This is a genomic window from Paenarthrobacter sp. NPDC091711 (assembly GCF_044756605.1).
Lineage (GTDB): Bacteria > Actinomycetota > Actinomycetes > Actinomycetales > Micrococcaceae > Arthrobacter.
Window position 1 is genome coordinate 1 of the sequence record NZ_JBIVTF010000003.1, and the last position, 56175, is coordinate 56175.

The 56175-nt window shown below is 62.3% G+C and carries 54 protein-coding genes and 1 tRNA gene (1 of these 55 only partly in view); 37 read left to right on the forward strand and 18 right to left on the reverse strand.

Features of this window, described 5'->3' with window-relative positions; genetic code table 11:
• Positions 1-134 precede the first annotated feature (134 nt).
• The 3 genes from ACIQH5_RS05755 to ACIQH5_RS05765 all read right to left on the reverse strand — a co-directional run bounded on the left by ACIQH5_RS05755 (position 135) and on the right by ACIQH5_RS05765 (position 4505).
• Complete coding sequence (locus ACIQH5_RS05755; RefSeq protein WP_400401093.1) at positions 135-1820, reverse strand: ABC transporter substrate-binding protein; 1686 nt, start codon at positions 1818-1820, stop codon at positions 135-137.
• Positions 1821-1959: 139 nt separating this feature from the next.
• Positions 1960-3975: a murein biosynthesis integral membrane protein MurJ gene (murJ, locus tag ACIQH5_RS05760; RefSeq protein ID WP_400401095.1), complete on the reverse strand. Its 2016-nt coding sequence runs from the start codon at positions 3973-3975 to the stop codon at positions 1960-1962.
• Positions 3976-4001: 26 nt separating this feature from the next.
• Complete coding sequence (locus tag ACIQH5_RS05765; RefSeq protein WP_026005276.1) at positions 4002-4505, reverse strand: NUDIX hydrolase; 504 nt, start codon at positions 4503-4505, stop codon at positions 4002-4004.
• A gap of 196 nt (positions 4506-4701) precedes the next feature.
• Between ACIQH5_RS05765 and ACIQH5_RS05770 the strand changes: the two genes are divergently transcribed.
• From ACIQH5_RS05770 to ACIQH5_RS05790, 5 genes are all read left to right on the forward strand, one after another.
• A complete protein-coding gene (locus ACIQH5_RS05770; RefSeq protein WP_400401097.1) occupies positions 4702-6171 on the forward strand; it encodes a CCA tRNA nucleotidyltransferase in 1470 nt (489 codons plus the stop codon).
• Entirely contained in the window at positions 6168-6749 is a 582-nt protein-coding gene (locus tag ACIQH5_RS05775; RefSeq protein WP_026541028.1) for a histidine phosphatase family protein, read from the forward strand. Before ACIQH5_RS05770 ends, ACIQH5_RS05775 begins: the two co-directional genes overlap by 4 nt.
• A 601-nt stretch (positions 6750-7350) precedes the next feature.
• Positions 7351-7491, forward strand: a complete 141-nt coding sequence (locus ACIQH5_RS05780) for a hypothetical protein (RefSeq protein ID WP_181151794.1) — start codon at positions 7351-7353, stop codon at positions 7489-7491.
• 185 nt (positions 7492-7676) lie between these two features.
• Positions 7677-9194 carry a glycosyltransferase family 87 protein gene (locus ACIQH5_RS05785; RefSeq protein ID WP_400401099.1) on the forward strand — a complete coding sequence of 506 codons (1518 nt, stop codon included), beginning with the start codon at positions 7677-7679 and terminating at the stop codon, positions 9192-9194.
• Positions 9187-10632, forward strand: coding sequence for a phytoene desaturase family protein (locus ACIQH5_RS05790; protein ID WP_400401101.1), 1446 nt, complete (start codon positions 9187-9189; stop codon positions 10630-10632). Before ACIQH5_RS05785 ends, ACIQH5_RS05790 begins: the two co-directional genes overlap by 8 nt.
• A 7-nt stretch (positions 10633-10639) precedes the next feature.
• Here ACIQH5_RS05790 and ACIQH5_RS05795 read toward each other — a convergent pair whose 3' ends face one another.
• Together ACIQH5_RS05795 and ACIQH5_RS05800 are read right to left on the reverse strand one after the other, a co-directional pair.
• The gene (locus ACIQH5_RS05795; RefSeq protein ID WP_400401103.1) at positions 10640-11341 is read right to left on the reverse strand and encodes an ABC transporter ATP-binding protein; all 702 of its coding nucleotides are present in this window, start codon (positions 11339-11341) and stop codon (positions 10640-10642) included.
• A gap of 24 nt (positions 11342-11365) precedes the next feature.
• Complete coding sequence (locus ACIQH5_RS05800) at positions 11366-12460, reverse strand: ABC transporter permease (protein WP_400401105.1); 1095 nt, start codon at positions 12458-12460, stop codon at positions 11366-11368.
• A gap of 195 nt (positions 12461-12655) precedes the next feature.
• On the opposite strand from ACIQH5_RS05800, the gene ACIQH5_RS05805 reads away from it, so the two are divergent.
• From ACIQH5_RS05805 to ACIQH5_RS05835, 7 genes are all read left to right on the forward strand, one after another.
• Positions 12656-13936 (forward strand): sensor histidine kinase, encoded by a 1281-nt coding sequence (locus ACIQH5_RS05805; protein WP_400401107.1) that lies wholly within the window; start codon positions 12656-12658, stop codon positions 13934-13936.
• Positions 13933-14589, forward strand: a complete 657-nt coding sequence (locus tag ACIQH5_RS05810; protein WP_400401109.1) for a response regulator — start codon at positions 13933-13935, stop codon at positions 14587-14589. The genes ACIQH5_RS05805 and ACIQH5_RS05810 overlap by 4 nt, the downstream gene beginning before the upstream one ends.
• 181 nt (positions 14590-14770) lie before the next feature.
• Positions 14771-18610 carry an NPCBM/NEW2 domain-containing protein gene (locus ACIQH5_RS05815; RefSeq protein ID WP_400401111.1) on the forward strand — a complete coding sequence of 1280 codons (3840 nt, stop codon included), beginning with the start codon at positions 14771-14773 and terminating at the stop codon, positions 18608-18610.
• 112 nt (positions 18611-18722) lie between these two features.
• Positions 18723-20720: a penicillin-binding transpeptidase domain-containing protein gene (locus ACIQH5_RS05820; protein WP_400401113.1), complete on the forward strand. Its 1998-nt coding sequence runs from the start codon at positions 18723-18725 to the stop codon at positions 20718-20720.
• 67 nt (positions 20721-20787) lie between these two features.
• Positions 20788-22470 (forward strand): ABC-F family ATP-binding cassette domain-containing protein, encoded by a 1683-nt coding sequence (locus ACIQH5_RS05825; protein WP_062072182.1) that lies wholly within the window; start codon positions 20788-20790, stop codon positions 22468-22470.
• Positions 22471-22625: 155 nt separating this feature from the next.
• On the forward strand, positions 22626-23393 hold the full coding sequence (locus ACIQH5_RS05830; RefSeq protein WP_400401115.1) for a DeoR/GlpR family DNA-binding transcription regulator: 768 nt from the start codon (positions 22626-22628) through the stop codon (positions 23391-23393).
• Complete coding sequence (locus ACIQH5_RS05835; RefSeq protein ID WP_400401117.1) at positions 23390-24577, forward strand: MFS transporter; 1188 nt, start codon at positions 23390-23392, stop codon at positions 24575-24577. The genes ACIQH5_RS05830 and ACIQH5_RS05835 overlap by 4 nt, the downstream gene beginning before the upstream one ends.
• Here ACIQH5_RS05835 and ACIQH5_RS05840 read toward each other — a convergent pair.
• The gene (locus ACIQH5_RS05840) at positions 24522-25226 is read right to left on the reverse strand and encodes a phosphatase PAP2 family protein (protein ID WP_400401119.1); all 705 of its coding nucleotides are present in this window, start codon (positions 25224-25226) and stop codon (positions 24522-24524) included. The two genes, ACIQH5_RS05835 and ACIQH5_RS05840, sit on opposite strands and share 56 nt — an antisense overlap.
• Positions 25227-25281: 55 nt before the next feature.
• Here ACIQH5_RS05840 and ACIQH5_RS05845 point away from each other — a divergent pair, with 55 nt between their 5' ends.
• From ACIQH5_RS05845 to ACIQH5_RS05890, 10 genes are all read left to right on the forward strand, one after another.
• The gene (locus ACIQH5_RS05845) at positions 25282-26784 is read left to right on the forward strand and encodes a bifunctional phosphatase PAP2/diacylglycerol kinase family protein (protein ID WP_400401121.1); all 1503 of its coding nucleotides are present in this window, start codon (positions 25282-25284) and stop codon (positions 26782-26784) included.
• 148 nt (positions 26785-26932) lie between these two features.
• The gene (locus ACIQH5_RS05850) at positions 26933-27874 is read left to right on the forward strand and encodes an ABC transporter ATP-binding protein (RefSeq protein ID WP_024818817.1); all 942 of its coding nucleotides are present in this window, start codon (positions 26933-26935) and stop codon (positions 27872-27874) included.
• A 5-nt stretch (positions 27875-27879) separates the two neighbouring features.
• A complete protein-coding gene (locus ACIQH5_RS05855; RefSeq protein WP_400401123.1) occupies positions 27880-28779 on the forward strand; it encodes an ABC transporter permease in 900 nt (299 codons plus the stop codon).
• A gap of 26 nt (positions 28780-28805) precedes the next feature.
• Positions 28806-30095, forward strand: a complete 1290-nt coding sequence (locus tag ACIQH5_RS05860; protein ID WP_400401125.1) for a histidine kinase — start codon at positions 28806-28808, stop codon at positions 30093-30095.
• Positions 30092-30784 carry a response regulator gene (locus tag ACIQH5_RS05865; protein WP_400401127.1) on the forward strand — a complete coding sequence of 231 codons (693 nt, stop codon included), beginning with the start codon at positions 30092-30094 and terminating at the stop codon, positions 30782-30784. The genes ACIQH5_RS05860 and ACIQH5_RS05865 overlap by 4 nt, the downstream gene beginning before the upstream one ends.
• 86 nt (positions 30785-30870) lie before the next feature.
• The gene (locus tag ACIQH5_RS05870; protein ID WP_400401129.1) at positions 30871-31635 is read left to right on the forward strand and encodes a hypothetical protein; all 765 of its coding nucleotides are present in this window, start codon (positions 30871-30873) and stop codon (positions 31633-31635) included.
• Positions 31632-32165: an RNA polymerase sigma factor gene (locus ACIQH5_RS05875; RefSeq protein ID WP_400401131.1), complete on the forward strand. Its 534-nt coding sequence runs from the start codon at positions 31632-31634 to the stop codon at positions 32163-32165. The genes ACIQH5_RS05870 and ACIQH5_RS05875 overlap by 4 nt, the downstream gene beginning before the upstream one ends.
• A 123-nt stretch (positions 32166-32288) precedes the next feature.
• Positions 32289-33176 carry an intradiol ring-cleavage dioxygenase gene (locus tag ACIQH5_RS05880; protein WP_400401133.1) on the forward strand — a complete coding sequence of 296 codons (888 nt, stop codon included), beginning with the start codon at positions 32289-32291 and terminating at the stop codon, positions 33174-33176.
• Positions 33177-33213: 37 nt separating this feature from the next.
• Positions 33214-34521 carry a M18 family aminopeptidase gene (locus ACIQH5_RS05885; RefSeq protein ID WP_400401135.1) on the forward strand — a complete coding sequence of 436 codons (1308 nt, stop codon included), beginning with the start codon at positions 33214-33216 and terminating at the stop codon, positions 34519-34521.
• Between the two features lie 220 nt (positions 34522-34741).
• Positions 34742-36148, forward strand: coding sequence for an amino acid permease (locus ACIQH5_RS05890; protein WP_400401137.1), 1407 nt, complete (start codon positions 34742-34744; stop codon positions 36146-36148).
• A 105-nt stretch (positions 36149-36253) separates the two neighbouring features.
• Here the strand turns inward: ACIQH5_RS05890 and ACIQH5_RS05895 are convergent, their stop codons facing one another.
• Entirely contained in the window at positions 36254-36913 is a 660-nt protein-coding gene (locus tag ACIQH5_RS05895; RefSeq protein WP_400401139.1) for a DUF1345 domain-containing protein, read from the reverse strand.
• Between the two features lie 26 nt (positions 36914-36939).
• Positions 36940-37110 (reverse strand): hypothetical protein, encoded by a 171-nt coding sequence (locus tag ACIQH5_RS05900; protein ID WP_400401141.1) that lies wholly within the window; start codon positions 37108-37110, stop codon positions 36940-36942.
• A gap of 131 nt (positions 37111-37241) precedes the next feature.
• Between ACIQH5_RS05900 and ACIQH5_RS05905 the strand changes: the two genes are divergently transcribed.
• Positions 37242-37324: transfer RNA gene (locus ACIQH5_RS05905), tRNA-Leu, on the forward strand.
• Positions 37325-37401: 77 nt separating this feature from the next.
• Here ACIQH5_RS05905 and ACIQH5_RS05910 read toward each other — a convergent pair.
• A complete protein-coding gene (locus tag ACIQH5_RS05910) occupies positions 37402-37740 on the reverse strand; it encodes a YnfA family protein (protein ID WP_400401143.1) in 339 nt (112 codons plus the stop codon).
• Between the two features lie 232 nt (positions 37741-37972).
• On the opposite strand from ACIQH5_RS05910, the gene rpsF reads away from it, so the two are divergent.
• From rpsF to rplI, 4 genes are all read left to right on the forward strand, one after another.
• Positions 37973-38278: a 30S ribosomal protein S6 gene (rpsF, locus tag ACIQH5_RS05915; RefSeq protein ID WP_011776755.1), complete on the forward strand. Its 306-nt coding sequence runs from the start codon at positions 37973-37975 to the stop codon at positions 38276-38278.
• A 50-nt stretch (positions 38279-38328) separates the two neighbouring features.
• Positions 38329-38910 carry a single-stranded DNA-binding protein gene (locus ACIQH5_RS05920; protein WP_011776754.1) on the forward strand — a complete coding sequence of 194 codons (582 nt, stop codon included), beginning with the start codon at positions 38329-38331 and terminating at the stop codon, positions 38908-38910.
• A gap of 128 nt (positions 38911-39038) precedes the next feature.
• Positions 39039-39278 carry a 30S ribosomal protein S18 gene (gene rpsR, locus ACIQH5_RS05925; RefSeq protein ID WP_003800144.1) on the forward strand — a complete coding sequence of 80 codons (240 nt, stop codon included), beginning with the start codon at positions 39039-39041 and terminating at the stop codon, positions 39276-39278.
• 18 nt (positions 39279-39296) lie between these two features.
• Positions 39297-39749 carry a 50S ribosomal protein L9 gene (gene rplI, locus ACIQH5_RS05930; RefSeq protein ID WP_024818808.1) on the forward strand — a complete coding sequence of 151 codons (453 nt, stop codon included), beginning with the start codon at positions 39297-39299 and terminating at the stop codon, positions 39747-39749.
• An 86-nt stretch (positions 39750-39835) separates the two neighbouring features.
• Here the strand turns inward: rplI and ACIQH5_RS05935 are convergent, their stop codons facing one another.
• A complete protein-coding gene (locus ACIQH5_RS05935) occupies positions 39836-40258 on the reverse strand; it encodes a DUF1801 domain-containing protein (protein WP_400401145.1) in 423 nt (140 codons plus the stop codon).
• An 83-nt stretch (positions 40259-40341) separates the two neighbouring features.
• Here ACIQH5_RS05935 and ACIQH5_RS05940 point away from each other — a divergent pair, with 83 nt between their 5' ends.
• On the forward strand, positions 40342-41193 hold the full coding sequence (locus tag ACIQH5_RS05940; RefSeq protein WP_400401147.1) for a PhzF family phenazine biosynthesis protein: 852 nt from the start codon (positions 40342-40344) through the stop codon (positions 41191-41193).
• A gap of 7 nt (positions 41194-41200) precedes the next feature.
• Here ACIQH5_RS05940 and ACIQH5_RS05945 read toward each other — a convergent pair whose 3' ends face one another.
• Complete coding sequence (locus tag ACIQH5_RS05945; RefSeq protein WP_400401149.1) at positions 41201-42778, reverse strand: DUF6297 family protein; 1578 nt, start codon at positions 42776-42778, stop codon at positions 41201-41203.
• Between the two features lies 1 nt (position 42779).
• On the reverse strand, positions 42780-43457 hold the full coding sequence (locus ACIQH5_RS05950; RefSeq protein ID WP_400401151.1) for an ATP-binding cassette domain-containing protein: 678 nt from the start codon (positions 43455-43457) through the stop codon (positions 42780-42782).
• Positions 43458-43515: 58 nt separating this feature from the next.
• Here ACIQH5_RS05950 and ACIQH5_RS05955 point away from each other — a divergent pair, with 58 nt between their 5' ends.
• The 4 genes from ACIQH5_RS05955 to ACIQH5_RS05970 are packed head-to-tail and all read left to right on the forward strand — an operon-like array spanning position 43516 to position 46381.
• Positions 43516-44307 (forward strand): IclR family transcriptional regulator, encoded by a 792-nt coding sequence (locus ACIQH5_RS05955; RefSeq protein WP_062072128.1) that lies wholly within the window; start codon positions 43516-43518, stop codon positions 44305-44307.
• A gap of 27 nt (positions 44308-44334) precedes the next feature.
• Positions 44335-44694, forward strand: coding sequence for an iron chaperone (locus ACIQH5_RS05960; protein WP_400401153.1), 360 nt, complete (start codon positions 44335-44337; stop codon positions 44692-44694).
• A complete protein-coding gene (locus tag ACIQH5_RS05965) occupies positions 44694-45449 on the forward strand; it encodes a class I SAM-dependent methyltransferase (protein ID WP_400401155.1) in 756 nt (251 codons plus the stop codon). The genes ACIQH5_RS05960 and ACIQH5_RS05965 overlap by 1 nt, the downstream gene beginning before the upstream one ends.
• Positions 45450-45481: 32 nt before the next feature.
• On the forward strand, positions 45482-46381 hold the full coding sequence (locus tag ACIQH5_RS05970) for a diacylglycerol/lipid kinase family protein (protein ID WP_400401157.1): 900 nt from the start codon (positions 45482-45484) through the stop codon (positions 46379-46381).
• A gap of 5 nt (positions 46382-46386) precedes the next feature.
• Here the strand turns inward: ACIQH5_RS05970 and ACIQH5_RS05975 are convergent, their stop codons facing one another.
• Positions 46387-47283 carry a hypothetical protein gene (locus ACIQH5_RS05975; protein WP_400401159.1) on the reverse strand — a complete coding sequence of 299 codons (897 nt, stop codon included), beginning with the start codon at positions 47281-47283 and terminating at the stop codon, positions 46387-46389.
• Between the two features lie 118 nt (positions 47284-47401).
• Between ACIQH5_RS05975 and ACIQH5_RS05980 the strand changes: the two genes are divergently transcribed.
• Positions 47402-47695 (forward strand): DUF4287 domain-containing protein, encoded by a 294-nt coding sequence (locus ACIQH5_RS05980; RefSeq protein WP_400401161.1) that lies wholly within the window; start codon positions 47402-47404, stop codon positions 47693-47695.
• An 80-nt stretch (positions 47696-47775) separates the two neighbouring features.
• Positions 47776-48225, forward strand: coding sequence for an SRPBCC family protein (locus tag ACIQH5_RS05985; protein ID WP_400401163.1), 450 nt, complete (start codon positions 47776-47778; stop codon positions 48223-48225).
• Here the strand turns inward: ACIQH5_RS05985 and ACIQH5_RS05990 are convergent.
• From ACIQH5_RS05990 to ACIQH5_RS06010, 5 genes are read right to left on the reverse strand one after another with little or no spacing between them, the layout of a single operon-like run.
• Positions 48222-49205, reverse strand: a complete 984-nt coding sequence (locus ACIQH5_RS05990; protein ID WP_400401165.1) for a glycerate kinase — start codon at positions 49203-49205, stop codon at positions 48222-48224. The two genes, ACIQH5_RS05985 and ACIQH5_RS05990, sit on opposite strands and share 4 nt — an antisense overlap.
• Positions 49202-50191 carry a 2-hydroxyacid dehydrogenase gene (locus tag ACIQH5_RS05995; RefSeq protein WP_400401167.1) on the reverse strand — a complete coding sequence of 330 codons (990 nt, stop codon included), beginning with the start codon at positions 50189-50191 and terminating at the stop codon, positions 49202-49204. Before ACIQH5_RS05995 ends, ACIQH5_RS05990 begins: the two co-directional genes overlap by 4 nt.
• A 2-nt stretch (positions 50192-50193) precedes the next feature.
• Complete coding sequence (locus ACIQH5_RS06000) at positions 50194-51207, reverse strand: hydroxymethylglutaryl-CoA lyase (RefSeq protein WP_400401169.1); 1014 nt, start codon at positions 51205-51207, stop codon at positions 50194-50196.
• Positions 51204-52454 carry a CaiB/BaiF CoA transferase family protein gene (locus ACIQH5_RS06005; RefSeq protein ID WP_400401171.1) on the reverse strand — a complete coding sequence of 417 codons (1251 nt, stop codon included), beginning with the start codon at positions 52452-52454 and terminating at the stop codon, positions 51204-51206. The genes ACIQH5_RS06000 and ACIQH5_RS06005 overlap by 4 nt, the downstream gene beginning before the upstream one ends.
• A 40-nt stretch (positions 52455-52494) precedes the next feature.
• Positions 52495-53934: a GntP family permease gene (locus tag ACIQH5_RS06010; RefSeq protein WP_400401173.1), complete on the reverse strand. Its 1440-nt coding sequence runs from the start codon at positions 53932-53934 to the stop codon at positions 52495-52497.
• A gap of 134 nt (positions 53935-54068) precedes the next feature.
• On the opposite strand from ACIQH5_RS06010, the gene ACIQH5_RS06015 reads away from it, so the two are divergent.
• The 3 genes from ACIQH5_RS06015 to ACIQH5_RS06025 form a co-directional block, all read left to right on the forward strand.
• Positions 54069-54581, forward strand: coding sequence for a GNAT family N-acetyltransferase (locus ACIQH5_RS06015; protein ID WP_400401175.1), 513 nt, complete (start codon positions 54069-54071; stop codon positions 54579-54581).
• 88 nt (positions 54582-54669) lie between these two features.
• On the forward strand, positions 54670-55746 hold the full coding sequence (locus tag ACIQH5_RS06020; RefSeq protein WP_400401177.1) for an alpha/beta hydrolase: 1077 nt from the start codon (positions 54670-54672) through the stop codon (positions 55744-55746).
• A gap of 60 nt (positions 55747-55806) precedes the next feature.
• Positions 55807-56175, forward strand: partial view of an alpha/beta hydrolase gene (locus tag ACIQH5_RS06025; protein ID WP_400401179.1) — the 5' end (the start) only. Its footprint extends 591 nt past the window's final position; the window shows 369 of its 960 coding nt (coding positions 1-369); its start codon is at positions 55807-55809; its stop codon lies off the right edge, out of view.

Consider the following 56175-nt stretch of genomic DNA (forward strand, 5'->3'; position numbering starts at 1 on the left):
ACGAACTCAACGACAGACCCCGCCAACGATTCGACTTCTGCACCCCCAATGAGATGATCAGAACCTTCCTGTTGCGATAACCGCTAGAAACCGCCGAATAAAAACGACCTCAACTGCTACTTAGTTGGGTGGTGTTACTGGACGGTGACCTCGGCGAGGCGAAGACCAAATCCGAATCGCGTCTTCGGTGCAGCCAGCTTAGGCAGTGCGCTGATGACCACAATGACGTATTCGGTCTGCGTCGGCGCGGCAAGCGGCATGGTCAGTTCAGGTGACGTGAAGCTATTGGTTCCCACCAATTTTGCGCCATCCATGGCAGGACGATCGTTGGTGTAAACGCTGATGCTGCCACCGGATCCACCAAGCTGGTTGAGGACAACGGACTTGACCTCCGTGGGTTCCTTGAGCTTGATCACGAGCGGCATATCCTGGAAAAGTCCACCCCAGTTTGCGGTAGCGAACTCCATGTCCGACCAGTAGCTGGCAGCGTTGCCGTCAAAGGCCCTCGTCAGGTCCTTGTCATAAGTAGCCGCGAAGGGGAAATCACCGAGTCGGGTGATCTCTTCAATTTCCGGCGGTGTGGCAGGCGCCGGAGCCTCCGTGGGCTCAGGCTCTGTGGTTTCCGCGGCAGTGGTTTGTGGGGCGGGGGTGCTTTGCGTCGCCGCCGGAGTGCCGCTGGGCAGCAGGCTGCCGAGGTTGGTCACCGCAAGAACGAGTCCCACCACCAGGACGGCGGCGAGCAAGCCGCCTACAAGCCAGCGAAGGGAACGGGGTTCCTTCTCCGGAGCCTCGTCTTCATAGACTTCCTCGTCCGCGTAATCATCTGCGTAGTTGCCTGCGGCAGCGGACGACGCCGGGAAGTTGGTAGCAGAGCGATCGTAACCGGAGTCGTTGCCGCGGCTTCCGAAACCACCCGCAGCCGCGCCGGTAGCTGCACCGCCAGCGGCGCCTGCCTCCCGGTCCCTAAAGCCGTAGTCTTCCTCGGACCACAGTGAAACCTTGGGTTTTTCAGCCGAATCACGGCTAACAGATTCAGGGCTGACGGGCTCACGGGTTGCGGGCTCACGGCTGACAGGCTGCGACGAGACGGCCTGGGTGGGAGGCCGGGAAGCAGCAGGCGTCGTGCTGCCACTATCGCCAGCGGCAGCACCGGCGTCGTTGTTCCTGGAGCCGGAATTCTTCAGCGCTGCAGCGGCGGCAACGCCAGCTGCTCCGGCGCCGGCAGCGGCCGCAGCGAGCTTGCCCGCAATACCGCTCTTGGGCGAGGACGGGCTGGACGAGGGCATGGGCGGTACGTGTGGCGCTGTGCGGGCGGGTGCGGCAGGCTCAGCCTGGGGCTGGTCGTCGTAATCCGACGGGATGGGGTAGCCGTTTTCGTCGTACTGAATGTACTCGGCGTCGTGCTCGTCATCCTCATACAGGCCGTCGTACGTCTCAGGCTCATAGGTCCGCGGCTGGCCGAAGATCTCGCTTCCGAGCGTTTCCGTAAAGAATGGCTCGATGTACGGCGGGTTGGTGGCCACCACGAGGTCCAGCAGATCAGCGGCGGTGCTGTGGTTGGTGATCAGGTACGTGGTGTTTTCACTGATGCCAAGGTCAAGGATCTGAACGTGACCTGGCCGCTCCCCTGTGGCTACTTCGCGGGCGCTCTGGGCAACCTGCTCAGCATTTCCGGGACCGGCAACAAGGATGCTCACGGGACGGTTGAGGACCTGGTCCACGCCGTCGAGCACCTGATCTTGGTCATGCGAGGTCAATACATTGGCCGTGACCTTGTAGCGGCCGCCAAGTACTGATCCGACGTCGATCGGGTGGGACACGTGTTCCTCCTAGGCTGTCTGGTAGCTGCGGTCCTGCTCGTGGCTCACCCGGCTGGCCGGTTGAACCGCTTTTGCAACTACCTATATTCGTTTCTAGCCTAACGGATTGACGCCCGCCGCCCGTGTTGGCGGCACCGGCTCACTTCCTGTGGTTTCCGCGGACGGGGAAGTATGGATTCTGTCCGACGTCGCCTTGGTAGGTGCGCCGACCCGGCAGCGGGACCTGTGGCGAGAACTTGCCGCCGCGCGCCGTGCTGGGTGCATCTTCCTCAGGCAGGTACGTCTTGGGCGCCTCTGAGGAGTCGTCAGCAGCGGCTTCGCTGGAGCGTTGGGGTGCAAGCGCGGGGCCGGCCCTGAACGAGGCAGCGTCGAACTCACCGGAGATGCGAGGAATCAAACCGGTATCGTCCGAGACTGTGGCGCGTGCCGGCGTCGTGGGTTCTGCGGGGGCGCCGGCAGGCGCAGGGATGCCCCGACCCAAGCGACCCATGAGCGGCCGCAGGAGGTCGCGCAGTTCCGTGACGTGGAAGACGCGGAGAAGGACCAGGTACGCAATGAGCATGACGGGCCCGACGACGACCACCGTCACCAGGGCGGCCGGGCGGCTGCTCCACGCGAAGCCGTCGGCGCGGTAACTGCCCAAGAGCCACAACGCTGCGGCGCCGGCCAGCGCAGAACCCAGGCCTGCGTAGCCCATGCGGATGTAGGAGTTGGCGATGCGGGGACCGTCGAGGTGACCCAGCAGGCGCCGCAGGAACACCACGCTGATCACCACGGACAGGATGTTGCCCAACGTATAAAGGATGGCGATCGCGTAGATGATCTGGCCGACGGGGAGGAACTGGATGAAGAACGCACCCACCACGTAGATCACAGCCAGCCACAACTGGACATACAGGGGCGTCCGGGCGTCCTCGTTGGCGTAGAACACGCGGGACATCATGAAGTTTGCGCTCAGGAAGGGTGTGCTGAGGGCCAGGATGGTGAGCGTCTGGGCCAGCATGACGCCGTCCTGGGGCTGGCCGCCGGAGAAGAACATGCCCAGTGGACCTGCCAAGGCAAAAAGCGCCAAGGCACCGAAGACCGTGGCCACGGCCATGGTGCGGAGCCCGTGGGACAGGGCTTCGCGCAGCTCGGCTTTATTGCCGTCCTGCGACGCACGCGTCATCCGGTTAAAGAGGACGGTTGCCAGGGACAGGGCAATGATGGAGTGCGGCAGCAGGTACAGCTGGCTCGCGACTTCCAGGACGGCGTTGCCGGGCAATACCGCAGCAGCGGCCTTGTCCCCGGCGTTGTCCAAACGGAGGCGCTCAGCGCCGGGAATAGTGGCGATCCTCATGACGTACAGGAACGCCAGCTGCCCGACGGCGGCAGTCGCCAGCGTCCAGACGCTCAGCTTCGCTGCCTGGCCCAGTCCAACTCCGCGCCAGCCGAAGCGGGGACGCAGGCCAAGGCGCAACCGGAAGACGGGAATGAGGAGGATGGCCGTCTGGGCGATCACGCCAAAAGTTGAGAAACCGGCAATGAGGAGCGTCTGGGTAGGTCCCCAGTTGTCCAAAGTATGGGGGTTGTAGATGTTCTCGCCCAGAATCCAGATGAACATCCCCAAGCCCGAGATAGCAACGAGGTTGTTCAGGATGGGCGCCCACATGGCGGGGCCGAACGCTCCATGGGCATTCAGCACCTGGGTGAGGAGGGCGTAGAGCCCGTAGAAGAAGATCTGCGGCAAGCACCAGAAAGCGAAGGTGACTGCCAAGGCCTTTTGTTGCTCGGAGTAGCCCTGCGTGGTGAGGTCGATGACCAGCGGCGCTGCGAGCGTCACAATGGTGGTCAACGCCAGCAGCACCAGGACTGCGAGGGTCAGCAGGCGGCTGATGTAGTCCGCACCACGGTCAGGTGCCTTGCTGGCCTTGATGATCTGCGGGACCAGGACGGCGTTGAACACGCCGCCGGCCACCAGCAGGAAGATCAGGTTAGGCAGGTTGTTCGCATTAATGAACGTGTCATTGATGGTGGAGCCCAGGCCGAGGGCGGCGCCGAGCATCCAGGTTTTGGCGAAGCCAAGGAACCGGGAAACGAGCGTTCCTGCTGCCATGATGGCGCTGGAACGTGCTTCTCCGGACTGAACGGACTGGGTGGTTTTGGCTTCAGACATCGCCTTTATCGTCCCATGTAGCCGGGTCAGAGATGTTCGGGGAGTACTTCCCGAGCCAAATCGGCGATGCGGCGTTCATTCGGGAAGGACAATTTTCGGGCCAGTTCCTGGATGGGAACCCATGCGGCGTCCACGGCCTCTTGGTCCGGATCATTCTCGATGGTCAGCTCTCCACCCGTTGCCCGGAGGAGAAAATGGTGCACGGTCTTGTGGACGCGGTGGCCGCTCACCGTGAACCAGTAGTCGATGCTGCCGAGGGGCGCAAGGATGCTGCCTTCGATGCCGGTTTCCTCCGCGATCTCACGGACAGCAGCTTCCTCATTGTTCTCGCGACCTTCCGGATGGCCCTTCGGGAGGCACCACTCAAGCCGGCCACCCCTATTAAGGCGGGCGATGATCGCAACCCGGAGTTCGCCGTCGGACGTGTCTACTACAACGCCGCCGGCCGAGACTTCCTCCACAGTGGGAAGCGAGGCCTGCACCGGGTGCTGCTGGGCAGGCGCGACGTGGGCACCGATTGCCGACGGCAACGGTGCGTTTGTCCTCCTGCCAGGAGCGCTCGGGATCGGGTTGGCCATGAGGTCCACTCTAACGACTCTTGCCCTCGAGTGATGACTGGGACATGGCCACAAGATGGACTGCGGGAGATGGTCTGCGGACACATGCCTGATTTCGCATGGAACAGTGGCCCAATGCTGAGTAAAAATCTGCCAAGCTTAAGGGACTATGGCGCACGTATTGGACAGCTCTTCAGTTAACTTCACCATCGATCCGGTGGTGCTCGACCTCGGGCAGCGCTTCGTCGATGCCGGCTTCGAGCTGTCCCTGGTGGGTGGGCCTGTGCGCGACCTCTTCCTCGGGAGGACCTCCCCGGACCTCGATTTCACCACCGATGCCACTCCTGACCAGACCATCGGCGTCATCAAGAAGTGGGCCGACAACTTCTGGGAAATCGGCCGCGCTTTCGGCACTATCGGCATGAAGAAGAGTGGTTTCCAAATCGAAATCACCACGTACCGTGCAGAAGCCTACGATCCCGATTCGCGGAAGCCCGTGGTGGCGTTCGGCAACTCCCTGACAGATGACCTCCTTCGTCGCGACTTCACCATCAACGCCATGGCGCTGCGGCTGCCCAGCCTTGAACTCGTGGATCCGTTCGGCGGCGTCCGCGACCTTCACGCCTCGGAGCTCGCCACGCCCGGCGCACCTGAATCGTCCTTCTCGGACGATCCGCTGCGCATGATGCGTGCGGCACGCTTCGCGTCGCAGCTCGGCGTGTCGGTCCACGACGACGTCCGGCTCGCCATGTCCCAAATGGCCGACCGCATCAAGATTATTTCCGCCGAGCGGGTCCGCGAAGAGCTGGTCAAGCTCATTAACGGGGCCCACCCCCGGGTGGGCATTGATCTCCTGGTGGATACCGGGCTGGCGGAATTCGTGCTCCCTGAAGTTTCCGCCCTGCGCCTCGAAGCCGATGAGCACCACCGCCACAAGGACGTGTACCAGCACTCACTGCAGGTGCTGGAGCAAGCTGCTGCCCTGGAAACGGGTCCAGACGGCGCCGTGCCCGGCCCCGATTTTGTGTTGCGGTTCGCTGCGTTGATGCACGACGTCGGCAAGCCGGCTACGCGCCGCTTTGAACCGGGCGGCGCGGTGAGCTTCCGCCACCACGACGTTGTTGGTTCGAAGCTGACAGCCAAGCGGATGAAGGCGCTGCGTTTCGACAACGAGTCGATCAAAGCCGTTTCCCGCCTGGTGGAGCTCCACATGCGCTTCTACGGGTACGGCGATGCGGGCTGGAGCGACTCCGCAGTCCGCCGCTACGTCACCGACGCCGGACCCCTGCTGGAGCGTCTGCACCGACTCACCCGGTCCGACGTCACCACGCGTAACCAGCGCAAGGCCGACCGCCTGTCGTTCGCCTACGATGACCTTGAGCAACGCATCTCGAAGCTTCTGGAACAGGAATCACTGGCGGCCGTCCGGCCTGACTTGGATGGAGCGCAGATCATGGCGCTTCTGGGACTGAAGCCTGGCCCCGTGGTGGGGCGGGCCTACAAGTTCCTTCTGGAAGAGCGGATGGAACACGGACCACTGTCCCCCGAGGAAGCTGAGCAGAAACTCTTGGCATGGTGGGACGCCCAACCCGAGTCCGCCGTCGTCGAGCCATTGACCGAAACTGAGGAGCCCTCATGAACGCTGCGACTTCACCACGTCCGCAACTCTGGATCCTTCGCCACGGCGAGACCGAGTGGTCCAAGAGCGGCCAGTACACGGGCCTGACTGACCTCCCCCTCACTGTTGAGGGCGAACAGCAGGCTGTGGAGGCACGCAAGGTCCTGGAAGGCATCGACTTCGACCTTGTCCTTACCTCGCCCCTGCGCCGGGCCCGCCGCACGGCAGAACTCGCAGGCTACCCGGAAGCCGTCCATGAGCCGCTTGCCGTGGAATGGAACTACGGCGATTACGAGGGCATCAGCTCGGACCTCATCCGCAAGGACAACCCGGACTACCTCATCTGGACCGACGGCGTGCCCAACGGGGAAACCCTGGACGAGGTTGCCGCCAGAGCCGACAAGATCATTGGCCGCGTCCTGGAATCAGGAATGGACAATGTGCTGATAGTGGCCCACGGTCATTTCTCCCGCATCCTGACCGCCCGCTGGCTCGAAATGGATGCACGCGAAGGCCGGCACTTCATTCTGGGAACAGCAAAGGTCTGCACCCTTGGTTGGGATAAGCGGACGCCTGCAATTGTTCGTTGGGGTCTCTAAAACACGAATTTAGAAAAACTTTTGGCGAATTAGCTAATTTCGCTGGTCAAACTCCATGTTCATGGGGTAGCTTATATCTTGTTCCCAGAGCGACCCGCCGGGAACCAGGCGCGCATTCACCGGTTCAGTCAGCCGTGACAATGCCACAGCAGGCTGTTACAGCCAGAAAAGGAGGTTGGGAAAATGATTACTTTGACTAGCGGACGGAAGTTGACCGTCACTGCTACCCCGGCCTCTGCTGATGACGCGCGCCATTTTTGGACTCTCTGATCCACTCCTGAACTACCGGACCGGCTTGTTGCCGGCGGTATTTCTAACGGCCCTCCTGTCTTTGGATGGCTGAGTAGTCAGTTGTAGGCGCGGACCCACGCAGCATGCCGCGGGTGCGCAGTTTCCCCATAGTTCGGAACCAGCTTCTTGTTGGGTCGACTGCCGGAAGCACGCGCTATTGCACGACGAACCCCTTTTCAACAAGGTCCGCAAACCCCCTTTATTAGCCTCGGCTATTTATGCCCTTTTAGCCTTGATTTCTTCTGAATTCATATGGCTCTAATTGTTGCGCCTAAATTCCGATTACTTATCTCCTGAAAGGAGGTGAATCATGCGAAAACGCCCAGAAGACATGCGCTTCTTCAAGAGCACCAACGCTCCTAAGGACCGCACTCTGTTCAACGGCCAGCTGCTCGACCAACGCCGTGAAGACGTCTACGTTGTCCTGCACCAGATGGGACTCATCCGCTGATGCCCAACAGCTGAGCCCGAAGGAGTTCAGATGCCACACATTGATGCTGAACCTCAAGGAGCCCACGCGGCTACGCGTGGGCTCCTCCCCTTTTTAACCGAGTGGGCCTCTTTAACAGGGTGGGCCTCGTTAACCTGGTAGACCTTGTTGGTCTGGTGTACCTCGCAGGACTGTAAGCTCGATCCATGCAGGAGACGAAGCCTCACCGGCCGGAAAAACGTGCCCGCTTTGTGGTTCCAAGCCGCAGTGATGCCCTGCTTCGAAACTTCACCGAACTTGTGGGCGGTCCCCTGGGCAAGCACTCCTCCCCAGGGAAGATGACGTCCGGTCCGTTCACGGTGGAACGTGTCTTGATCATCCTCACCGTTGTGGCTGCACTGCTTGCCGTACTCGCGAAGGACTACTGCCGTGTCCGTGGCTGGGAGACTCCCGGGCAGTTCTACGCAACGTGCTATTCGGACTTCCCTGAGCTTTTCCGGAACCGCGGCCTGGGTGACGGCATCTTTCCGTTCTTCACGCAGGGCAGCCTGTTTGAGTACCCGGCGCTCATAGGCATCATCGCCGGTATTACGGCCTTGCTGGTTCCCGGCCAGGGCGTGGGAAACGAACGCATACTGGGCTACTTCGACGTCAACGCGACACTGATCGTTGCAGTATGGATCGTCACCGTGCTCCTGACCGCAAGGATCAACAGGCGCCGCCCCTGGGACGCAGCCATGGTGGCCGTAGCTCCCGGAATCATTTTGGCCGGCTTCATCAACTGGGACATGTGGGCCGTGGGGCTCCTGGCCGTTGCGATGTACTTCATCTCCCGGGACAAGCTGATCCTGGCCGGAGTGTTCATCGGGCTGGGCTCAGCTACCAAGATGTACCCGCTCCTAATACTCGGGGCCTTGCTGGTTTTGGCCCTGCGCACCGGAAAGCTGCGCGCATTCTTCATCACTGCCGGCACAGCCCTGGCAACCTGGCTGGTAGTGAATCTGCCCGTCGCAGCGGTGAACCCATCGGGCTGGCGCTACTTCTTCGAATTCAGCCAAGACCGTCCGGCCGGGTACAGCTCACCGTGGTTCGCTTACAACCTCGTGGCGGACAGAGTGCGTTGGATGCAGATTGATGGCGCAACCATCAACACGCTTGCCCTGTGCCTGTTCGCTCTGGCATGCGTGCTTATTGGCGCCTTGGCCTTGTGCGCTCCGCGGCGACCCCGCCTGGCTCAACTGATGTTCCTCATCGTTGCCGCGTTCATCCTCACCAACAAGGTCTACTCCCCGCAGTTCGTCATCTGGCTCATACCGCTCCTTGCCCTGGCCCGGCCCCGCTGGCGCGACTTCCTCATCTGGCAAGCGGCCGAGGGACTGCACTGGGCGGCCGTTTGGATGTACTTGGGCCAAACGACCAGCGGCGGATCCGTCCAGCACAACATAGACATGTCCTACTACGTGCTGGCCGTGGGATTGCACATGGTTGCCACCGCTTATCTCATGGCGCGGGTGGTGATGGATATCTGGGATCCCGCCCAAGACCCACTCCGCGCTGATGGCGTGGATGATCCGCATGGCGGACCATTCGACGGCGCACGGGACTGGCTGCGGTTCGACGTGTTCCACCCCTCCCGGTCAGTGTTGCCGTGGCGTCCCCGGGCTACGGTGGAAACCACCGAAGCGAAAGAACCCCAGCGTATGGAGGTAAACAGCGATGGTTGATGTCGCCGTCGTCGGCGCCGGTCCCAACGGCCTGGCCGCCGCAGTGGTGATGGCCCGCGCCGGGCTGAGTGTCCACCTTTACGAGGCAGCTGATGCGATCGGAGGTGGATCGCGGACCAGCGAGTTGATTGAACCCGGCTACCTGTACGACATCTGCTCAGCGGTGCACCCCATGGCGGTGGCGTCCCCTTTCTTCCGCGATTTTGAGTTGTCGCAGCGGGTGGATCTGCGTCTGCCGGAGGTCCAGCACGGAACACCGTTGGACGTCGGAGGTGCGGCCCTGGCCTACCAATCCCTGGATCGGACGGTGCAGGAGCTGGGTGTCGACGGGCCAGCCTACCGTCGGCTGCTGGAGCCCTTGCTGGAGCGGGTGGACGGGGTGGTGGACTTTACCTCCAACCAGCTCCTGCGCATCCCGAAGGATCCTTTGGCGGCTATCAGGTTCGGACTGGCTACCTTGGATCAGGGAACCCCGCTCTGGATGCGGCGATTCCGGGAGGAAGCCGCGCCCGCGCTGTTGACGGGCGTGATGTCACACGCCCTCGGCTCGCAGCCATCCCTCAGTTCAACGGGTGCCGGACTGTTGCTCAGCGTTCTTGCCCACGCGGGAGGTTGGGTGATTCCTGTTGGTGGTTCCATGTCCATCGCCAGAGCAATGGCTGACGACCTCACGGCGCACGGAGGCACTATCCACGTAGGTGAACGCGTGAACTCCCTGGATCAGGTCCGGCCCGCGAAAGCCATCCTGCTGGATGTTGCCCCGCCAACTTTGGCCCGCCTGGGTGGGGCGGAAGTTCCAGACCGCTACCGCCGCGCATTGGAAGCATTCCGATTTGGGAATGCAGCGTGCAAGGTGGACTTCATCCTGTCCGGGCCTGTTCCGTGGCGCGACCCCGGATTGGCTAAGGCCGGGACAGTCCACGTTGGCGGTTCCAGGCTGGCGATGGCGGAGTCGGAGAACCTTGTGGACATGGGCAAACACCCAACCGAGCCATACGTCCTGGTGTCCCAGCCATCTTTGGTGGATTCGACGCGGGCCCCGGAAGGCCGCCACGTTCTGTGGTCCTATTGCCACGTACCAGCCAACTCCACGGTGGACATGGCGGAAGCTGTTATGGCCCGCATCGAGCGCTACGCACCTGGCTTCCGTGATCTTGTGGTGGGATCAAAGACCACGACGGCGGCGGAACTGTCCGCGTACAACGAGAATTATGTGGGTGGAGACTTCAGTGCAGGCCTGCTGGACCTGCGAGGCCTGGTGCAGCGACCGGTGGTGTCCAACGTGCCCTGGCGAACCCCGTTGCCCGGCGTGTACTTATGTTCCTCGTCCACCCCGCCGGGGCCCGGAGTGACGGGAATGCCCGGGTACCACGCAGCAAGATATGCCCTCAAGGACATATTCAAATTGCGTGTACCCGGGCTAGGTGTGGGACTGTAGCTGACCCCTAGTTGGGTTGCGCGGACTGGACCAAGGCGCGGCTGATGCGTCCGTCCCTCATAGTGGCCACCGCGTCGGTGAGGGGCAGGAACCCGGTGTCATGAGTGACCATGACGGTTGCGGTCCGGAACTCGTCGGTGACCTGCCGCAGCAGCCGGACAATGGACTCGCTGCGTTTCTGGTCGAGTGCGGCTGTTGGTTCATCGACCAGGAGAAGGGTGGGGTTTCCCATGAGGGCCCTCGCAATGTTCACCCTCTGACGTTGGCCGCCGGACAACTGGTGAGGTCTCTTGTCTGCCGCACCGGAAAGCCCCACGACGTCCAGCAGCTCGACCGCCTTCTCCCTTTCTTCGCGTACTTGCTTGCCCCTCAGATGCTCGCGGATCAGCAACTGCTCGACGGCGGTCAGTGCGGGCAGCAGATTGGGTTGCTGGAAGATGATGCCCACTTTGTCCCGGCGAAGGGTTGTGCGTTCGGCCTCCGTAAGGGTGGAGACGTCCTGCCCGTCGATAATGACCAGCCCGGCCGTGGGTTTCACGAGAGTCGCTGCGACGGCCAGAAGTGAGGACTTGCCGGATCCGGAGGGCCCCACAAGTGAAAGGAATTCACCCGTGCTGACGCTGAGGTTGACGGCGTCCAGTGCCTTGAGAGTTGAGGTGCCGTCCGGGTATTCGAGGGAGACGTTGATCAGGTTCAATGCTGCACTCACGATGCATGCCTTTCTAGGAATGTATTAGTTGCCACCGAGGGCCAATAGCGGATCCACCTTGGTGACGCTTCGGACAGCAAGGACCGCGCCCCCTAAACCGAGCAGGATGATCCCCGCGATGGGGAGAAGCGTGGTCATGGGAGTGATGAGAAAAGGTGCGGCCTGGGCAGCGAATGTTCCGCCAGCCAAGCCAAGAAGTCCGCCTCCAACGGCTCCGACCAGCAGCACCATGGCCGCTTGGGTGAGGGCATCCCGCAAAACGTAGCCGGACGATGCTCCCAAGGCTTTGAGGACGGCGATGTCACGCGTGCGCTGCACAGTCCACACCGTCAGGAACGCGACGATCACCAAAGCCGAAATGCCGTAGAGGAATGCCTGCATCAGCATGAGTGAGCCGTTTTCGCTCTTGTACGAGGCCAGTGCTTGGAAAGACCCCACAGGATCGGTACTGACCGTGCCGGCCGCCGCATTGGCAGCGTCGATGTTCACGGAAGCTCCGGCGTCGAAAGTTGCGGCGATAACAGTGGCTGTGCCTGGTGCCGCGTGCGCGATGGACCGCCACGTGTCCAGCGTTGTCCACACCACGCCCGTGTGGGAGTACCACTGGTCCTCCACAACAGCTGAAACCGTCAGATCTGTACCGCCCGCACGAACCCGGCTGCCAACATCCAATCCCAGCTCCTTGGCCAGCGATTCACCCACCACCACCGTCCCGTCCTCCACAGCGGACGGTGCCGCCGCGGACGGTGCCAGGCCGCCGCCAAAGACTGCAACGTTGGCGGTTCCAGCCGGAGTCCCGCCATCACTCAGTGACTGGAAACGGGTTTGGCTGATCCCCAGAGCCTCAGCGGAGGCAACGCCCGGCTGATTCCGCCATACCGCGAGCTGACCAGCGGAAACTTCGGACTCGGTGTACGAAGCCTTCGGCTCGGCCCCAGCGGGTGCGCCGAAGGCAATCTGCTGCACAGGCAGGGCCCCGAGGGCCGACGTCGACTGGTTCCCCAAGCCCGCCGTCAGCCCGGACAGCATAACCAGCAGCAAGGTGATCAGGGCGACCACGCTGCCCATGAGCGCAAAGCGGTCCTTCGCGAAACGGATGTCGCGGATGGCAAGAAACATCGGATTCCTTCGATTCAATGCGGGCTTGATCCCGGCTATATCAACTCTTCCGGCGATAGGCCTGAGGGGCATCGGGAGCCGGATGGATTGACTGGCATCGTGGGGTTGAGCCAGCGATCATCCGAATGGTTGATTCAGGCCGCACAGGGCCGAATTCGGGGCGGTTTACTGCACGCCGGGGATACGCTGTGAAGCATGCAGTCTCCCGCTGGCGCAGCCACAATCCTCCGCGTGCTGCGCGTGAGCCTGCATGTAGGTTTCGCGGTTCTGTTGCTGGTGGCCGTGGTCCGGTTGATGACGGGAATGGGAACCAGCGGTGCGCCGTCGGCTGTGGCCGTGTCCGCCGGTCTGGGGCTATCGGCCGTGCTTGCGATGGTCTACCTCGGCGGGACTCTCCTGGAGAAACGCCACGCGACTGTTCCCACTCGGTTCAATCCGACGCCTTACGCGCGCTGGTGGCTGGGTGCGGTGATGCTCCTGTGGCTGCTGCTCCTCCTGGTCAGCAGCGACTTCGCATGGGTGGCCTTTCCCTTGTTCTTCCTGCAGCTTCATTTGCTCCCCCGCGGCCTCGCCTTGCCCGCGATCGCCGTAAGCACCGCCCTTCTGGTGGGTACGTTGTGGTTCCACAGCCGAGGATCGTCCGACGGCGGCCTGCAGCTTGCGATGGTCCTTGGACCGGCGTTCGGGGCAATCTTCGCGGTGGTCACCGGCCTGGCCTACCGTGCACTGTTCCTCGAAGCCGAGAACCAGCGCGCTGTTGCTGACGAGCTTCGCAGGACACGTGCCGAACTCGCACAAACCCAGCACGACGCCGGAACGCTGGCTGAGCGCGAACGGCTCGCCAGGGAAATCCACGACACCCTTGCACAGGGCTTCTCCAGCATCATCCTGATGGGCAGGTCCGCGGAGAAAGCCTTGGACCACGGCGATACCACCGCAGCAAAAGAACGGTTACGGACGGTTCAGGACACGGCGTCAGCCAATCTTGCCGAGGCCCGAAGCTTTGTTCGCGGCCTTCGCTCGCCGGATCTTGAGGAGTCCGGGCTCGTGGACACACTCCGCCGGCTCTGCGCGAAGACGGAGACGGAGGCTGCCGCGAGGGGGTCTGCGCTGCGCTGCCGCTTCGAGCTGGTGGGTACGCCCGTTGAGCTGCCGAACACCTACCAAACCACCCTGCTCCGGGCCGCACAGGCTTCCCTCGCTAACGTATGGGCGCACGCCCGCGCGAGCACCGCCGTCGTGACCCTGTCCTTCCTTGGAGGGGAAGTGACCTTGGACGTTTTTGACGACGGCATAGGATTCGAGCCGTCGACGGCGGCCGGCACAGCGCGTGGCGACGGAACCGGCGTCGGGTTTCAGAGTTTGCGTGAGCGGCTGGCCGCACTGAACGGCAGCCTGGAGATCGAGTCGGCGCCTGGTGAGGGGACAGTGGTTGCGATCCGGGTACCGTTGCCGGCGGATGAGGGTGCTGCGTGAGTGATATTCGAGTATTGCTGGTGGATGACCATCCGGTGGTTCGAGCGGGACTGAGGGCAATGCTCGCCGATTTCCCGGGGGTGACCGTGGTTGCCGAGGCGGCTGATGGTGATGACGCGCTGCTCAAGCTCAGCAAGCTGCACACCCTGGGTGAGCCGGTGGACCTGGTGCTCATGGACCTGCAGATGGGCAGCGGCATGGACGGCGTAACGGCCACGGAGAAGATCAAGGCGGGCGAGGCCGGGACTCCCCCGCCGCCCGTCCTGATCCTGACCACTTACGACACCGACGCCGACATCCTCGCCGCAGTGGAGGCCGGTGCGAGCGGCTACATGTTGAAGGACGCCCCGCCGGAGCAGATCCGGCAGGCCGTGTTATCCGCGGCGGCCGGGCAAACCGCGTTGGCACCCGAGGTTGCGGCGCGGCTCATGGGCCGCATCCGCAATCCTTCGCCGGCTTTGAGCGCCAGGGAAGTCCAACTTTTGGAGCTCCTGGCCACGGGTATGAGCAACCGTGCCATGGCCAAGCAACTCTTCATTTCCGAGGCCACGGTGAAGACCCACTTGGTGCACATCTACTCCAAGCTCGGCGTGGACAACCGTACTGCTGCCATCGCCGTGGCGACGCAGCGCAGGATTATCCGAGGGCGCTAAGTTCACCCAACTGAGTAGCAGTTCACGTCGTTTTGAGCGCTCAGAACGACGTGAACTGCTACTCAGTTGGGTAAGGAATTCTGGTTAAACGGTTGACCTTTTGCCTTTTTGCAGTGACGATTAGTGCACGTTTCGCTATGAGTTAGATCACAAAAAGTCACTCGTCGAAAGTTGGCCTCACATGTCCGCACCCACATTGGGCTTATCCGGCGCTGTCCCCAACAGCCCCGGACGCACCAAAAAGCTAGTCAGGAAGGCCGCCTCCCTCGGCTTGGCCTCGCTGCTCCTCGCAGGAACCATCCCCGCCCTCAGCTACTCGGCTGCCAATGCCGCTCCGGGCGACCCCGCCGCCATCAAAGCAGTCACCCCCGAAGTCCCCGTCGATGCTGCCGGAGTACCTCTCGGAGCGGTGACCGGGTTTACCCAGTCCGGCAACGTCGTCAACCTTTCTGCGGAGAAGGGCGCCATCCGCGTCACGTTCCTGGACGACGGCAACTTCCGCTTGGAAGCCGACCCCAGCGGAAACTTCACTGATCCCGCTAATACGGACCAAGGCGACCCTGCCAGGACCGCCAACATCGTGGTGGGCAAGGATAAGTTCGCCGGCGCCACCCCAACCGTGAACGACGGCGACTGGCTGGTTTTGAAGACCGCCAAAATCAGCGTCGAGATCAACAAGGCCACCACTCAGCTGCGCGTTCTCAGGGCTGACGGCTCGGTGGTTCTGGAGGAATCAGCGCCCATCACCTTCGGTGCCAACTCAGCTACGCAGCATCTCGCACAGCAGGATGGGGAGCAGTTCATCGGCGGCGGCATGCAAAACGGCCGCTCCGTGCACACCGGCGCCCTGATCAACATCGCCAAGAACTTCGACTGGGACGACGACGGCTACCCCAACGCCGTGCCCTACTACATGTCCTCCAAGGGCTACGGCGTCCTTCGCGACACGTTTGCCCGCGGCTCCTACAACTTCGGCGGCCAGCCCACCACCACGCATGAGGAAAAGCGCTTCGACGCCTACTACTTCGTGGGTGACTACAAGCAGTCGCTCGGCGCCTACACCACGTTGACCGGCAAGCCCATGATGCCCCCGGTGTACGCCCTGGAGTACGGCGATGCTGACTGCTACAACCGCTCCAATCCTGGCTATTCGTCGTCAGGATACGGCGATCCCGATGGCGCCAAGCAGCGCACCCCGGACGCCATCAAGACGGCACGGAAGTTCGTGGAGAACGACATGCCTGCCGGCTGGATGCTGGTCAACGACGGCTACGGCTGCGAATACCAGCAACTCCCCGAAACCGTGAGCAACATCGAGGAAGAAACCGACCTCAAAGTTGGCCTGTGGACGCAGCGTTCCCTGACCAACCAGGAGTACGAAGTGGGCGAGGCCGGCGTACGGCTCCGTAAGCTCGACGTCGCGTGGGTGGGTCAGGGCTACCGCCAAGCACTCACCGGTTGCGAAGCAGCGCACGGCGGCATTGAACAGTATTCCAACGCCCGCGGCACCTCGCTCATGGTGGAAGGTTGGGCCGGCTCCCAGCGCTGCGGCATGCAGTGGACGGGTGACCATTCAGGAAACCTCGACGCCGTCCGCTGGCAGGTCTCGGCCCTCACCGGCGCCGGCAACTCAGGTTTGGCGTTCACCACGGGCGACGTTGACGGCATCTTCGGTGGTTCGGCAGAGTCCTACGTCCGCGATCTCCAGTGGAAGGCCTTCGCTCCGGCGCTGTACTCCATGTCCGGCTGGGCAGCCACTGACAAACGTCCGTGGCTCTATGGTGATGAAGCCACGGCCATCAACCGTCAGTACCTCCAGCTCCGCCAGCAGCTCATGCCCTTCATCTACACGCTGGCCCAGGAGTCGTCGGCTACAGGCGTTTCGATGATGCGCTCCATGGCCCTCGAGTTCCCCGAGCAGCAGTGGTCTTATGGTGCCGAGGCGAACAACCAGTTCATGTTGGGCTCCGACTTCCTGGTGGCACCCGTCTTTACCCAGACCGATGTCCGCAACGGCATCTTCCTCCCGGCAGGACACCAATGGGTGGATTACTGGACCGGCAAGCTCTACCAGGGCGGCCAGATCCTGAACGGCTACAACGCACCGCTGGACAAGCTGCCGGTGTTCGTCCGTGCCGGAGCGGTGATCCCGCAAGGCGTCGTGGCGCGCAACGCGTCCTTGGTTCCCGAAGATTCCATGATCACTTTGGACGTTTACGCCCAGGGCCAGGACACCTTCACGCTGTACGAGGATGACAAAGTCACCCGCGAATTCAAGGACGGAAAATCGTCCAGCCAGGTGTTCGCAGTGGATGCTCCGGGCAAGGGCAACAGCAGCGTCAAGGTCTCCATCGGCGAACGGAAGGGCGAGTACACAGGCAAGGCTGCAGCCCGTCCCTACGAGCTGAAAGTCCACGCCGGCGCAGCACCCAAGGACATCAAGATGGGCGGCAGCAAGCTCGCCCAGCACTCCACCCAGGCCGCCTACGCCGCAGCAGCAACCGGCTGGTACTTCGATGAGGCCAACAACGGCACCATCTGGGTGAAGACAGGGTCCATCGCTTCCAACCAGTCCGCCACAGTCCAGCTTCAGCAGGCCGGTCCGCTGGGCGGCAAGAGCCAGGAGGACACCGCAGCCGAGGTTCGTGTAACCACCGGTCAGCAGGTCTTCCAGGACCAGGACACAACCGTCACCGCGGCCTTCGTGAACACTGGAACCAAGGCAAAGAGCAACGTGGTGCTGACTCCGGTGCTCCCTGAGGGCTGGACTGTGGTCTCTTCCTCCGGCGCAGCCGCGGCCAAGGTTGAAGGTGGCGCTACTGCAACCGCCACGTTCGTTATCAAGCCGGGGACCAGCGCGAAGGCGGGCCAACAGACCGTGCGGGTATCGGCGTCGTACGCTTCATCCGGATCCAGCCAGTCCGTAACCGGCGGCAACCAGATCTATGTCGCCTACGGTTCCTTGGCAGCCGCGTACAACACCGTCTCCATCACCACCGTGGCCGGCAAGGCACTTGGAAACTTCGACGGCGGAGGGGCCACCTTCGCTGCCGAACAGCTGGCGGCCGCTACGGTACCGGCAGGCGGTGTCCGGCCGGGCAGCACAGTGACCGTGGACGCCGGAAAGCCCACACAGGTTGACTACACGTGGCCTGCCGTTGGCCCGGACGTTCCCAACTCCGTGGCACTCTCCGCTCAGACCATCGCCGTCCAAGGCAAGGGCACGCACCTGGCAGTGCTCGGATCGGCCGCCGTGGGCAACGGAACCAGCCCGGTGTTGACGCTGACGTACGCGGACGGGACCACCGAGCAGCAATCCATCTTCTTCCCGAACTGGTTGCAGCCCTCGGTCCTGAACGGCGCCGTGCTTGCGGTCTCGGAACAAGGCCGCAACAACGCCAACGGACCGTCGCCGGAGTACACGCAATACAAGTACCAGGCCTTCTCCAACACGGTCCGGCTCAACCCCACCAAAGAGTTGGCGTCCGTCACCCTGCCCACTGACACCCGCGTGAAGTTCTTCGACTGGAAGGTGACATCGCAGCCGTTGCCGAACGTCCCGCTTGGAACGGTGTACGCCTCCGAAACACCGTGGGTCCAGGCTTTGAACGGCTACGGCGTGATCGGCAAGAACGTGGCCAACAAGGACTCCGCGTCGTCCCCGGACAAGCCGCTGGCCGTCAACTACACGGATCCCGTGACGGGTCAGCAGCCTGTGTTCAGCAAGGGCCTGGGCGTTCACGCTGCCTCAAAGATCACCTATTACCTGGGAGGAAAGTGCACCTCTTTCACCTCGCAGGTGGGCCTCGAGAGTGGCTTTGGCGGCAACATCATCTTCAAGGTCAACGCCGACGGAGTGAACAAGTACCAATCGCGGACGTACACACCGGGATTTGCCCCTGAGTCCGTATCCGTTGACCTCACTGGTGCGGCATATGTGGAATTGGTGGTGGACCCCTCCGGATCCATCAACGGTGCACATGGCGTTTGGGGTGATGCCCAGTTCACGTGCGCTCCGTAGCCTGATGCGCAGACCGCCGCCGCTCGCAACTCCATCCGGGGTGGCGGGCGGCGGCTGTCCGTCTGCTGGCCGGGACAAGAAACTGTCAGGGGAACCGGGCATAATGTCGCAAATGGGGAAATTGCAAAAACATCGTCTTGTCCTTGGTCTCGTAACGCTCGTGATGGCCGGCTCGCTAACCGCCTGTGATGACGGCCGCGCCGGTGCGGAAGGAGCAGCCAAGCAGCTCGCCTCCTCGCTGGCGGCGCTCGACGTCGGCCAGCTCGCCGTTGAGGGTAAGGACGCGGCCGCGGCCAATGATCAACTCAAAGCCGTCTTCGAGGGACTCGACGCCAAGCCGTCAGTAGTGTCAGGCGACGTCAAGCTCGACGGCGACACCGCAACTTTCCCCCTTAACTACAGTTGGAACATCGGCTCGGCCAAGTGGGAGTACAGCTCCGAAGCCACGCTGAAGAAGGTCGGCGACAAGTGGGCTGTCCAATGGACCCCTGCACTCCTTGCACCGGAACTCTCCGAGGGTGAAAACTTGTCCGTCAAAACCGTTCCCGCCCAACGCGGCCAGATCCTGGGTGCCGGAGATGCTCCCATTGTTGAGGACCGTCCCGTCTTCCGGGTGGGCATCGATAAGACCAAGGTTCCGGCAGAGCAAGCCGACACTTCTGCGCGAGCCATGGCGGCTCTGCTCGGGCTTGACCCTGAAGAGTACGCCAAGCAGGTTGCTGCCTCAGGTCCGCAGGCTTTTGTGGAGGGCCTTGTGCTGCGCGCCTACACGGCGGACATCACTGAAGCGAAAATCGAGGCCATTCCCGGCGGATCGAGCATCCTGGACTCCATGGCTTTGGCTCCCACCCGGACTTTCGCGCGGGCATTGCTCGGCAGCGTTGGCCAAGCCAGTGCTGAACAGATTGAAAACTCCAACGGTGCGCTCCGCGCTGGTGACACCACGGGTACTGGCGGTCTGCAGCAGAAATACGACTCGTTGCTGCGCGGTAAAGACGGTGTGGAAGTTCTTGCCACCCCCGAGGTGAAGTCCGAAGGCGAGACCCCCGGCACCAAAGTGTTCTTCTCTTCCCTCCCGTCCCCTGGCACTACGCTCAAAACCACGCTGGACCTGAAGCTCCAGCAGCTGGCGGAAGAGACCTTGGCCGGTGTTGGACCGGCGTCAGCCATTGTTGCCCTCAAACCGTCCACCGGGGCCGTCCTTGCTGCAGCCTCCGGACCGGGCAGCAACGGTTACAACACCGCCTTGCTTGGTCAGTACGCTCCGGGTTCCACGTTCAAGATTGTTGATTCACTGGCAATGTTCCGCAACGGCGCAAACCCGGACTCGAAGGTTGAGTGCCCCTCAACGCTGACGGTGGACGGCCGCACGTTCAAGAACGCCGAAGGTTATCCGGAAAGCTCCCTTGGCGCGGTGGCCCTCCGCGACGCTTTTGCGCACTCCTGCAACACGGCCTTCATCAACGCCCGGGATGCCGTCAGCCAGGACCAACTCGAATCCGCGGCGCAGGCTCTGGGCGTGGCGGTTGAAGCTCCCAAACTGGGCGCAGACGCGTTTTTGGGTTCTGTTCCCGGCGCTGCCGAAGGTACCGAGCACGCTGCTTCCATGATCGGCCAGGGCAAGGTGCTCTTTTCCCCGCTCTCGGCCGCGGTCATGGCAGCTTCCGTCGCCAACGGCGCACCGGTTTCTCCGCAGCTCGTGCTGAACGCTGATGCCGCGCAGGGCTCCGAGGCCACTCAGAACCCCAGCGCCGGTGCCACGCCCACCGAAAGTGGCAGCGCGTCGCCGTCGTCCGCTACTGCCTCAGCGCTGCCCGCCTCACCGGCGTCCACCAAGCCCATCACCAGGGAAGAGGCTGCATCCCTGGCTGACATGATGCGGGCCGTAGTGACGTCAGGCCACGCAGGCTTCCTGGCCGAAGTCCCGGGTACACCGGTTGGGGCCAAGACCGGCACCGCGGAATTCGGCAATGACAATCCGCCCAAGACCCACGCCTGGATCGTCGCAACGCATGGGGATCTGGCTGTTGCCGTGTTCGTGGAAGAAGGCGGCCTGGGTGCAACGGTCAGTGGGCCGCTGCTGAAGACGTTCCTCACCGCGGGTGGCTAACACCGACGCGGTCCGCCTGACACCCCCCCCGTCGAGGTCCAATCCACCGCCATGGGAGGATTGAAACGTGGCCCATATTGACGTTTCCGGCATCGACTACTTCCTCTCCGACGGCACCCAGCTGCTCAACGGCGTGACCTTCAAGGTCCCCGATGGCACCAAGACGGCGCTGATCGGGCCCAACGGAACGGGCAAAACCACGCTGTTCAAGATCATCTCAGGTGACCTCACGCCGGATGAGGGTGTTGTTGGCCGCTCGGGAAACATGGGCATCATGCGGCAATTCGTGGGTCAGGTCCGCGATGAGTCCACGGTCCGCGATCTTCTGGTGTCCACGGCCCAGGCAGGCCTCGCAGCAGCTGCCAAGGCGGTGGAAGAAACCGAGCTGGCCATGATGGAGCACGACGACGAACCCACCCAGATGAAGTACGCGCAGGCGATCGTGGACTGGGGAGACGCCGGTGGCTACGACCTTGAGACCGTCTGGGACGAGGTCTGCATGGCAGCCTTGGGGATCTCATTCGATAAAGCGCAGTTCCGCCGCGCCTCCACCCTGTCCGGTGGAGAGCAGAAGCGCCTGGTCCTGGAAGCCCTGTTCGCCGGCCCGGACGAGCTCCTCCTCCTCGACGAACCGGACAACTATTTGGACGTTCCCGGCAAGCGCTGGCTGGAAAGCAAGCTCAACGAGTCCAAAAAGACCGTGCTGTTCATCAGCCACGACCGCGAGCTGCTCAACAACGCGGCCAGCCGTATCGTCACACTCGAGCCCGGCATCAATGGCGCTTCAGCATGGATCCACGGTGGCGGCTTCGGAACATATGTCGAGGCGCGTGCCGACCGCAACGCCCGTTTTGAGGAACTCCGGAAACGCTGGGACGAGGAGCACATCAAGCTCAAGGAACTCGTCAATATGTACAAGAACAAGGCCGCGTTCCGCTCCGACATGGCCAACAGGTACCAGGCAGCGCAGACCCGCCTTGCCAAGTTCCTGGAAGCTGGTCCGCCTGAGGCACTGCCGATCGAGCAGAACGTCAAGATGCGGCTCAAGGGTGGTCGTACCGCCAAGCGGGCTGTCGTGGCCCAAAAGCTTGAACTGACAGGGCTTATGAAGCCTTTCTCTACGGAGATCTGGTTCGGCGACCGTGTTGGCGTACTGGGTTCCAACGGTTCAGGGAAGAGCCACTTCCTGCGCCTGCTGGCCACCGGTGGCACCGATCCGGAGCGGGAGCACCTACCGGTGTCCGACGTCGTGATTGCGGAAGTACCGCACGAAGGGACTGTGAAACTGGGCGCCCGCATCCGGCCCGGGTTCTTCGCACAGACCCACGTCCGTCCCGACCTCCTGGGCCGAACCCTGCTGGAGATCCTGCATCGAGGCGACGAACACCGGTCCGGGCTCGCCCGTGAGGCCGCAGCCGGTGCCCTTGATTCCTATGGCCTGGCCGGTCAGTCCGAGCAGAAGTACGAGTCGTTGTCCGGTGGCCAACAGGCACGTTTCCAAATCCTGCTCCTGCAGCTGTCCGGCGCTACCCTCTTGTTGCTGGACGAGCCCACGGACAACCTGGACCTTCACTCGGGCGAGGCATTGGAGCGTGCCATCGACTCTTTCGAAGGCACCGTCCTTGCGGTCACGCACGACCGTTGGTTCGCCAAGTCCTTTGACCGCTTCCTCATTTTTGGTTCTGACGGCAAGGTCTACGAGTCTGAAGAACCTGTGTGGGACGAGAAGCGCGTGGAGCGGGCCCGCTAACCCCAAACGCTCTCTCACATAACCGCCCCTTTTGGCTGACGCTCTCGCACTTGCTGCGAGAGCGTTTCGCTTTAACCCATGGGATGTGAGAGAGGGATGGTGCGCAAATGATCACACTATGTGATTAATTGAGCACACCTTGCTAGGGTTGAACCATGGGAACTGCTGACCGCCACCGGCTCATAGGAGAGCTGCTGCGCACACGCGAAGAAGCCACCGTTGAGGAACTCGTCCACGCCACAGGAGCCTCTGGCGCAACCGTCAGACGCGATCTGGAAATCCTCGCCGCCAACGGTGTGCTGAAGCGCGTCCACGGCGGCGCCCGCAGCTTGCTGGCACGCGGAGATAACCCAGGCTACGGGCAGCGCGAATTGGAAGATCAGGACGTTAAGGTCAGGATCGCGGGGGCTGTAGACCAGCTCATCAGGGACCGGGAGTACGTGTGGCTGGACAGCGGATCCACGGCAACGGAGGTTGCACGCCGCTTGAGCAACCGTGAAATCACTGTGATGCCCATGTCACTGCACGGCGTCGAATCACTGACTCGCACCAAGGATGGCCGCGCTCCGGAGCTCATCCTCCCGGGAGGCCGCCTCATCCCCGGGGAACAGTCGTTCAGGGGACCCATGACCGAAGCCAACATTCGCTCGCTGAGGTTCGACACCGCCGTCGTAACTCCCTGCGCGCTCAACCTCAAGGACGGCCTGCTGGCCCACGATCTTGATGATGCGGCCGTGAAACGCGCCGGCCTGGAATCCGCGGCGCGGGTGATAGTGGCCTCCGCTGGGAGCAAATGGAATGCCAGCGCGGTGGCCTTGGTGGCAGCCATGGACTCAGTTGACGTGATCGTGACAGACCTTGAACCATCGCCAGAAGACCTCGCCCGGCTCAACAAACTCTCCGTGGAAGTTGTGATTGCATGACCACCAGCACCAAAAGCACCAAGAGCGTCAACGCCGCAGCGGTGGCGACGTTCCTGATCTTCGGCATGAACGGCTTGGTCTTCGCCAGCTGGGCTGCGCGCATCCCGGCCGTCACTGAAGCTCTCAGCCTGACGTCCGGGCAGATGGGCACCCTGTTGCTCTGCACCGCCGTCGGGTCGTTGCTGGCACTGCCGTCGGCAGGCTGGGTTGTGGGCCGGATCGGTACAGCCAACACGGTCCGCCTTGCCGGCATCGTGGCGGGTGCCGCGGGAGCAGCCATTGCCTTCTCGCTCATGGCTGCCTCGGTTCCGGCCACGGCCATTGCCCTGTTCTTCTTCGGCATCGGAATCGGCCTATGGGATGTCGCACAGAACATCGAGGGCGCGGATGTTGAGCACCGGCTCAAGCGCACCATCATGCCGCAGTTCCATGCCGCCTTCAGTGGCGGCGCGTTCCTGGGCGCGCTGATCGGCGCCGGCCTCTCCCAACTGGGTGTGGGGTTGCCGGAGCACTTGTTGGTTATCGCAGCCATTGCTGTCGTCTTGGCGCTGACTGTTCCCAAGTACTTCCTGCCGCACCAGATAGAAGAAATTCACGACGGCGGCGTGGCGGCTGAGAAGGGTCCCACAGCTTGGCGGGATGGCAGGACGCTGCTCATCGGCGTCGTGGTCCTGGGTGCAACCCTTACTGAAGGCGCTGGCAACGACTGGATCGCCAAGGCCGCCGTTGATGGCCTGGGCGCCTCGGAATCCACGGGTGCCTTGCTGTTCGCCCTTTTTGTCCTGGCCATGACCATCATGAGGTTCCTGGGCGGGAAGGCGATTGATAGGTTCGGCCGAGTCGCAGTGCTGAGGGCCAGTATGGCAGCGGCCGCAGCCGGCCTGGCATTGTTCGTCTTTGCCGGAAACGTAGTCCTGGCGGGGATCGGCGCGGCGCTGTGGGGCGTGGGCGCGGCCCTGGCATTCCCCATGGGCATGTCAGCCGCGGCGGACGACCCCAAGCATGCCGCGGCCCGTGTTTCCGTGGTTTCCACCATCGGCTACATCGCGTTCCTCGCTGGACCGCCGCTCCTGGGCTACCTCGGCGACCACACAGGAATCCACCTGGCCTTGCTGGCCATCGGGGCGCCTATTTTGCTTGCCCTGCTGCTTGCCGGCGTTGCGAAGCCTTTGCCGCCCAAATAGTCCGGCCGTCAGCTAGCTCATTCTCTTTGATGCATATGTCGCGGAAACGCCACCACATCAGAAGGACGATGCCAGCGGCAAGACACGCGCCGCCCAAAACGTCACTGAACCAGTGGGCAGAGAGATAAGTGCGGCTGATCATCATGGAGACCACGCCAATGACGGTTATGAATGCCATCCACCAGCGCCCGATCAGCACTGCCAGTACCAGCAGGAATGCAGTGGTGGCAGATACATGCCCTGAAGGGTATGAGCCGGTATCGGTCAGCACTTTAGCCCCTTCAGGCCTGTCCCTCCCCACCACGGCTTTTGCCAGTTGCGTCAGAGCGAGCACCGAAATGCCACTTGCAGCCGCGAAGAGGGCTGCCATGGGTCGCTGCCATACGAGGAGCGAAATCGCGAGCACCACGTGGAAGAAGAGCATCCCGGCATACCCAGCCCAGTTAAGGACAACGTTCACGCCATCCCAGAATGGGGAGTGCAGGCTGAAGACGTAGGACTGCCAGCCGGTGTCCACCCGGTTGAAAGCCGGCTCGCCTTGCCCCGCCATGATCAGCACCCCCGGAACGGCGAAGGCACAGAGCAGGAATACCCCGGGTGTGACCAGCTGCCAGCCAGGACGTGGACGCGGGCGGAGTACTCGAATCATCCATTCATCGTAGCCACGGCAGATGAGCGTCACCGTCAGGCGCTAGTGTGATGTGATGCGAGGCTTCTTGGGCAAAGGCCCCAAACGGGTTGCGAGATTGGACCATTTCCTGGTGCGGGCAGTGTCCCGGCAACCCCAGGGCGATCACGATGTCTTTTTCCGAAGACTCTCCGCTGCGGCCACCAAGGGGAAACTGTGGTTCGGCATCGCCGGAGTCATGGCTGCCTTCCCCGGTAATCCACGGAGGGCGGCGCTGCACGGAGTGCTCGCCTTGGGTGTTGCCTCGGGTGTCACCAATGTCATCTTCAAGAGGGCACTCCCCCGGAACCGCCCGCGCCCGGAACACCTCCCGCTGTTCCGCTTTGTGAATCCACAGCCCACCAGTTCCTCCATGCCGTCCGGCCACTCCGCCTCGGCCGTTGCTTTCGCCGTGGGCGCCGGAGTCGTATCCCCCGCGATTGGAATTGCCTTGGCTCCGATTGCCGTGGGAGTTGCCTATTCCCGCGTGCACACCGGAGCTCACTGGCCCTCCGACGTGGTGCTGGGTTCGGCTCTCGGCGCTGGCGCCGCGCTGGTAACTCGCAAGTGGTGGCCAGCGCGGCCTCCCGAGCCCACTCCGCACCGTACGCCAGCGGAAGCGCCGGAGATCCACGACGGCGAGGGGTTGAGTATCGCCGTCAACGTCATGGGTGGTTCCTACACTCCGGAAACAGGGGAATTACTGAGGAAAATATTCCCAAAGGCGTATATTCGGGAAATTGCCGAGGGCGAGGACATTGCCGCAGAAATTGAAGCCGCGGCAACCAATGCCGGGACCGTTGCCCTGGGGGTGTGGGGCGGTGACGGGACGGTTGGCACCGCGGCGGCTACCGCCGTCGAGCATTCACTGCCGCTTCTTGTCCTTCCAGGCGGAACCCTTAACCACTTTGCGAGGGACCTCGGCACCAGTTCAATCGACGATGCTTTGGATGCTGTGACCAAAGGACACGCAGCGTCCGTTGATCTGGGGCACGTGGTGGTGCAGCGAGGCCTGCCGGACATACCGGAGACAAGTGAACTGGCCATGCTGAACACCGCCAGCGTTGGCGTGTATCCCAATCTGGTCCGCAGGCGGGAGCGACTGCAACCGGCACTCGGCAAACCACTCGCCGGGCTTGTTGCCTCCCTGCGCACCTTCGGCGTGAACTCGCCCACCACACTCACAGTGGACGGTGTGAAACACAAACTCTGGATCCTGTACCTGGGACGCGGCCGCTACTACCCCCGTGACCATGCGCCGCTTCGCAGGCCGGTGCTGGACGACGGTGTGCTGGACGTCCGCATGATCACAGCGGATGAGCCGTTCGCCCGTGCGCGTCTGCTGTGGGCTGTGGTGACCGGCACCGTGGCGGCCTCCAAGGTCACACACCTGACGGAGGCTACGGAGATCACGGTGGAAGCGATCGGGCAGCCACTGGTCCTGGCGGTCGACGGGGAGCCGAAGCCCGGCGTCCGTAGCGCCACCTTCAGCATAAAAGCGCGCGAACTCACCGTGTACTCGCCGTTGCCGGTGGCCTAAAGGGCCGCGCCATCATCCGCGAGGACTACCCTGACTGAACCCTGAATCATCCCTGAGACAGGCGATTTACTGCCCCTCCGTGAGTAGCGTTGTAGGTACATTCAAAACTCACTTGCACGCACATGTGCTCCGAGGAGGGAACGCTTCCATGATCGAAGCAAAAGGCCTGACCAAGGTCTACGGCGAGAAGACCGCCGTAGGCGGCGTCAGTTTCACTGTCCAGGCCGGACGGGTGACGGGCTTCCTGGGCCCGAACGGTGCCGGTAAGTCAACCACGATGCGCATGATCATGGGGCTGGACCGTCCAACAGCAGGTGATGTCACGGTCAACGGCCTGCACTACGCGCAGCATAAGGCTCCGCTGCACCAGGTTGGTGCTCTGTTGGATGCCAAGGCTGTTCACACCAGCCGCAGCGCCTACAACCACTTGCTGGCCATGGCCGCAACGCACAGCATTCCCACGTCCCGAGTCCACGAGGTCATCGAGATGACCGGACTCGGTGCCGTCGCCAAGAAGAAAGCGGGAGGCTTCTCGCTGGGTATGGGGCAGCGGCTCGGTATTGCCGCAGCACTGCTGGGAGACCCCCAAACCCTCATTCTCGACGAGCCCGTCAACGGCTTGGACCCTGAAGGTGTGCTTTGGGTACGCAACCTGGTCAAGTACCTTGCCACGCAGGGCAAGACTGTTTTTCTCTCCTCGCACCTCATGAGTGAGATGGCGCAGACAGCGGACCACTTGATCGTCATCGGCCGCGGCAAGATCATTGCTGATGCACCTGTGCAGGACATCATCGCCGGCGCCCAGCAGGCGAAGACCCTGGTTCGTACGTCAGCTGCCAGCCAATTGTCGGCGTTGCTCGTGGGTGAAGGCGTCCGGGTGGATCAGAGCCAAACCGAAACGCTCGAAGTGGTCGGCTTGCAGCCGAGGGAAATCGCGCAGGTTGCGCTGGACAACAACGTGTTGGTCTACGAGCTCACGCCGCAGGTTTCATCGCTTGAAGATGCTTACTTCAGCCTCACCAAAGACGAGGTGGAGTACCACTCGCACATGACTGGCGAGCCCGTCGCCGCTGCACCGGAAGGAAAGTAAGGACGATGAGCACCATGACTGAAAACCGCACCAATTCACCTGCCCATGCATCGGCCGGCGTCCGGGGCGTGACCTTCGGCGGAATTCTCAAGTCCGAATGGATTAAGCTTCGTTCGCTGACATCGACGGTGATCCTGCTCGCAGTCACTTTGGTGGCCACGGTTGGCGTTGGCGCCCTTGCCGTCCTGATCCGCTTCACCTTCCTGGACCAGATGATCCAGCAGGCCAAAGATGCGGGCCAGCCTGTGACCCCGGAGATGTTGACTCAGTCCTTCCCCCCGGGCTCAGGTTTTGACCTGTACAACCTCCCCAACGCCGGAATCCAGATCGGCACTCTGGTGCTGGGCTCCCTGGCCGTCCTCTTTATCTCTTCCGAGTACGCCACGGGCATGATCCGTTCCACCATGAACGCCGTTCCCAAGCGCATTCCGGCTTTCGCAGCGAAGGCCTTGCTTCTGGTGGTCATTTCCTACGTGATCACCACCATCGCAGCGGTGATCACCTTCCTGATCGCCATGCCCGTATTCCAGGGCCTGGACATGGATCTTGATTGGTCAACCGATGGCGTGATGTACAGCATCTTCACCGGTGGACTGTATGTGGCCGGTGTGGCCCTGATCGGTCTGTCATTGGGCACACTGCTCCGCAATTCCGCGGGCGGCGTCACCGTTCTGGTGGCTTTGTTCTTCGTGTTGTCCATTGCCTCGGGCTTCCTGTCTTTGGTGCCGGGGGACTTCTGGAAGTACGTGCCCCAGTACATTCCCAGCGAGGCAGGTGGCCGATTCCTCTCTATCGGGCACATTGATGGCATCATCGATCCGTGGCAGGGTGGCCTGATCTTCCTGGGCTACGTCCTGGTCTTCCTCATTCCGGCCATGGTGGTCATCAAGAAGCGGGACGTCTAGGACGGGTTGCCGTCTAGGCTCAATTCATGACTGAAGCACCACAGATGAAGGACGCATCGGCCACCACGGCCGATGCGTCCTTCGCTGAAATCGCCCAGCGACGCAGGGGCCGGATCCGGCGCTACTTCTATAAGCGCCCGCGCGCCATGGATGCCGTGGTGATCCTTTGTTACGTTCTGTTGGCGCTGCCCACCATTATTCCGTCCGCCGTCGACGGCAAATGGCTCGTGGTGGCAATACTGCTCTTGATCGCCACGGCGTTGTTCTTCAGGCGCCGGTTCCCTCTGCAGGTGGTTCTCGCCGTCGCACTTCTTGAAATAGCGGCCACCATCCTGAACCCTTGGGGATCGAACGTTTCCGCGGGGCTTTGGTTCGCCCTGTACGCGGTGGCATCGCTCCGGAGGCGCGCACTCACGCTGGTGGTGTTCGCGGCGGCCAGCCTGCCGTTGAGCCTTTTGTACTTGTTCATGTGGACGAGTCCCAGCCAGATGGACAACTTGCAGGACGTTCCGGAGAACTTCCACCTCATCAATAACATCGCCACAGCTGTAACCATCATGCTCTCCAACCTTTTGGCCACAGGCATCGGCATCTCGGTGCGCCAGCGCAGGGAGCATGAAGCGGAGATCGCGGCGTGGGCTGCGCGGACAACGCAGCTTGGCAAGGTCACTGAACGCAACAGGATCGCCCGCGAAATGCACGACGTCGTTGCGCACTCGCTGACGGTGATGATCAGTCTCTCGGACGGTGCCGCGGTGGTGGTCAAGAAGGATCCGCAACGGGCCGGGGACGTCCTCGGCGAACTGTCGCGCACGGGAAGGGCAGCCCTGGCAGATATGCGCCGGGTACTCGGCGTTCTCCGGGACGATTCCGGGCGGCCGGCACCGCTGACACCCCTTGAATCCGGGCAGAACCTGGCGAAACTCCTGGACGGTTTCCGGACTGCTGGATTGCCGCTGCACTACGCCCATACGGGCCCGGGCCTCCCGGCTGATCCGGCCTTTGAACTCACCGTTTACAGGATTGTGCAGGAGTCGCTGACGAACGTATTGAGGTACGGTCGCTCGCTCAGCCGTGTTGACGTTCAAGTGGCTCGCGACGGCGATTTGGTCACCATTGACGTGCTCGACGACGGCCGTGGAACCCGTGAGGGCGGCAGCGAGTCCGTGGGCAGCCTGGGGACCGGGCAAGGCATTGCTGGAATGAATGAACGCGCCGGAATCTATGCTGGAATCGTTACTGCCGGTCCGGGAAAAAGGGGAGGCTGGGCGGTCCACGCCGAGCTCCGCTGGAACGGCGAAAAGGGGGAATCATGACCGAAGACATCATCAACGTGCTGTTGGTGGACGATCAGCCGCTGCTGCGTATGGGCTTCCGGCTCATTCTGGAAGGCGAAGAGGACTTCCACGTTGTGGGCGAGGCTTCGGACGGGATTGAGGCCGTCCGCCAGGTAGAAGCTTTGCAGCCGGACGTTGTACTGATGGACGTGCGCATGCCAGGCATGGACGGCATCGAGGCAACGCGACGCATCTCGGATTCAGGATCCGATGCGCGGGTCATCATCCTCACTACCTTCGATCTTGATGAGTACGCCTTCAGCGGCTTGCAGGCCGGAGCATCTGCGTTCCTGCTCAAGGACGTTGCACCATCTGAACTGGTTCACGCGGTGCGCCTGGTGGCCAGCGGCGATGCGGTGGTGGCACCGCGCGTCACTCAACGCCTGCTGGAAACGTATGTCCGCGGCGGCGTGGTGCCCGGACATTCGCCCATTCCGCACCGTGACCCGCTTTTGGATGAACTCACACCGCGTGAAACCGAAATACTCACCACCATTGCCGAGGGCCTTTCCAACGCTGAGATTGCCCACAAGTTCTTCCTCTCTGAGGCCACAGTCAAGACCCACGTCCGCCGGATCCTGAGCAAGCTCCAGTTGCGTGACCGGGTGCAGGTTGTTGTTTACGCCTACGAAACCGGGCTCGTGGTGCCCAGCAACCCGGATTACTGACGCTCAGTCGCCCGTTTCAAAGCGCCCTGCAACGTTTGCTGCCCGTCCGGACATGTACTGGGTGTCAGCACGCACACTTTGGGGGAATGATGGACGATGAGCAATTGGACGCGCGGCTGCGTCAGGCCGATCCGGCCAACAAGTGGGCCTTTGAGGCTCAGGCAGCCCACAACGCCCTGCGGGAACTGCGGGCTGGAGAGACCGGACAGCGGAAGCCCGAAAATCGCCGTCAATGGATTTCGCTGTTGGTAGCCGGAGCCGTGGGTGTGGCCGCCGTCGGGGTGGCTTCCCCGGCAGTAGCGCAGTTCATGGGGTTCCTGAGCGAAGAAGTGGAAAACCCGCCGCCCGTTCCGGCATCAACCGGAGACGGCGTCACCAGGAACCTGGCTATCCCGGATTCGGAGTGGATCAACCCGCTTGCTTCTGACTACGCCCGGTTCGCCAAGACCAAGTACGGTTCGTTGCCATTGCCTCCTGGCTACGACGAAGAGCGCCTCAAGGATGCTTCTGCCTTGAGGGAAGCGAAAATGTATCGGGATAACGATCAGGGCAGCGGCATCATCACGCAGGACATTGCCCCAACCATCAGATACGAGGGGCTGGTCCGGTGCTTATGGGAAGCAGAATGGTTGGACCGGCATTCCGCGGGGGATCAACAAGGACAGGCCACCGCGGTCTCAGTCCTCAAGCAATCGCTCGCTTGGCCGGCCACGATTGCCACGGACGGCGGTGGCGTGGTGGAGCGCATGACTTTGTCCGTTGCGGCTGCCGAAGCAGGTGATTTTGAAACCGTGGGGGAGGACCACCGCACTCTGGGCTGCCAGGACATGATCAAAGGTCTCCAGCAGTGACTCCGGCCCCTGCCCGTGAGGGTGTTGCGATGCCAGGCACCGTGGAAGACAGGTTTGAGGAATGTGTCCGCGCGCTGACTCCTGTCCTCATGGCCTACTTCGTGCGCCGCGTTGACCCTACCGAGGATGCAGCTGACTGCGTATCCGAGTTACTCATGGTCCTGTGGCGGCAGCGCGACCGACTGCCCGAGGGGGACGCAGAGATCCGTGCTTGGAGTTTCGGCGTCGCCAAAGGTGTGCTGGCAAACTACCGCCGGGGAAAAATCCGCCGGGGAGCGCTGTCCGAAAAGCTGCGTCAGGGTCTGGTGCATGAGCCGCAGGCACACCGCGAACAGGATGATGGGATGGTCGGGGCCCTTTCCCGTCTGCGGACGAAGGACAGGGAACTCGTGATGTTGATCGTTTGGGATGGCTTCGGAGTGGCTGAGGCAGGGGCGCTCTTGGGCCTCTCTGCAACAGCGTCAAGGACCCGCTACTCGCGCGCCCGAAAAACACTGAAGATAGCGCTGGCGCAGGAGCTGAGGGACTAGATCCCTTTGGAGCGGTGTGTGCGTTATGTAGATGTATAAATCGCACATCCATGAAAAAGCCTTCACAGACCCGGCACAGTTTCCCCATGTACAACCCATAGGCGCGACGCGTTTCATGGATGCATGACTACTCCTCACCCCAACCACGATCGCGGCCTTGAGTTTGATCTCTCCACTCTCTTGAGCCGGCGTCGCAGCTTAGGGATCCTCTTCGGGGCAGGCACCGCAGCAGCCTTGGCGGCTTGTACGCCAAGTACGGGAGGCAGCAGCGCCCCGCCGTCGAGCACTGCCAGCGCTACTGCCGCCCCCACGGCAAGCACGACGGCGGCCGCGTCACCTTCCGCGTCGGCCACGAGCACCGTGACCCGTGCCTTCGCCGAGTGCGGGGTGGAGATCCCGGAGGAGACGCTGGGGCCCTACCCGGGCGATGGTTCCAATGGTCCGAACGTGCTTGAGGCCTCGGGAGTAGTTCGTCGCGATATCCGGTCCAGCTTTGGCACGTCCACCACCAAAGCCGAAGGCGTGCCGCTGACGGTTACCCTGACGCTTCTGGACAACTCCAATGGTTGCGCCCCCTTGGCTGGCGCGGCCGTGTACGCCTGGCATTGCGACCAGGACGGGAAATACTCGCTTTACGATTCGGGCCTTGAGGACGAGAACTACCTCCGCGGCGTGCAGGAAGCCGACTCCAACGGGCAACTCACCTTCACCACCATCTTCCCCGGTGCATACAGCGGCCGTTGGCCTCATATTCACTTTGAGGTATTCGAATCCATGAGCAATACGACGGCGGCAGGGCAGGTCCTGGCAGTCTCGCAAATCGCACTCACTGAGCCTGCGTGCAAGGAGGTCTATGCCACCACCGGTTACGAATCCAGTGCTCGAAACTTCCCTAATACCACTCTGACCTCGGACAACGTGTTTGGGGACGACGGCGGAATATACCAGTTGGCGACTATGTCCGGCTCGGTAGCGGGCGGGTACACGGCCGCGCTGAACGTCACCGTATAGCCGTGCCGGCAACTGGAGCGGGGCTAGACTCGGGGGCATGCCTTCGAATGCCTCCGCAGCAATTGACCACATCAAGGACCTCGGTGCGTACGTGTCGGCGTCACCATCCAGCTTCCACGCGGTGCATGAGGCCGCACGACGCCTGGACGCCGCTGGCTTCACCGGATTGGATGAACTTCAGCCTTGGGATGGCGGAGCCGGTAAGTTCTACGTGATCCGTGACGGTGCACTCATCGCTTGGGTAACGCCCGAAAAAGCCGGACCCACCACTGGTTTCAACATTCTTGGTGCACACACCGATTCGCCGTCCTTCAAGCTGAAACCGAAGCCCACCACAGGAAAATTCGGCTGGCTGCAGGCGGGCGTAGAAGTCTACGGCGGACCGTTGCTCAACTCCTGGCTGGACCGCGAATTGCAGTTTGCCGGCCGATTGGTCCTGCGTGATGGCACGCAGCACCTGACCGCCACCGGTCCGCTTCTTCGTTTTCCACAGCTTGCCATTCACTTGGACCGCGGCGTCAATGACAACGGGCTCCACCTGTCCAAGCAGCAGCACATGAACCCCATCTTCGGCCAGGGCGATCCTGCCGGCGAGGACCTTTTGGGATTGCTTGCCGATCGTGTTGAAGGCGCCAGTGTTGATGCCGCGGACATCGGCGGTTACGACGTCGTTGTGGCGGACACGCAGGCACCTGCGGTGTTCGGGGCCAAGAGTGAGTTCTTCGCCTCCGGTCGACTGGACAACCTTTCCTCCACCCACGCGGGCCTGGTGGCTTTGATCGCGCACGCATCCACTGCTCCGGCGGCAGGCCCCATCGCTGTCCTCGCGGCGTTCGACCACGAGGAGATCGGTTCCAATTCGCGCTCCGGCGCCTGCGGACCCATCCTCGAGGACATCCTGGTGCGGATCTCCGACGGCCTGGGTGCTTCGGTGAGCCAAAGGCGGCAGGCCATAGCGGCGTCGTTCTGTGTTTCTGCGGACGCGGGCCACGCTGTCCATCCGAACTACGCGGAGAAGCACGATCCCGCCAACAGGCCGGTGTTGAACGGCGGTCCCCTGCTCAAAATCAATGCCAACCAGCGCTACGCGACGGATGCCACGGGAGCCGCTTTGTGGGCCCGGCTCTGCGATGAGTCCGGTGTTCCGTATCAGGAGTACGTTTCCAACAACGATCTTCCGTGTGGTTCCACCATCGGGCCACTGACTGCTACCCGCCTGGGGATCAGGACGGTGGACGTGGGCATCCCGCTCCTGTCCATGCACTCCGCGAGGGAACTGTGCGGGGTGGAGGATCCGAAGAGCTTGGCTGCCGTTTCGGAGTTGTTCTTCCGGACCACGGTCTAGGTAAAGCCTCAAGCAGTCATTTCAGGGGTATTTCAAAAGTTTTCTATAGGAAACATTGATTGCTTCATTGGTTACATTTTGTGCGTTGTCCCTGTTTCCGCGTGGTCAAACTGTTCGGTTGCATAGGATCGGCACCCGTGCAGCAGGCTAGCGTGATGTAGTCATGTGGCCCGTGGCACACCACTGTGGCCACCCCCAAAATAAAGGACGGCGCAGAACCATGCACGCTGACCAACAGCTTTCCAAGTCCCTGAAGCCACGCCACCTCTCCATGATCGCCATTGCCGGCGTCATCGGAGCCGGGCTGTTCGTCGGCTCCGGGGCCGCCATCCAGCAGGCAGGCCCGGGCATCCTCGTGGCCTACCTTGCTGCCGGCCTCGTGGTCATCCTCGTCATGCGCATGCTTGGTGAGATGGCTGCGGCCAATCCTGAGACAGGTTCCTTCTCCACCTATGCAGACAAGGCGCTGGGCCGTTGGGCCGGGTTCAGCATCGGCTGGCTCTACGCCTGGTTCTGGATCATCGTCCTTGGCATCGAAGCCACGGCCGGTGCCGCCATCATGCATCGCTGGGTTCCCGGTGTGGATCAGTGGATCTGGGCGCTCGTTCTCATGGTGCTCCTCACCCTGACCAACCTGGGATCCGTGAAGTCCTATGGTGAGTTCGAATTCTGGTTCGCTTCCATCAAAGTGGCGGCAATCGTCATCTTCCTGCTCGCGGGCATCGTTGCCATCCTCGGCTTCATGCCGGGCGTTTCCGCCCCCGGCGTGGTCAACCTCCTGGATCAAGGCGGCTTCATGCCCAACGGCCCAGGTGCAGTTCTGGCGGGCATCCTCGTGGTGGTCTTCTCCTTCTTCGGCGCCGAAATCGCCACCATCGCCGCCGGCGAATCCGAGAACCCTGTGGACGCCGTCAAGAAGGCAGTGAAGTCCACCGTGTGGCGCATCCTGATCTTCTACATCGGCTCCATTGCCATCGTGGTGACCTTGCTGCCTTGGAACGATGCTTCCGTGGCCAAGAGCCCCTACGTCGCCGTGATCGAGCTCTACGGAATCCCGGGCGCCGGCACCATCATGGACATCGTTGTCCTCACCTCGGTGCTCTCCTGCCTGAACTCGGGCCTCTACACCGCCAGCCGCATGCTCTTCTCGCTCTCGCAGCGCGGCGATGCACCCCGGGCCTGGATGAAGATCTCCAAGCGCGGCGTTCCGGCTGCGGCAGTACTTGCATCCACGGTGGTGGGATTCCTCACCGTGGGAGCCAACTACATCGCCCCGGACACCGTGTTCCTGTTCCTTGTGAACACCTCAGGTGCCATCGCGCTGTTTGTGTGGTTGGTCATTGCCACTTCGCAGTTGATCCTCCGCAAGCGAATGGGGGCCGCCGCCAAGGATCTTGAGCTCAAAATGTGGCTCTTCCCTTACCTCACGTGGGTCACTATCGGCGCCATCGTGGCACTGATCATCGGTATGGTCGTTATCGAATCCACGCGCGAATCGCTGTTCCTGTCGCTGGCTTTGGCAGCCATTGTGGTGGGTATCGGGGTGCTTCGGTACCGCCGAAAGGACGCCACTCCTTCAACCCCGGTGCTTGGAGGGGAAGCCGAGCGCACCAAGATCGGTTCCTGATCGGCGTCGTTATTTCCCAAAGCGCCGCTACTTCTTAACCAGGACAGCCGCCGTCAATACCCGACGGCGGCTGTCCTGTACCCATAGAGGGGCGCCGGTTCGCGGCTACTGGGCCAGGCCGATGACCAGGTTGATGGTGACGGCCAGGATGACCGTTCCGAACAAGTAGGACAGCAGGCTATGTTTCAGTGCCTCAAGCCGGATGGTGTGATTGCCGAGGTTGGTGTCCGATACCTGGTAGGTCATGCCCAAACTCGTGGCCAGATAGGCGAAGTCCGTGTACTGCGGAAGGCGGTCCTGGTTGAAGTTGATGCCGCCCACTTCACCACCGGCACGGCCATCCTGGCTGTAGTACAGCTCGGCGTAGCGCAGCGTGAAGAGGGTTTGGACCAGCATCCAGGACAATCCCACGCACGCCAGCGCGAGTGCTGCAGAGGAAAGTCGGGCGCCGGTACCTTGCGTATGCGAATCGACGATTACTGCGGCCACAGCCGCAAGGCTGGCCAGGTTGGCGATGAGTATGAGGACGTCCGTGACGCCCCGCGACGGGTCCTCTGAGGTTGCATGGTGCTGCGTTTCCACAGGATCAAGCCGCGCAATCACCAACCACACCCACGCAACGTAGACCAGGGCGGCCACGGCCCAGCCGACTGCCGGAGCGTCCACCCAGTTGCCTAAGGCGCCGGTAGCGGCGAACGCTGATGCGCCGGCCAGAACCATGACCACAAAGCGCAGCCGGCTCCGCTTCACCCTGACGTTGTGCATGTGCTCACCCTAGCCAGTGAAGGAGCTCAAAAGTCTGCACGGCGTGACGGGTCGGTGGCATCCTGCCCGCTGCGCTTCTTGTCAGCCTGCAGAATGCCGTCGCGGACGCCGGCACGGATCACGAAGTACAAGAAGTAGAGGGCGATCGCTGAGAACACAACGGTCAGAACCAAGGCGCTTATCGGTGTGGCATCCATGGCCCCAACCCTAGCGGCGAGTCACCCGTGGGGCGTCCATGCACCTGGAATCTACGGATTGGTCCCGTTCGTGTTATTGTCTTTGTCGCTGTCAAGGAGAAAAACGAACCATTATTTCTCCTGATCACCTTGCGCGGGTGGCGGAATGGCAGACGCGCTAGCTTGAGGTGCTAGTCCTCGAAAGGGGGTGGGGGTTCAAGTCCCCCTCCGCGCACAAAGAAACCCCCGGAAGGTGAACTTCCGGGGGTTTTGTCGTTCCTAGGGCCGGGCCGCTGGTTTACGCGCCAGGCCTCAGGCACCGGGTCTGGGTGCAAACATGATGACGCCCACGCCCACCATGCAGATCGCAGCACCGATCACGTCCCAGCGGTCCGGACGGAAGCCGTCAACCATCATTCCCCAAGCCAGCGAACCGGCGATGAACACGCCGCCGTAGGCCGCCAGGACCCGGCCAAAGTGGGCCTCGGGCTGGAAGGCTGCGAAGAATCCGTAAATGCCCAGTGCAATGATGCCGAGTCCTGCCCACCACCAGGCTTTGCCTTCGCGGACGGACTGCCAGATCAGCCAGGCTCCGCCGATCTCTGCGACGGCGGCGAAAACGAAGAGCACGATCGACTTCAGTACGGTCATGACCCCAGTATTGCGTGCTGCGGACCCCGGTTATCCACATACGTAACGTGGCGGGTTCCGGGCGGAGATTTCGCCGAATAGCTTTGGGTGCAGGAGATGCACTAAGATATTGAAGTCTGTGTTACGCCCTCTTGCCGTGTTTTAGGCCGGGGAGCGCCAACGCAGCATCGCAAATGAACCTCCTGTTACGGAAATACCGTAACCGCTTAGCCCAAAGGAGGTGGGTTCACATATGCGTCCTTACGAATTGATGGTAATCATCGACCCCGAGGTCGAAGAGCGTACCGTAGAGTCGTCGCTTCAGAAGTTCCTCAATGTCATCACCACCGATGGTGGAACCATCGAAAAGGTTGACATCTGGGGCCGTCGCCGTCTGGCGTACGACATCAAGAAGAAGTCCGAAGGTATCTACGCAGTGGTGAACTTCACCGCAGCACCGGCTACCGCCAAGGAACTTGATCGCCAGCTGTCTCTCAACGAGACGATCATGCGCACCAAGATCATCCGCCCTGAAGACCAGAAGGTCGTTGCTGAGTAATCAGCCCCTTCCAAGTCTTTACCCCGAAGGAACGAACAAGGAGGCAGTAGATGGCAGGCGAAACCACTATTACGGTCATCGGTAATCTCACCAATGACCCCGAGCTGCGGTTCACCCCGTCTGGCTCAGCAGTAGCGAACTTCACCATCGCTTCTACTCCCCGGACCTTTGACCGCCAGTCCAATGAGTGGAAGGACGGGGAAACCCTGTTCCTCCGCGCATCGGTATGGCGCGAAGCAGCCGAGAACGTGGCCGAGTCCCTCACCAAGGGCATGCGCGTCATCGTTTCCGGCCGTTTGAAGAGCCGTTCTTACGAAACAAAAGAAGGCGAGAAGCGCACCGTTATCGAGCTTGAGGTCGATGAAATCGGCCCGAGCCTGCGATACGCCAACGCCAAGGTCAACCGTACCCAGCGCTCCGGCGGTGGCCAGGGTGGCTTCGGCGGCGGTAACGCCGGTAATTCCGGTGGCTTCGGAGGAGGCGCTCCTGGTGGAAACCAAGGCGGCGGCAACTCCGGTGGAACCTGGGGCGGCAACCAGCCCGCACAACAGCAGGATGACCCTTGGGCCACGCCCGGTGTCAGCAATGCTGGCGGCTGGGGCAACGGCCCGGATTCCGAACCTCCCTTCTAAACACCAAATAAACGTCCGACGCCGGACGCTCACCGGAACTGCCGAAAGGCACCATGGTGACAACCGCCGTCGAACACCACCATCCCGTGGATCAATATCCACGGGCTCCATAGAAAAGGAGCTCCACGATGGCTAAGGCTGAACTCCGTAAGCCCAAACCAAAGTCCAACCCCTTGAAGGCCGCTGACATCACTGTCATCGACTACAAGGACGTAGCACTGCTGCGCAAGTTCATCTCCGACCGCGGAAAGATCCGCGCTCGTCGCGTCACTGGCGTTACCGTTCAGGAACAGCGCAAGATCGCCCAGGCAATCAAGAACGCCCGCGAAGTTGCTCTGCTGCCTTACTCCGGCGCTGGCCGCGGCTAAGGGAAGGGATTAACTAACATGGCAAAGCTCATTCTGACCCACGAAGTAACCGGTCTCGGTGCTGCTGGCGATGTTGTGGAGGTCAAGGACGGTTACGCACGTAACTTCCTGCTCCCCCGCGGCTTCGCTCTGACCTGGAGCAAGGGTGGCGAGAAGCAGGTTGAGTCCATCAAGGCTGCCCGCGCTGCTCGTGCGCACGCTTCTGTTGAAGCTGCACAGGCACAGGCCCAGGCTCTGTCCTCCAAGAAGGTCAAGCTCGAGGTGAAGGCCGGCGAGTCCGGTCGTCTCTTCGGCACCGTCAAGCCTGCTGATGTCGCTGCTGCTGTTGAGGCCGCTGGCCTCGGCGCCATCGACAAGCGCAACGTTGAACTGCCGAACCACATCAAGTCTGTCGGTTCGTACACGGCCAACGTTCGCCTGCACGAGGATGTTTCTGCTGTCATCGACCTCGAGGTCGTTGCAAGCAAGTAGTCTCTGACTGCAAAGAAGGCCCCCGCTACCGGATTCCGGTGGTGGGGGCCTTTTGCTTTCCCGCACCCTCAAGCTCGGCGCGGGACTTACTGCGTGTTGAGCTCTTCCATGACGTGCTTGTACCCGGTGCGGATCATCTCTGTGAGCACACCGCGGTCCACGTCGTCGAGTTTGTTGACGTAGAGGCAAGCGGCCCCGGTCTTGTGTTTACCGAGTTCGGGAAGCAACCGGTCCGCATCCGGGCCGTACGTCAGCCCGTACAGGGCCAGGTTGGCCTTGCGCGGTGAGAATCCGACGGCGGCTGAGTCACCTTCACGGCCGGTCTCGTACTTATAGTGATAGCTGCCGAAGCCAACGATTGACGGGCCCCACATGACGGCTTCCTGGCCGGTGATGTCGCGCATCATTTCCAGCAACTCGAAGCCGTCCTCGCGCCGTTTTGGGTGTTCCACCCCGGCCAGGAATTCCTCCACGGAGATGTCCGTGGGTTGGGTCTTGTTCTCTGCCATAGGGGTAGTTTTGCAGACGCGGGACGGACGCGTCAGCCCTACGGGTCAACGAACGTGTCGGAGCCCGGTGATAGCCTTCAGCGGTGACTTCAGAAGCCCTGCGTATTCGCCCGTTCCACCAAGTGGACGTCTTCTCCGAGGTGCCATATCTCGGCAACCCACTTGCCGTCGTGGTTGATGCCGAAGGCCTCAGCACGCAGGTTATGCAACACTTCGCCAACTGGACGAACCTGTCGGAGACGACGTTTCTGCTCCCGCCTACCCATCCCCAAGCGGATTACAAGGTGCGGATCTTCACGGGCAGCGAGGAGTTCCCTTTCGCCGGCCACCCCACACTTGGTTCGGCCCATACCTGGTTGCAGGCCGGGGGAGTGCCCAAGACTGAAGGCGTCCTGGTCCAGGAATGCGGCGCGGGTTTGGTGAGGGTTAAGCACGACGCCGGTCGCTTGGCTTTCGCTGCACCACCGCTGACCCGCTTCGGTCCGGTGGATGACCATATCCGAACCCAGCTCGCGGCTGCCCTGCAGCTTCCGGAGGATGCCCTGCTGGACGCGTCGTGGCTGGTCAACGGCCCCACGTGGATTGGCGTGCTGCTCGGCTCTGCGGAACAGGTGCTGGCAATCGAGCCTGACCTCGCGGCGATGGGCGACCTCAAGGTCGGGGTGATTGGTCCACATGAGCCGGGATCCGGCGTCGACTTTGAAGTCCGCACCTTCATCCCGGGAGATGCCATGGTGGAGGACCCGGTGACGGGAAGTTTCAATGCCGGTGCGGCCCAGTGGCTGATCGGCAGCGGTCGGGCACCCGGTGAGTACGTAGCCGCCCAAGGTACTGTCCTGGGCAGGAGCGGGCGTATCCACGTCAAAGCGGAGGATGGCGAAATATGGGTGGGCGGAGCCTCAGCCACGTGCATCGAGGGCACGGTGCTGCTCTAAACGCTGGCTAGGAGCGCTTGGGGCGCGTGAGGACAACCAGCAAGAAGATGCCGGCACTGAAGGCCGCCTGAACAGCGATAACGGACATCGGCACGTAGCCAAGGTAAAGGGCCACCAGCAGGGGAACCATGGCCAGGATAGTCACGTCCAGCCCGCGCACGAGGGAACCGAGTTGGGCCCGCGGGACCGGACCGAACGGGGTCTCAACCGGTGGCGCGGTCCAGTCCGGCGGGGTCCTGGTGGCTGCGCGGAGAGTCCCGGCACCCATGCCGACACCGGCTAAGGCACCAACGCCTATCAAGGCAGGGTTCGCCGCCCCGAGCAGCGCCAACAGACTGCAGAGCACGGCCATCCACACGGACATCGCCACGCATGGCATCAGGGTCCGGCTTGTGCGCACCAGCGCCTGATGCAGTGGAAGCATCGCGTCCAGCTCAGGGACCAACGCCGTCTTGCGGGCCACGCCGCCGAGACCGGACGCCGTGGCGCACCCGGCGATCACAATGACCGCCAACTGGGCGAACTCCGGCAGGCCACCTTCCACGAGCAGTATGGCGATGCAGGCAGTGAGCCACAGAATGGGCGGGGTCACCGGGGGATTGAGCCTCAGGAAGGCCACCACATCAGCACGGATCAGCGATCTCAGTGGCCCCTTCGCAGGGCGGGCGTAGTAGCTGGCTGCCCGGCCGCCGTCGACCTTTTTACGGGTGCCGCCAAGCGCCCGAAGCACCTCATTGGAGTCCATCATGAACAGGGAAGCCCCGGCGTGCCCGGCAACGGCGCCGCCGCGAATCAGTTCGTCGCCGCGCACCTGGCCGGCGCGTGGCACCACCAGCGCAAGGAGCCCGACGGCGGCAACGGCCACCAGCGCTGTGGGCCACGCGGAGGATGTCAGCGCCGGAAGGACAGAGCACGCAAGAAGTAAGGCCGCCGCAATCGTCGCGCCAAGCCGCGGACCCAGTAGGCGCATACCCACTGAACTCATACCCAGGAAACCCGGACCAATGAAAGCAAGCTGCTGCAGGGCGGCCAGAATGACCGCAATGGCACCTGCAAAGCCGAAGGTGAGCGAAGCAAGAAGGTGATGGAGCGGAGCACAGTCAACAGCGGTCACCATGCTGAAGGGCAGGTAGACAACGGCTGCGCCGGCTCCAGTGATCGCCACTTTGCGAAGGAAGGGCGGCAGGACCATGGGCCGGCGGTCGACGGGAAGCGTCAGCCACCAACTGCTCTCGGCTCCATTCACGGACATCGGTCCAAGCTTTCGTGCAAGGTTGTTGATGACCAGGAGGGCAGCGAAGGTCACGGCGGTCCACAACACGGGTTCCGGCAGGACGAGCCATTGCTCTCCGATGATGCTGCCGGTGGTGGAGGCACGGTTTGCGATTTCATTCCGCAAGGCCAAGACGAACGAGGCCGCAATGGTCAGGGAAACGCCAATGCCGAGTCCCCAACTGTAAACGTCAACGAAGCGGGTTCCCCACGAGATCCGGCTGCGCTGATAGCGTCTGGCGGATCGGCGGGTGAACCGGACAATCTCAGAGGCCAGCTCCCGGTTCTGTGGGGAGCGGTCAAGGGCAAGCACGTCAGGCCCCGGCAATGATCAAAGCCCCCTGCTCCGGATCGAATTCGCGGACTTCCTCATCAATGACCAAACATGTGGAGGCCGTGGAGAGCAGCAGTTGCGGATCGTGGGTCACCAGCACCACCGCCCCACCGTCCTTGGCGTGTTCAGCAATGCGCTCACCGAGGGCAACGCGCATCTGTGGGTCCAGCCTCTGCTCCGGCTCATCGAGGATCAGGAGCGACGACGGGCGGATGAGTCCCGCGGCGAGCAACAGCCTGCGCCGCTGCCCGGAGGAGAGGGCATCCGGGATTGCATGGGACCTGCCCATCAGCCCGAAGAATTCGAGTTCTTCTTCTACGCGCGCCTCTGGATCCTTGAGGGAGTGCCCCCGGGCGATCAAGAGCAGATGCTCCCGGACTGTGAGCGATGGGAAAAAGAGGTCGTCGTCGAAAACGGCGGAGACTTGCCGACGGAACGGCACGGCGTCCGGATCGATGAAGAGGCCGTGGACCTTCACGTCTCCGGCCAGGGCGGCCTGCCGTCCTGCGATGGTCCGGGCTACCGTGGACTTTCCGGCGCCGTTGACGCCGACGATTCCCAAGACCTCACCCGCGTCTACCGTCGCAGATACTTCGCCGCATACCGGAGCCCCGGCGTAGCCAACCACTAGGCCTTCGGCCTCCAAAACTGTCCCCATGGTGCAACCCTACCGGCGGGATTGGCGCCGCCCCGCTGCAGCGTTTAGCGTGAGTCCTATGTCAGCATCCGATGCTTCCGCGAAGGCCAACGGCAACCCTTTGCTTGTCCTGGGCAAGATCACGTCCATCCTGGATGCCTTTTCCTTGTCCGAGCCGGTGCTTCAGTTGGCCGATATCCGCGAGTTCACCGGCATGCCCACGTCCACGGTGCAGCGACTGGTTACCAATCTGACCTCCCAGGGCTTCCTGGACCGGGAGGGCGATGCCTACCGCATCGGCATGCGGATGGCTTATTGGGCGGCGCCTGCCACCCGCGGGATGGAGGTGGTGGACATCCTGAGCCCGCTGCTCAAGACCTTGCGGGACACCACTGGCGAGACTGCCTGCTTCTTCAAAGCTGAGCAGCACTACCGGGTGTGCGTGGCCATGGCTGATACGCATCACGCACTCCGCCGCGAGATGCACCTGGGCAAGATTGTCCCTCTTCATGCCGGATCAGCAGGCAGGGTCCTGCTCGCTTGGTCTCCTGAGCTGATGGAAGCGGTCTTGCGGGATCCTTTGGAGTCCATCACGGACTACACCATCACCAGCTCCGAGGAACTTGAGGCTGCCGTAAAGAAGACACGCGCCGATGGATTCGCGATCACTGTGGGCGAGAGGGAGGACGGGGCGTCCGGCCTTTCTGCCCCTGTTTTTGACTCTGCCGCCGGCTTGGTGGGAGCCGTGACCATCAGCGGACCAACACTTCGCATGCCACTGGAGACATGTGAAGCCTGGGTGGAACCCCTTCTCGCCACTGCAGAACACATGACCAGGCTCATCGGCGGCCGGTTTCCCGGCGAGAGCTGATCCTCAACCAAGAGGGAGAAAGTGACCATGCCTGAGACACACCCAACAGTGGACGCGTATATCTCCGCCCAGCCTGAGGCTACTCAACGGATCCTCCAGGAAATCCGCCGGACCATTCACGCTGCTGTGCCGGATGCCGGGGAAATGATCAGTTACGGCATCCCCACCATCACCATTGACGGGCACTATGTGGTGTACTTCGCTGCCTGGGTGCACCACATTTCGGTCTATCCGGTCCCTCGCGGTGATGAAGGACTGACTACTGAGCTGGCACCGTTCTTATCAGGCAAGGGGACGTTGAAGTTTCCGCTGGCCAAGCCGATTCCCTACAGCCTGATAGCCAAAGTTGCTGCCCAACTCGCAGCAGAGAAAAAGATGGAGCACTGATGAGGGACTTCGAAACCTTGGTGAACGAGGCTGCCGAAGCTGACGTGACAGGGTGGGGATTCGATTGGCTGGAGGGGAGAGCCACCGAAGAACGTCCGCCGTGGGGATTCGCCAAGCTGCTGGCCGGGCGTCTTGCTACTGTCCGGAGTGCCCTGGATCTTGATACGGGCGGAGGAGAGGTTCTTTCAGAGGCTGGCAAGTTCCCGGAGCGCATGGTGGCTACCGAGGGGTGGCCGCCCAACGCTCAGCGGGCTGCCGAAAGGCTCGGTCCCCGTGGGGTGGAAGTTGTTGAAGCCACCACCGATGCGCCGTTGCCGTTCCCGGAACAGTCATTTGACCTGGTCACAGCCAGGCACCCCGTTCGGCCGGACTGGCATGACATTCACCGCGTCTTGGCCCCGGGCGGGCACTATTTCGCCCAACATGTTGGCCCGGCGTCGGCGTTTGAACTCATAGAGCACTTCCTCGGACCGCTGCCGGAACAGAGGAAGGGCCGCGATCCGCAGGCCGAGTCGGCCGCTGCGGAGGCTGCCGGCTTCACCGTCGTGGATCTCCGGACGGCCCGGTGCCGCATGGAGTTCTTCGACGTCGGCGCGGTGGTGTGGATTCTGCGTAAATGTGTGTGGTGGGTGCCCGACTTCTCCGTGGCGGCCTATCGTGACAAACTCAAGGAGCTGGACGAGCACATGAGAGCTGGACGCCCCTTCATCGCTCACTCCACCCGGCACCTGATTGACGCCCAGCGCAATGGGTAGAAGTTAAACGGGCGCACCTAGGAGGAGCACGTATGGATTCTGCACGGACCTTTGAGTCGATTGTCATCATCTTCAATCCCAACAGCACCGGGGATGCGCCTGAGTTGGCGCAGCAGCTGCATGACAAGCTGAGGGAGCTGCTCACGTATCAGCCCAAAATCACGCTCCAGCCCACAGAGCACGCCGGGCATGCAGTTGACCTGGCGCGGGAAGCGGCCTCTGAGGGCGGCGACGTCCTGGTGGTTTCGGTGAGCGGAGACGGCGGCTACAACGAGGTGGTCAACGGTGTGATGCAGGCCGGAAACCCGAAAGCCGTCTGCGCAGTCCGGGCCGCGGGCAACGCCAACGACCACAGCCGGATCATTGGGACAAAACCGTTGGAAGAGGCCATTGCGGACGGGCGGGTTCACAACATCGACCTCCTCCGCATTCACACGGGACAACAAGAGAACGAGCCTTTCGAATACGCGCATTCCTACATCGGATTCGGGCTCACTCCGGTGGTGGCCACCGAACTTGAAAAGGGCAGCAAGGGCGCCCTCAAGGAAATGGTCACCGTCATTCAGACTTTCTCCAAGTTCGAGCCCTTTGGTATCCGCCTGGCGGATGGGAAGCGCCGAAAGTTCGATAGCCTCGTGTTCGCCAATATCAATGAAATGGCCAAGTACGCCACGTTGAGCGAAGCAGAGAATCACCCGTCGGATGGAAAGTTCGAGGTGATCGTCTTCCCGCACATGCCCAAATGGCGCACGGTCCTCACTGCGCTGAAGGCCGCTACGCAGGGACTGGGCGATCAGCCGAGTGTGAGCAGCTACGAATTCACCACCCTCAAGCCGCTTCCGTACCAAATTGATGGTGAGGTAAAGAGCGTGGAGGCAAACGTCACGGTCAGGGTGGAGTGCGCTCCCGGGGCTTTGGCTACTCTGGGCTAGGCCGGTTAGCCCGCGCATGCGGCGGTGACAAAGTCGTAGATCCGGCCGCGCAGGTCATTCGACGCCGGAATCTTCAGCAAGCCCTTCCGCTCACCGATAGCTACCCTCAGCGGCAAGAGGGTTCCCACTTTATCTTCAGCAACAGCATGAGGATCACAACGGGCCGGGCGAATGGTCAGCGTGACCTCCTGTTGTGCCGCGCCCACGGTGACGTTCACGGGCCAGGGAGCTGAGGGAGATTGCGCCAGCAGCGTGGTCTCCTCGAATGATTCGATCGTGAGGCTCTTCATGCCACTTCCCGGCGTGGCTGGGGTAATGACAAGGCGCACGACGGCGGTGCGACCGTCGGCGGCCTCCTCAAGTCCGGGGTCCAAGACCATGGTTGCGATAGCTGCTGCTTCCGCGGCGATACACAGCTCGCCGGCGTTCCTGGGCAGGACGCCGAAGGGATCCGAGGCGCTGGTGTTCTCCTCCAGAGGGCCCGTGTCCGGTGCTGAGTAGTTGATCCTGGCGGTGAGTTCTGTTGACGCGTCTTTGGATGCTTCGCAGGTGGCCGCGGGCAAAGCAGCAGGAAGGCTTTTGGGCTGACGGGGTGGCAACTCAAGGCCTCCCTCTGATGATTCCCAGGAGATCCCACCTTCAAACAGACTGGATTGCAGCCGGGCGCCGGTCACGGTCAGTGGCGAATCCGTGGTGTTCGTGAGCTGTATTTGGATGGCTTGCTTACCGTATTGATCCCGGGATTGGTTGACCTCCACGGTGATGGGTCCAAGGCCTCCACTGGCTGCCGCCGAGATACTGCTGGAGCCGCCAGTGCTGCTGGAGTCGCAGGCGACCAGGAGCGGCAGTGTCACAGCGACGGCCATGCACACCGCAAAAGAACGCCCACGCCGGCTCATCATGCGATCAGTGTAGGTCGCGCGTCCTTCATGGAGCACGAGCTGGTGCATTCAGCCCGATAGGATGTCCGCACGTACCAAAGATTTCCGCCCGTTGAAGCAACGACGAAAGGCGACACTGATGTCGTTCCAGGCTTACCTTGATGCCATTGAAGACAAAACCGGGCTTACCCCACGGCAACTGGTTGAAATTGCGGAAACCAAGGGCTTCAATGACCCTTCGGTGAAAGCCGGAACCATCCTTGAATGGCTCAAAGCTGACTACGATCTTGGCCGCGGCCACGGAATGGCGTTGGTGCACGTCATCAAGAAGGGCCCAAAAATCGACAGCAAGCATGTGGGGTCGGACGGAACTCACCGCGATGAGTCGGACACGCTGTGGTTGGACGGCAAGGACAGCAAGCCAACACCTTGATGCGATGGTGGCGGGCTAACACTAAGCATGCTTAGCTTAGGGTCAAGCCATTTCCTGTTGTGCACGCAGAGAGGAACACCATGGCCACCGTGACGCAGCTCTTCACATCCCCTGCCGCTGACATTTGGAGGGTGATCGAGGATGGCTGGCTCTATTCCGGCTGGGTGGTGGGGGCCTCAAGAATCCGCGCCGTGGACGAGCACTGGCCACAAGTTGGTGCAAAGTTGCACCATTCCGTAGGCTCCTGGCCCTTCCTTATTGATGACAGCAGCCGCGTGACGAGCATGGAACCGCGCCAAAAACTGGAACTCCTTGCGAGGGGATGGCCGCTGGGCGAGGCCAGGGTGCTGATCACGTTGGAGGACCTCGGCGGCTCCCAATGCCGTGTCTCCATTTCGGAGGATGCCGTGCGTGGACCGGGAAAAATGGTGCCCAAGGCCCTGCGTGATCCCATCATTTCCGTCCGAAACCGCGAGACCCTGAGACGGCTGGAACTCATGGCCGCAGGCGGAGCCGGCAGCAAAAACTAAATCGTGGACTGGCGGGTAGCGATTGCACGGCCTGCAGCATGCAGAGCTTCGAGGTCGCTGGCAATAATGACGTCCGCAAAATTCTTCGTGTAGGTGCCCAGATCCTCATGAACGGACCCGACAACAGCCACTACGGGTATCCCGCGTCCTGCTTGACGCACGCGGTCCAAAATTGCCGAGATGATCTTTCCCTCCCCTGTTTGGGAATCCAGGCGCCCCTCGCCCACCACCACGGCTTCCGTACTGCTGAGCCTGGAATCGAAGTCGACAGCATCCAACACTGCCTCCGCCCCGGAGACTAGTTCGGCATCAAAGGAGGCCCACAGCCCGCCGGACAGCCCGCCCGCTGCTCCGGTCCGCGGAACGCCTGAGGGGTCGCGCGGAAGTTCGGATGCCAGTCGGCTTAAGCGCTCCTCCAACAGGAGGACCGTTTCCGGGTCCGCGCCCTTCTGCGGCCCAAAGACCTGCGCAGCATCCAGGAACGTAGTGGTGACATCGGACAGCACAGTGATCCGGGCGTCGCCAAGACCCCCGTTTTCCTTGATGGCCCGGACAGCGCCGGCACCTCCGTCGGTAGTTGCTGAACCACCGGCGGCCACCAGGATGGACGTGGCTCCAAGATTTACCGCCGCGGAAATCATCAGGCCGGTTCCATAGGTGCTGGCCGATACCGCGTCCTGAGGGGTGGTTCGCGCGGCCACCAGCCCGCTCGCCTGGGAAACCTCGACGACGGCGGTTCCGTCTGCGGCCAGCCCCACGATGGCTTGGAGCGGCTCACCCCAGGCATTGACGACGTCCACACGCACCGGAGAGGCGCGAAGGCCGCGGCAGAGGGCGTCGAAAGTCCCTTCACCGCCATCGGCGACGGGAAGCTGCATGGCCGAGCCGCCGGCGTCGTGAATTCCGGCAGTGATGGCCGCCGCGACCTCGGCCGCCGAGTATGTCCCCTTGAAGCTGTCCGGGGCCACCAGGATGCTCATACCCGCACCAGCGCGTTGACAGGGTGGAGTGGCTGGCGGCCTTCCGCGATGGCGATGGCGTTGAGTGCGCTAAGCCTGGCCATTTCGGCGCGCACAGGGACGGTGGCGCTGCCAACGTGTGGCAGCAGGACCGTGTTGGGCAATTCGGCGAGACCGTGAGCCAGTTGCGGCTCGTCCTCGAACACATCCAGGCCAGCGCCCGCAATCACCCCATTGCGCAGGGCTTCAACCAGGGCGGACTCGTCCACCACCGGGCCACGGGCGGTGTTGATAAGGATGGCGTTGGGCTTCATGCGCTGCAGAACGGACGCATGCACCAAATGTCGGGTCTGCTCGTTGAAGGGAACGTGCAGGGACAGGAAATCGCTGCGCTCCACGAGTTCACCCCACGGTACCTGCCGGACCTTGCCCGCGAATTCTCCCAGTTCTTCATCGCTGACCGGGCGGTCATCCGGCGGACGGGGTGAGAAGAGCACGTCCATGCCGAATCCCAGGGCGCGCCTGGCCACGGCCCGCGCGATCCTGCCGAACCCGGCCAATCCCAGGACCGCTCCGGAGACATCGCGGCCCAGCATGAACTCAGGCTCCCATCCGAGGAACTTTCCTTCGCGGACTACCCGGTCGGCTTCCACCACGCGGCGTGCCGTGCCCAGAATCAGCAGCATGGCAATGTCCGCGGTCGCATCAGTCAGGACGCCGGGGGTGTTGCCCACAAGGATGCCGTGCCGCGTGGCTGAGTCCACATCGATGTTGTTGTAGCCCACCGCGTAGTTGGAGATTCCCTTCAGCCGGGCGTTCGCCAGTAGCGGTTCATCCATGGCGTCACGCAGTTGGGTGAGCACCACGTCGTAGTCGCCGGAGGCACACAGCGCGGAGAGCGTCGCGTAGTCAGGCGGCTCGGGCAGGACAGTGACCTGGCCGGCGTCGGACAGTAGTTGTAGTCCAGGTTCAGGGATGGCCGTGGTGACCAGGAAATGATGACCCATGTTTAGTTGCCTCCGGCGGAGGCTGGTTGGACAGCGGATGCCGGCTGAACGAGCGCGACCTCACCACTGGCCGGCATGACCCACTCAAAGGCCGCCGCCTTGGACCGCGCTCCCTGAGCCGCCTTGGAACGGTTCGGCTCACCCAGTTCTGACAGCAACTTCTCTGAGAGGACCACGAGTTCGCCAAAGACGTCCGGGGTCAGCCAGCCGGGGCGGGTTGCGAAGAGGATGTCTTCAGTGGAGGTGTTGCCGCTGGCGCCGGGTGCGAACGGGCAGCCGCCCAGGCCTCCGAGGGCGCCGTCCACCATCTCGGCACCGGCCTGAATGGCCGCAAGCGTGTTGGCCACGCCCAGTCCCCAGGTGTCGTGACCGTGGTACACAATCCGACGCTTGGGGGACTCATCCCGCACACGGGTGATCAGGCGGGATACCTGCGCGGGAACGGCCTGCCCCAACGTATCGCAGATGACGATGTCCGTGGTGCCTTCGGCGCGGGGATCGTTGGCGATGGAGAGGATGCGCTCCTCGGGGACGTAACCCTCAAAGGGGCAGGTGAAGGAAGTGGCAATACAGAGCTGGATGTTGCCATTCACTGCGCGGGTGTACTCAATGGCCTCGGGCAAAGCGGCCAGGCTCTGGTCAGTGGTGCGCCCGATATTCGCCTTGTTATGCGAATCCGAGGCGGAAAGGCAGTACTGGAAATTCCGCGCGCCAGCGGCAGACGCTTTGGCTACGTGACCGGGTGTTGCCACCCAGATCCAGCATTTCTCCAGTTCCTCGGGCGTGAGCGCCTGGACCACTTCCAGTGTGTTGGCCATGGTGGGGACCAAGTCTGCGCGGGCCATGGAGCCCAGCTCTATCGCCGGCACTCCCAAGCGCAGCAGCTCCCGCACGGTCTCGATCTTCTGTTCGGCAGGCAGGAGTTTGCCGGTGAGCTGAAGTCCATCGCGCAGCGTGACGTCCCTAAGGATGACGTTGCCCAGCGTGGTGGCCAGGGGACTTTCGAAGCGGTTCATGGTCGGAGAGCCTCCTCGCGGCCGGAAGCCGCATTGATTTGGGCGGGGTCCATGTTGAGGAGTCCGCCAAGGATTTCCTGGGTGTTTTCGCCCAGATCCGGGCCCAGGTTCCTAATGGGCAGGGACTGGTTACCGATTACCGGAACAATGCCTGGGAAGCCCACTCCGGGAAGGATTTCCTCACCGGTGGAAACGTCAAACTTCTGGATCATGTTGCGGGCGGCGTACTGGCTGTCCGTGCTGATGTCCGCCGCGGTGTAAATGGGGCCGGCCGGAACACCGGCGGCTTCCAGAGCCGCGAGGGCTTCGGCACCGGACAGCGTGGCTGCCCATTCGCCGATTGCCTGATCCAGTTCTTCGCGCTGCGCCCAACGCCCGGCGTTCGTCTGCAGGGAAGGGTCCTCCGCAAGGTCCGGGCGGCCGATGGTCTGCATGTATCGCTGGTAGATCGAGTCACCGTTTCCGGCCACCACAATGCTCGCGCCGTCCTTGCACACGTAAGCGTTGGAAGGAGCGATGCCCTCCATACGGCCACCCACGCGCTGCCGGTCCACGCCGTAGGCCTGATAGTCCGGGATGAGCGATTCCATCATGGAGAACATGGCTTCGTTCAGCGCGACGTCAATGATGCGCTCGGTGAGCGGAACTGCGCCAGCCGAGTCCCGTCGTCGTGCTTCACGTTGATAAAGGCTCATCATGGAGCCGAAGGCGGCATAAAGGCCAGCGATCGAGTCTCCAATCGAGACGCCAACCCGGACGGGGGCGCGGTCCGGATCGCCCACCAGGTTGCGGAACCCGCCGTAGGCTTCAGCGACGGCGGCGAAACCGGGCCGCTCTGACAGGGGGCCCGTCTGCCCGAAGGCGGAGATACGCGTGACGATCAGGTCAGGATTGGCCTCGTTGAGGACTTCAGGGCCCAAACCCCACTTTTCAAGGGTGCCCGGGCGAAAGTTCTCCAGCAGGATGTCGCACTTGGCAACGAGCTCCAGCACTGCCTGCTTGCCCGCGTCCGTGCGCAGATCCAGGACCACGGACTTCTTATTGCGGTTCAACGTGCGGTACAGCATGGATGTGTTGCCCTTGTGCAGGCGCCAGTTGCGCAGTTCGTCGCCGGTCCCGGGCCGTTCCACCTTGATGACTTCAGCTCCGAAGTCGGCCAGCAGCCTGCCTGCCGTGGGCGCGGCGATGTAGTTGCCGAGTTCCAGGACCCGGACGCCGTCCAGGGGGGCGATTGTTTGGTGTGTCATGGTCTTCTTTCGTGCGTGGCGGGTAGGTTGGCAGGGCCGGTCAGAACAGCAGGCTCATGGGCAGGATCAGCAGGATCGCAACCACAGAGGCTACGGACACTCCTACCGTGACCGATTTGAGTGCACCCCTCACACTCTGGCCCAAAAGTGACTGCAGGAGCCAGAACGTGTTGCTGGTGACGTGAACCATGAAGAGCGATCCCGCACCGGCAGCGAGTGCCAGCAGCACAGGATCCAATCCGATGGCCGGTGCGATGGGGGCCAGCAGACCAGCCGCAGTTATGGCGGACAGGGTGACGGACCCGACGGCGATGTGCAGGACGGCCGCGATGGCCCAGACCACCAGCAACGGGGCAACGGTGCTTGCGGAGAAGAAGCCTCCCAGGATGTCGCCCAAGCCTGCGGCCGCAACTGTTGCGGCAAGCGATCCACCGACGCCGGTGAGGATCAGGATTTGCCCGCTCTCCTTGAACCCAACTGCAATGGCCTCCTCAACCTTCTTCTGTCCGATGGCGGCGCGGGTCACCAGGCAGGTGCCGATAAGGCCGATCAGCAGGGCAATCACGGGCTCGCCCAGGAGCTGGAGCCAGGGGAGTTCGATCTCGAGAATTTCCAGGATTGCACCGGCTCCGATGAGGAGCAGGGAAGTCAGCAGTGGCGCGAACAGCAGGATCAGCGGGGCTTCCTTGCGTTCGCGTTCGACGACGGTAACGGTACCGCCGGACGGCTGGGCGCTGGATGCGGATGAGCCTCGGTCAGGGTTGGCCGTGGGCGGGGTGGATGCTGCGCTACTGGCTGCTTCTTCGCCCTCGCTGTCCTCCTCCGCCACGAACGTATGGTCCTCGTCCTTGGCTTCGTTCCAGAATCCGCGGCGGAACAAGAAGGTCATGATGGCGATGGAAATGATGATCGTTGGAATGACCAGGAGCAAGCCGAACAGGAGCATCTTGCCGAGTGGCACGTTCAAGAGGCCTGCCAGCGCGAGTGAGGCGACGCCGGGTACCGTGAAGACGATGCCGCATTCCAAGGCGATGGCCATGGCCGTAGCCATGCGTGCCGTGCCAAGCTTGCCGATTTTTGGTGCCAACTTGCGGGCAAGCGGCGCTGAGATGACCAGCAGGACGTCCAGGAAGATCGACTGCAACACCGTCCCGATAGCCAAGCCCATGGTGTAGGGGAGTCGCTTGGGGCCGAAGGTCTTGAGGAGATGCTCCACGAGCCGGCGGATCGCACCGCTCTGGTTGAGGATGGAACCCATCAGGACGCCGAACGCGATGAGCAGGCCGACATCCACCATGATCTCGCCGAATCCACCTGTGATGGTTTTGACGGTCTCTTCAACGCCGAGACCCACCGCCAGGCCGAGGTAAACAGAGGCGAGGATCAGGGAAATCACCGGGTTGACCCGGAAGCGGACGATCAACAGCACAGCGGCCAGAACCGCGACAGCTGTGTTGATCAGAACAGCAATGTCTGACATGGGGAAATCCGATCGTTGGGCCTTCCGCACTGAAGGCTGGAATCTGACGTGCACCGTGAGGAGGCCACATCACTCATCCCATATTATGAGTTTGAACTCATAATGCAAGTACTTTCCGAAACTAGACTGAAATCATGACGTTCGTGATCAGGCCTGCCATCGAGTCCGACGTGCCCGGGATTGTGGCGTTGGACCTTTCGGCCGGCAGCTCGTCTACCGCCAACGCCGACGCCTTCGCGTCAAATATCAGCGCTGCAATCTCCGACTCGGCACGTCTCGTCCTGGTGGCCGAAACTCAGGCAGGTGTGACCACGGAAGGCGGATCCGGCGTCGTGGGGTGGGCGAAAACGCATCACTGGGATTTTCCCGACGGCCCTGCTCCTGGCGGTCACTATCTGGGAGGTGTCACCGTGCTGCCGGAGTTCAGGCGCCGCGGAGTAGCGACGAAACTGACCGAAGCGCGGCTGCGATGGATCTGGGAACGGGCGGACCGGGCCTGGTATGTGGTCAACGCGCGAAACCAGGCGTCTCTGGCTCTCCACTCCAAGTGGGGTTTTCGGGAGGTGGCGAGAGGTCCGCGTTTTCACACCGTAAAGTTCGACGGCGGCGAGGGGGTTCTGCTCTCAGCGGCGCGTCCGCTGCCCTGACGTTTGGGACGCGCGTGGGGCTTCCCTTCGCTGTCCTGCCGTTGCGCCTTAGCATGGTCCTCAGGTGCACCGAGTGGGGGAGTGTGTGATGGGACCGTTGGAATCGATCCAAGCCAAGACGCCGGGTGTTGAATCAGAAGCAACGAACTCACCGCCGAAGGCACCCCGAAGGCGGTGGACGCGATATCGGAAGCTTGAATTGGCGATCCTGCTGGTGCTGCTCGTCGCGCTGGCACTTTCGGCCACTCCGTGGCCTTCGGCACTTCTGATCCGTAGTGTTTTTGAGCGCGGGGCGCAGGCAACAATCGACGAAATGACGCCGTATGTTCCGGATGCGCCGCTGCAAACCCGGGACGGCGTCGTGTACAAGCCCGGTTCCACCTTCGATGTCTTCAGTCCTGCAGGCACCGCTGCCCCACTTCCTACTGTGGTGTGGATACACGGAGGCGCCTGGATTTCAGGGGCCCAGCGCGATGTGAATCCATACCTGAAGATCATCGCGGCCGAGGGCTACACCACCATCGGCATGAGTTACCCGATAGCCCCGGAAGCCACCTATCCTACGGCGGTGCGGGACATCAACGAAGCCCTCGCCTACATCAAGGCCCACGCCGCCGAGCTGAACGTAGACACCAGCCGCATCGTTCTCGCCGGTGACTCCGCCGGCGCCCAGCTCGCCAGCCAGATGACCACGCTCACCGTGAACCCCGAGTATGCCAATCTGATGGGAATTGAGCCCGCGCTCCAGAAGTCGGATCTGGCGGCCACCATCCTGCACTGCGGCGTATACGACCTTCGGGCCATGGCTGATCTCAATGGAATAGTGGCCTGGGGCTTCAAGACGTCTCTGTGGGCCTATACGGGCACCAAGGACTGGTCTGCTACGTACGCCGGGGCCACCATGTCCACCATCGATTTCGTGACCGAGGACTTCCCTCCCACGTTCATCAGTGGCGGCAACGGCGATGGGCTCACGTGGCTCCAGTCGGTTCCGTACAGCAACCGGCTGAAGGGCGCCGGTGTTCCAGTGACAGAGCTCTTCTGGCCAGCAACGCACCAGCCTGAGCTCCCGCATGAGTATCAGTTCCATCTGAACTTTGCCGAGGCGCGTGAGGCGCGGGACAAGACGTTCGACTTCTTGTCCGAGCATGCAGCGAGGCGGTAGAACCAGCCGGGTCCATCCGCGCCATTCAATATATCTCCATGATGGAACTATTATTGAGTAATGACTCCAACCGATCAGGCACCCGCCCGCGCTCCCCGTCAAGTGCTCTTCTGGGTATCGTGCCTGTGTGTAGTGGCCCTCACGCTTGTTCCCCTGTGGATGTTGGTGGGGAATGCCGCAGTCCCGCGCGGACATCCGCTCCTGCCGTCGCTGTTAGTGACATCCGCCGTCGTCGGAATTCTTTGGGGCGTCCTGCTATGGCGTCGACGCGGCAGGTCACCCAAGCGCTCCGTAGCCAGAGCTGTTGGGGCGTGGGCTGCGCGTATTGCCGTGCTGGCACTCGTGGCCATGCTGGTGTGGCTGAATCCTTTCGCCTATCAAGCCTCCGGAGCGGCTGAAGCGGGATCCACCACCGGGGTTTCCTTGGTG

What these genes read in the sequence shown, in the direction of transcription:
- ACIQH5_RS05820 (WP_400401113.1), top strand. Translation starts at nt 18,723, where the DNA reads ATGGGGAAATTGCAAAAACATCGTCTTGTCCTTGGTCTCGTAACGCTC.
- ACIQH5_RS05920 (WP_011776754.1), top strand. Translation starts at nt 38,329, where the DNA reads ATGGCAGGCGAAACCACTATTACGGTCATCGGTAATCTCACCAATGAC.
- ACIQH5_RS06015 (WP_400401175.1), top strand. Translation starts at nt 54,069, where the DNA reads ATGACGTTCGTGATCAGGCCTGCCATCGAGTCCGACGTGCCCGGGATT.
- ACIQH5_RS05935 (WP_400401145.1), bottom strand. Translation starts at nt 40,258, where the DNA reads ATGGCAGAGAACAAGACCCAACCCACGGACATCTCCGTGGAGGAATTC.
- ACIQH5_RS05815 (WP_400401111.1), top strand. Translation starts at nt 14,771, where the DNA reads ATGTCCGCACCCACATTGGGCTTATCCGGCGCTGTCCCCAACAGCCCC.
- ACIQH5_RS06000 (WP_400401169.1), bottom strand. Translation starts at nt 51,207, where the DNA reads ATGAACCGCTTCGAAAGTCCCCTGGCCACCACGCTGGGCAACGTCATC.
- rpsF (WP_011776755.1), top strand. Translation starts at nt 37,973, where the DNA reads ATGCGTCCTTACGAATTGATGGTAATCATCGACCCCGAGGTCGAAGAG.
- ACIQH5_RS06010 (WP_400401173.1), bottom strand. Translation starts at nt 53,934, where the DNA reads ATGTCAGACATTGCTGTTCTGATCAACACAGCTGTCGCGGTTCTGGCC.
- ACIQH5_RS05955 (WP_062072128.1), top strand. Translation starts at nt 43,516, where the DNA reads ATGTCAGCATCCGATGCTTCCGCGAAGGCCAACGGCAACCCTTTGCTT.
- ACIQH5_RS05770 (WP_400401097.1), top strand. Translation starts at nt 4,702, where the DNA reads ATGGCGCACGTATTGGACAGCTCTTCAGTTAACTTCACCATCGATCCG.
- ACIQH5_RS05990 (WP_400401165.1), bottom strand. Translation starts at nt 49,205, where the DNA reads ATGAGCATCCTGGTGGCCCCGGACAGCTTCAAGGGGACATACTCGGCG.
- ACIQH5_RS05895 (WP_400401139.1), bottom strand. Translation starts at nt 36,913, where the DNA reads ATGCACAACGTCAGGGTGAAGCGGAGCCGGCTGCGCTTTGTGGTCATG.
- ACIQH5_RS05975 (WP_400401159.1), bottom strand. Translation starts at nt 47,283, where the DNA reads ATGATGAGCCGGCGTGGGCGTTCTTTTGCGGTGTGCATGGCCGTCGCT.
- ACIQH5_RS05775 (WP_026541028.1), top strand. Translation starts at nt 6,168, where the DNA reads ATGAACGCTGCGACTTCACCACGTCCGCAACTCTGGATCCTTCGCCAC.
- ACIQH5_RS05900 (WP_400401141.1), bottom strand. Translation starts at nt 37,110, where the DNA reads ATGGATGCCACACCGATAAGCGCCTTGGTTCTGACCGTTGTGTTCTCA.
- ACIQH5_RS05995 (WP_400401167.1), bottom strand. Translation starts at nt 50,191, where the DNA reads ATGGGTCATCATTTCCTGGTCACCACGGCCATCCCTGAACCTGGACTA.
- ACIQH5_RS06005 (WP_400401171.1), bottom strand. Translation starts at nt 52,454, where the DNA reads ATGACACACCAAACAATCGCCCCCCTGGACGGCGTCCGGGTCCTGGAA.
- rplI (WP_024818808.1), top strand. Translation starts at nt 39,297, where the DNA reads ATGGCAAAGCTCATTCTGACCCACGAAGTAACCGGTCTCGGTGCTGCT.
- ACIQH5_RS05780 (WP_181151794.1), top strand. Translation starts at nt 7,351, where the DNA reads ATGCGAAAACGCCCAGAAGACATGCGCTTCTTCAAGAGCACCAACGCT.
- ACIQH5_RS05880 (WP_400401133.1), top strand. Translation starts at nt 32,289, where the DNA reads ATGACTACTCCTCACCCCAACCACGATCGCGGCCTTGAGTTTGATCTC.
- ACIQH5_RS05790 (WP_400401101.1), top strand. Translation starts at nt 9,187, where the DNA reads ATGGTTGATGTCGCCGTCGTCGGCGCCGGTCCCAACGGCCTGGCCGCC.
- ACIQH5_RS05850 (WP_024818817.1), top strand. Translation starts at nt 26,933, where the DNA reads ATGATCGAAGCAAAAGGCCTGACCAAGGTCTACGGCGAGAAGACCGCC.
- ACIQH5_RS05890 (WP_400401137.1), top strand. Translation starts at nt 34,742, where the DNA reads ATGCACGCTGACCAACAGCTTTCCAAGTCCCTGAAGCCACGCCACCTC.
- murJ (WP_400401095.1), bottom strand. Translation starts at nt 3,975, where the DNA reads ATGTCTGAAGCCAAAACCACCCAGTCCGTTCAGTCCGGAGAAGCACGT.
- ACIQH5_RS05965 (WP_400401155.1), top strand. Translation starts at nt 44,694, where the DNA reads ATGAGGGACTTCGAAACCTTGGTGAACGAGGCTGCCGAAGCTGACGTG.
- ACIQH5_RS05980 (WP_400401161.1), top strand. Translation starts at nt 47,402, where the DNA reads ATGTCGTTCCAGGCTTACCTTGATGCCATTGAAGACAAAACCGGGCTT.
- ACIQH5_RS05960 (WP_400401153.1), top strand. Translation starts at nt 44,335, where the DNA reads ATGCCTGAGACACACCCAACAGTGGACGCGTATATCTCCGCCCAGCCT.
- ACIQH5_RS05985 (WP_400401163.1), top strand. Translation starts at nt 47,776, where the DNA reads ATGGCCACCGTGACGCAGCTCTTCACATCCCCTGCCGCTGACATTTGG.
- ACIQH5_RS06020 (WP_400401177.1), top strand. Translation starts at nt 54,670, where the DNA reads ATGGGACCGTTGGAATCGATCCAAGCCAAGACGCCGGGTGTTGAATCA.
- rpsR (WP_003800144.1), top strand. Translation starts at nt 39,039, where the DNA reads ATGGCTAAGGCTGAACTCCGTAAGCCCAAACCAAAGTCCAACCCCTTG.
- ACIQH5_RS05910 (WP_400401143.1), bottom strand. Translation starts at nt 37,740, where the DNA reads ATGACCGTACTGAAGTCGATCGTGCTCTTCGTTTTCGCCGCCGTCGCA.
- ACIQH5_RS05840 (WP_400401119.1), bottom strand. Translation starts at nt 25,226, where the DNA reads ATGATTCGAGTACTCCGCCCGCGTCCACGTCCTGGCTGGCAGCTGGTC.
- ACIQH5_RS05970 (WP_400401157.1), top strand. Translation starts at nt 45,482, where the DNA reads ATGGATTCTGCACGGACCTTTGAGTCGATTGTCATCATCTTCAATCCC.
- ACIQH5_RS05860 (WP_400401125.1), top strand. Translation starts at nt 28,806, where the DNA reads ATGACTGAAGCACCACAGATGAAGGACGCATCGGCCACCACGGCCGAT.
- ACIQH5_RS05835 (WP_400401117.1), top strand. Translation starts at nt 23,390, where the DNA reads ATGACCACCAGCACCAAAAGCACCAAGAGCGTCAACGCCGCAGCGGTG.
- ACIQH5_RS05855 (WP_400401123.1), top strand. Translation starts at nt 27,880, where the DNA reads ATGAGCACCATGACTGAAAACCGCACCAATTCACCTGCCCATGCATCG.
- ACIQH5_RS05865 (WP_400401127.1), top strand. Translation starts at nt 30,092, where the DNA reads ATGACCGAAGACATCATCAACGTGCTGTTGGTGGACGATCAGCCGCTG.
- ACIQH5_RS05845 (WP_400401121.1), top strand. Translation starts at nt 25,282, where the DNA reads ATGCGAGGCTTCTTGGGCAAAGGCCCCAAACGGGTTGCGAGATTGGAC.
- ACIQH5_RS05885 (WP_400401135.1), top strand. Translation starts at nt 33,214, where the DNA reads ATGCCTTCGAATGCCTCCGCAGCAATTGACCACATCAAGGACCTCGGT.
- ACIQH5_RS05950 (WP_400401151.1), bottom strand. Translation starts at nt 43,457, where the DNA reads ATGGGGACAGTTTTGGAGGCCGAAGGCCTAGTGGTTGGCTACGCCGGG.
- ACIQH5_RS05870 (WP_400401129.1), top strand. Translation starts at nt 30,871, where the DNA reads ATGATGGACGATGAGCAATTGGACGCGCGGCTGCGTCAGGCCGATCCG.
- ACIQH5_RS05805 (WP_400401107.1), top strand. Translation starts at nt 12,656, where the DNA reads ATGCAGTCTCCCGCTGGCGCAGCCACAATCCTCCGCGTGCTGCGCGTG.
- ACIQH5_RS05830 (WP_400401115.1), top strand. Translation starts at nt 22,626, where the DNA reads ATGGGAACTGCTGACCGCCACCGGCTCATAGGAGAGCTGCTGCGCACA.
- ACIQH5_RS05800 (WP_400401105.1), bottom strand. Translation starts at nt 12,460, where the DNA reads ATGTTTCTTGCCATCCGCGACATCCGTTTCGCGAAGGACCGCTTTGCG.
- ACIQH5_RS05785 (WP_400401099.1), top strand. Translation starts at nt 7,677, where the DNA reads ATGCAGGAGACGAAGCCTCACCGGCCGGAAAAACGTGCCCGCTTTGTG.